57 protein-coding genes (2 of these 57 running past the window's edge) are annotated in these 56,216 nt (G+C 73.1%); 36 read left to right on the top strand and 21 right to left on the bottom strand.

Annotated features, from left to right (window positions below):
* The 3 genes from D7231_RS00480 to D7231_RS00490 all read left to right on the top strand — a co-directional run.
* Positions 1–1,306: the 3' portion of a GMC oxidoreductase gene (locus D7231_RS00480; RefSeq protein ID WP_120753366.1), read on the top strand. The gene continues 305 nt to the left of window position 1, outside the view; 1,306 of the gene's 1,611 nt are visible here — the last part of the coding sequence; the start codon falls outside the window, past its left edge; its stop codon occupies positions 1,304–1,306.
* A 109-nt stretch (positions 1,307–1,415) separates the two neighbouring features.
* Positions 1,416–2,183, top strand: a complete 768-nt coding sequence (locus D7231_RS00485; protein ID WP_120752874.1) for a thioesterase II family protein — start codon at positions 1,416–1,418, stop codon at positions 2,181–2,183.
* 160 nt (positions 2,184–2,343) lie between these two features.
* Entirely contained in the window at positions 2,344–2,673 is a 330-nt protein-coding gene (locus D7231_RS00490; protein ID WP_228774854.1) for a hypothetical protein, read from the top strand.
* 42 nt (positions 2,674–2,715) lie between these two features.
* On the opposite strand, the gene D7231_RS00495 is transcribed toward D7231_RS00490, so the two are convergent.
* Positions 2,716–3,348: an ATP-binding protein gene (locus D7231_RS00495; RefSeq protein ID WP_120752876.1), complete on the bottom strand. Its 633-nt coding sequence runs from the start codon at positions 3,346–3,348 to the stop codon at positions 2,716–2,718.
* Between the two features lie 121 nt (positions 3,349–3,469).
* Here D7231_RS00495 and D7231_RS00500 point away from each other — a divergent pair, with 121 nt between their 5' ends.
* From D7231_RS00500 to D7231_RS00510, 3 genes are all read left to right on the top strand, one after another.
* Positions 3,470–4,525: a magnesium and cobalt transport protein CorA gene (locus D7231_RS00500; RefSeq protein WP_120753367.1), complete on the top strand. Its 1,056-nt coding sequence runs from the start codon at positions 3,470–3,472 to the stop codon at positions 4,523–4,525.
* 143 nt (positions 4,526–4,668) lie between these two features.
* Positions 4,669–5,115 (top strand): nitroreductase family deazaflavin-dependent oxidoreductase, encoded by a 447-nt coding sequence (locus D7231_RS00505; protein WP_120752877.1) that lies wholly within the window; start codon positions 4,669–4,671, stop codon positions 5,113–5,115.
* Between the two features lie 56 nt (positions 5,116–5,171).
* Positions 5,172–6,482, top strand: coding sequence for an ATP-grasp domain-containing protein (locus tag D7231_RS00510; protein WP_120752878.1), 1,311 nt, complete (start codon positions 5,172–5,174; stop codon positions 6,480–6,482).
* On the opposite strand, the gene D7231_RS00515 is transcribed toward D7231_RS00510, so the two are convergent.
* Positions 6,463–7,098 (bottom strand): hypothetical protein, encoded by a 636-nt coding sequence (locus D7231_RS00515; RefSeq protein WP_120752879.1) that lies wholly within the window; start codon positions 7,096–7,098, stop codon positions 6,463–6,465. The genes D7231_RS00510 and D7231_RS00515 overlap by 20 nt on opposite strands.
* A gap of 199 nt (positions 7,099–7,297) precedes the next feature.
* Between D7231_RS00515 and D7231_RS00520 the strand changes: the two genes are divergently transcribed.
* From D7231_RS00520 to D7231_RS00605, 18 genes are all read left to right on the top strand, one after another.
* A complete protein-coding gene (locus tag D7231_RS00520) occupies positions 7,298–8,797 on the top strand; it encodes an FAD-dependent monooxygenase (RefSeq protein ID WP_120752880.1) in 1,500 nt (499 codons plus the stop codon).
* 86 nt (positions 8,798–8,883) lie between these two features.
* Positions 8,884–10,482, top strand: a complete 1,599-nt coding sequence (locus D7231_RS00525) for an eCIS core domain-containing protein (RefSeq protein ID WP_120752881.1) — start codon at positions 8,884–8,886, stop codon at positions 10,480–10,482.
* Between the two features lie 166 nt (positions 10,483–10,648).
* Positions 10,649–12,220: a phage tail sheath family protein gene (locus tag D7231_RS00530; protein WP_241999542.1), complete on the top strand. Its 1,572-nt coding sequence runs from the start codon at positions 10,649–10,651 to the stop codon at positions 12,218–12,220.
* Positions 12,221–12,236: 16 nt separating this feature from the next.
* Complete coding sequence (locus D7231_RS00535) at positions 12,237–12,761, top strand: phage tail protein (RefSeq protein ID WP_120752883.1); 525 nt, start codon at positions 12,237–12,239, stop codon at positions 12,759–12,761.
* A gap of 7 nt (positions 12,762–12,768) precedes the next feature.
* Positions 12,769–13,476: a hypothetical protein gene (locus D7231_RS00540; RefSeq protein WP_120752884.1), complete on the top strand. Its 708-nt coding sequence runs from the start codon at positions 12,769–12,771 to the stop codon at positions 13,474–13,476.
* A gap of 889 nt (positions 13,477–14,365) precedes the next feature.
* The gene (locus tag D7231_RS00545) at positions 14,366–15,526 is read left to right on the top strand and encodes a Pvc16 family protein (protein ID WP_120752885.1); all 1,161 of its coding nucleotides are present in this window, start codon (positions 14,366–14,368) and stop codon (positions 15,524–15,526) included.
* Positions 15,523–17,568: an ATP-binding protein gene (locus D7231_RS37265; protein ID WP_120752886.1), complete on the top strand. Its 2,046-nt coding sequence runs from the start codon at positions 15,523–15,525 to the stop codon at positions 17,566–17,568. Before D7231_RS00545 ends, D7231_RS37265 begins: the two co-directional genes overlap by 4 nt.
* Positions 17,565–17,936, top strand: a complete 372-nt coding sequence (locus tag D7231_RS00555) for a hypothetical protein (protein ID WP_120752887.1) — start codon at positions 17,565–17,567, stop codon at positions 17,934–17,936. The genes D7231_RS37265 and D7231_RS00555 overlap by 4 nt, the downstream gene beginning before the upstream one ends.
* Complete coding sequence (locus D7231_RS00560) at positions 17,933–18,574, top strand: hypothetical protein (RefSeq protein ID WP_120752888.1); 642 nt, start codon at positions 17,933–17,935, stop codon at positions 18,572–18,574. Before D7231_RS00555 ends, D7231_RS00560 begins: the two co-directional genes overlap by 4 nt.
* 28 nt (positions 18,575–18,602) lie before the next feature.
* Entirely contained in the window at positions 18,603–18,926 is a 324-nt protein-coding gene (locus D7231_RS00565) for a LysM peptidoglycan-binding domain-containing protein (RefSeq protein ID WP_120752889.1), read from the top strand.
* Entirely contained in the window at positions 18,923–20,041 is a 1,119-nt protein-coding gene (locus D7231_RS00570) for a hypothetical protein (protein WP_120752890.1), read from the top strand. The genes D7231_RS00565 and D7231_RS00570 overlap by 4 nt, the downstream gene beginning before the upstream one ends.
* The gene (locus D7231_RS00575; RefSeq protein ID WP_120752891.1) at positions 20,038–20,559 is read left to right on the top strand and encodes a phage baseplate assembly protein V; all 522 of its coding nucleotides are present in this window, start codon (positions 20,038–20,040) and stop codon (positions 20,557–20,559) included. Before D7231_RS00570 ends, D7231_RS00575 begins: the two co-directional genes overlap by 4 nt.
* A gap of 10 nt (positions 20,560–20,569) precedes the next feature.
* On the top strand, positions 20,570–20,911 hold the full coding sequence (locus tag D7231_RS00580; RefSeq protein WP_120752892.1) for a hypothetical protein: 342 nt from the start codon (positions 20,570–20,572) through the stop codon (positions 20,909–20,911).
* A gap of 6 nt (positions 20,912–20,917) precedes the next feature.
* Positions 20,918–21,280 (top strand): GPW/gp25 family protein, encoded by a 363-nt coding sequence (locus D7231_RS00585; RefSeq protein WP_120752893.1) that lies wholly within the window; start codon positions 20,918–20,920, stop codon positions 21,278–21,280.
* Positions 21,277–23,799 (top strand): putative baseplate assembly protein, encoded by a 2,523-nt coding sequence (locus D7231_RS00590; protein WP_120752894.1) that lies wholly within the window; start codon positions 21,277–21,279, stop codon positions 23,797–23,799. Before D7231_RS00585 ends, D7231_RS00590 begins: the two co-directional genes overlap by 4 nt.
* Complete coding sequence (locus D7231_RS00595) at positions 23,796–27,341, top strand: putative baseplate assembly protein (protein WP_120752895.1); 3,546 nt, start codon at positions 23,796–23,798, stop codon at positions 27,339–27,341. Before D7231_RS00590 ends, D7231_RS00595 begins: the two co-directional genes overlap by 4 nt.
* Entirely contained in the window at positions 27,338–29,572 is a 2,235-nt protein-coding gene (locus D7231_RS00600; RefSeq protein ID WP_120752896.1) for a hypothetical protein, read from the top strand. The genes D7231_RS00595 and D7231_RS00600 overlap by 4 nt, the downstream gene beginning before the upstream one ends.
* Before the next feature lie 28 nt (positions 29,573–29,600).
* Entirely contained in the window at positions 29,601–31,058 is a 1,458-nt protein-coding gene (locus D7231_RS00605; protein ID WP_120752897.1) for a DUF6519 domain-containing protein, read from the top strand.
* A 15-nt stretch (positions 31,059–31,073) separates the two neighbouring features.
* Here D7231_RS00605 and D7231_RS00610 read toward each other — a convergent pair whose 3' ends face one another.
* The 6 genes from D7231_RS00610 to lanL all read right to left on the bottom strand — a co-directional run bounded on the left by D7231_RS00610 (position 31,074) and on the right by lanL (position 38,608).
* Positions 31,074–31,847, bottom strand: coding sequence for an isocitrate lyase/PEP mutase family protein (locus tag D7231_RS00610; RefSeq protein WP_120752898.1), 774 nt, complete (start codon positions 31,845–31,847; stop codon positions 31,074–31,076).
* 176 nt (positions 31,848–32,023) lie between these two features.
* The gene (locus D7231_RS00615) at positions 32,024–33,415 is read right to left on the bottom strand and encodes an NsdA family TPR-like regulatory protein (protein WP_120753368.1); all 1,392 of its coding nucleotides are present in this window, start codon (positions 33,413–33,415) and stop codon (positions 32,024–32,026) included.
* A 584-nt stretch (positions 33,416–33,999) separates the two neighbouring features.
* Complete coding sequence (locus tag D7231_RS00620; protein ID WP_120752899.1) at positions 34,000–34,338, bottom strand: nuclear transport factor 2 family protein; 339 nt, start codon at positions 34,336–34,338, stop codon at positions 34,000–34,002.
* A gap of 123 nt (positions 34,339–34,461) precedes the next feature.
* Complete coding sequence (locus tag D7231_RS00625; RefSeq protein ID WP_120752900.1) at positions 34,462–35,571, bottom strand: lanthionine synthetase C family protein; 1,110 nt, start codon at positions 35,569–35,571, stop codon at positions 34,462–34,464.
* Positions 35,572–35,675: 104 nt separating this feature from the next.
* Positions 35,676–35,804 (bottom strand): hypothetical protein, encoded by a 129-nt coding sequence (locus D7231_RS38065; protein ID WP_267470839.1) that lies wholly within the window; start codon positions 35,802–35,804, stop codon positions 35,676–35,678.
* A gap of 32 nt (positions 35,805–35,836) precedes the next feature.
* Entirely contained in the window at positions 35,837–38,608 is a 2,772-nt protein-coding gene (gene lanL / locus D7231_RS00630; RefSeq protein WP_120752901.1) for a class IV lanthionine synthetase LanL, read from the bottom strand.
* Positions 38,609–39,020: 412 nt separating this feature from the next.
* Here lanL and D7231_RS00635 point away from each other — a divergent pair, with 412 nt between their 5' ends.
* Entirely contained in the window at positions 39,021–39,392 is a 372-nt protein-coding gene (locus D7231_RS00635) for an RDD family protein (protein WP_120752902.1), read from the top strand.
* Between the two features lie 164 nt (positions 39,393–39,556).
* Here D7231_RS00635 and D7231_RS37270 read toward each other — a convergent pair whose 3' ends face one another.
* Both D7231_RS37270 and D7231_RS00645 read right to left on the bottom strand, forming a co-directional pair.
* Positions 39,557–39,910: an SH3 domain-containing protein gene (locus tag D7231_RS37270; RefSeq protein ID WP_241999487.1), complete on the bottom strand. Its 354-nt coding sequence runs from the start codon at positions 39,908–39,910 to the stop codon at positions 39,557–39,559.
* Between the two features lie 129 nt (positions 39,911–40,039).
* A complete protein-coding gene (locus tag D7231_RS00645; protein WP_120752903.1) occupies positions 40,040–40,477 on the bottom strand; it encodes a PPOX class F420-dependent oxidoreductase in 438 nt (145 codons plus the stop codon).
* 288 nt (positions 40,478–40,765) lie between these two features.
* Here D7231_RS00645 and D7231_RS00650 point away from each other — a divergent pair, with 288 nt between their 5' ends.
* A complete protein-coding gene (locus D7231_RS00650) occupies positions 40,766–41,782 on the top strand; it encodes an alpha/beta hydrolase (RefSeq protein WP_241999543.1) in 1,017 nt (338 codons plus the stop codon).
* Between the two features lie 125 nt (positions 41,783–41,907).
* Here the strand turns inward: D7231_RS00650 and D7231_RS00655 are convergent, their stop codons facing one another.
* Both D7231_RS00655 and D7231_RS00660 read right to left on the bottom strand, forming a co-directional pair.
* Complete coding sequence (locus D7231_RS00655) at positions 41,908–42,735, bottom strand: alpha/beta fold hydrolase (protein WP_120752905.1); 828 nt, start codon at positions 42,733–42,735, stop codon at positions 41,908–41,910.
* 85 nt (positions 42,736–42,820) lie between these two features.
* Positions 42,821–43,459 carry a TetR/AcrR family transcriptional regulator gene (locus D7231_RS00660; RefSeq protein WP_120752906.1) on the bottom strand — a complete coding sequence of 213 codons (639 nt, stop codon included), beginning with the start codon at positions 43,457–43,459 and terminating at the stop codon, positions 42,821–42,823.
* Between the two features lie 151 nt (positions 43,460–43,610).
* On the opposite strand from D7231_RS00660, the gene D7231_RS00665 reads away from it, so the two are divergent.
* Together D7231_RS00665 and D7231_RS00670 are read left to right on the top strand one after the other, a co-directional pair.
* Complete coding sequence (locus tag D7231_RS00665) at positions 43,611–44,822, top strand: cytochrome P450 family protein (protein ID WP_120752907.1); 1,212 nt, start codon at positions 43,611–43,613, stop codon at positions 44,820–44,822.
* A 136-nt stretch (positions 44,823–44,958) separates the two neighbouring features.
* Positions 44,959–45,468 (top strand): GNAT family N-acetyltransferase, encoded by a 510-nt coding sequence (locus tag D7231_RS00670; RefSeq protein ID WP_120752908.1) that lies wholly within the window; start codon positions 44,959–44,961, stop codon positions 45,466–45,468.
* Here D7231_RS00670 and D7231_RS00675 read toward each other — a convergent pair.
* Positions 45,432–46,316 (bottom strand): alpha/beta fold hydrolase, encoded by an 885-nt coding sequence (locus tag D7231_RS00675; RefSeq protein WP_120752909.1) that lies wholly within the window; start codon positions 46,314–46,316, stop codon positions 45,432–45,434. The two genes, D7231_RS00670 and D7231_RS00675, sit on opposite strands and share 37 nt — an antisense overlap.
* Before the next feature lie 53 nt (positions 46,317–46,369).
* Positions 46,370–46,717: a hypothetical protein gene (locus D7231_RS00680; protein ID WP_422396657.1), complete on the bottom strand. Its 348-nt coding sequence runs from the start codon at positions 46,715–46,717 to the stop codon at positions 46,370–46,372.
* Positions 46,718–46,793: 76 nt separating this feature from the next.
* Here D7231_RS00680 and gvpO point away from each other — a divergent pair, with 76 nt between their 5' ends.
* The 8 genes from gvpO to D7231_RS00720 all read left to right on the top strand — a co-directional run bounded on the left by gvpO (position 46,794) and on the right by D7231_RS00720 (position 50,265).
* A complete protein-coding gene (gvpO, locus tag D7231_RS00685; protein WP_120752910.1) occupies positions 46,794–47,159 on the top strand; it encodes a gas vesicle protein GvpO in 366 nt (121 codons plus the stop codon).
* Between the two features lie 40 nt (positions 47,160–47,199).
* Positions 47,200–47,613: a gas vesicle structural protein GvpA gene (locus D7231_RS00690; protein WP_120752911.1), complete on the top strand. Its 414-nt coding sequence runs from the start codon at positions 47,200–47,202 to the stop codon at positions 47,611–47,613.
* Positions 47,610–48,332: a GvpL/GvpF family gas vesicle protein gene (locus D7231_RS00695; RefSeq protein ID WP_120752912.1), complete on the top strand. Its 723-nt coding sequence runs from the start codon at positions 47,610–47,612 to the stop codon at positions 48,330–48,332. The genes D7231_RS00690 and D7231_RS00695 overlap by 4 nt, the downstream gene beginning before the upstream one ends.
* On the top strand, positions 48,329–48,550 hold the full coding sequence (locus D7231_RS00700) for a gas vesicle protein GvpG (protein ID WP_120752913.1): 222 nt from the start codon (positions 48,329–48,331) through the stop codon (positions 48,548–48,550). The genes D7231_RS00695 and D7231_RS00700 overlap by 4 nt, the downstream gene beginning before the upstream one ends.
* Positions 48,551–48,621: 71 nt before the next feature.
* Positions 48,622–48,927 carry a gas vesicle protein gene (locus D7231_RS00705; protein WP_120752914.1) on the top strand — a complete coding sequence of 102 codons (306 nt, stop codon included), beginning with the start codon at positions 48,622–48,624 and terminating at the stop codon, positions 48,925–48,927.
* On the top strand, positions 48,924–49,769 hold the full coding sequence (locus D7231_RS00710) for a GvpL/GvpF family gas vesicle protein (RefSeq protein WP_241999488.1): 846 nt from the start codon (positions 48,924–48,926) through the stop codon (positions 49,767–49,769). The genes D7231_RS00705 and D7231_RS00710 overlap by 4 nt, the downstream gene beginning before the upstream one ends.
* Positions 49,766–50,002 (top strand): gas vesicle protein, encoded by a 237-nt coding sequence (locus tag D7231_RS00715; protein WP_199739278.1) that lies wholly within the window; start codon positions 49,766–49,768, stop codon positions 50,000–50,002. The genes D7231_RS00710 and D7231_RS00715 overlap by 4 nt, the downstream gene beginning before the upstream one ends.
* 8 nt (positions 50,003–50,010) lie before the next feature.
* The gene (locus D7231_RS00720) at positions 50,011–50,265 is read left to right on the top strand and encodes a gas vesicle protein K (RefSeq protein ID WP_120753370.1); all 255 of its coding nucleotides are present in this window, start codon (positions 50,011–50,013) and stop codon (positions 50,263–50,265) included.
* On the opposite strand, the gene D7231_RS00725 is transcribed toward D7231_RS00720, so the two are convergent.
* The 7 genes from D7231_RS00725 to D7231_RS00755 all read right to left on the bottom strand — a co-directional run.
* The gene (locus D7231_RS00725) at positions 50,228–51,898 is read right to left on the bottom strand and encodes an FAD-dependent monooxygenase (RefSeq protein WP_120752917.1); all 1,671 of its coding nucleotides are present in this window, start codon (positions 51,896–51,898) and stop codon (positions 50,228–50,230) included. The genes D7231_RS00720 and D7231_RS00725 overlap by 38 nt on opposite strands.
* A gap of 100 nt (positions 51,899–51,998) precedes the next feature.
* Entirely contained in the window at positions 51,999–52,478 is a 480-nt protein-coding gene (locus tag D7231_RS00730; protein WP_120752918.1) for an NUDIX hydrolase, read from the bottom strand.
* Between the two features lie 404 nt (positions 52,479–52,882).
* On the bottom strand, positions 52,883–53,515 hold the full coding sequence (locus tag D7231_RS00735) for a histidine phosphatase family protein (RefSeq protein WP_120752919.1): 633 nt from the start codon (positions 53,513–53,515) through the stop codon (positions 52,883–52,885).
* 74 nt (positions 53,516–53,589) lie between these two features.
* Positions 53,590–54,411 carry an ABC transporter permease gene (locus tag D7231_RS00740; protein WP_120752920.1) on the bottom strand — a complete coding sequence of 274 codons (822 nt, stop codon included), beginning with the start codon at positions 54,409–54,411 and terminating at the stop codon, positions 53,590–53,592.
* Entirely contained in the window at positions 54,408–55,460 is a 1,053-nt protein-coding gene (locus D7231_RS00745; protein WP_120752921.1) for an ATP-binding cassette domain-containing protein, read from the bottom strand. The genes D7231_RS00740 and D7231_RS00745 overlap by 4 nt, the downstream gene beginning before the upstream one ends.
* 15 nt (positions 55,461–55,475) lie before the next feature.
* Positions 55,476–55,739 (bottom strand): lasso peptide biosynthesis PqqD family chaperone, encoded by a 264-nt coding sequence (locus D7231_RS00750; protein WP_120753371.1) that lies wholly within the window; start codon positions 55,737–55,739, stop codon positions 55,476–55,478.
* A gap of 197 nt (positions 55,740–55,936) precedes the next feature.
* Positions 55,937–56,216: the 3' end of an XdhC family protein gene (locus tag D7231_RS00755; RefSeq protein ID WP_120752922.1), read on the bottom strand. The gene runs 863 nt beyond the window's last position; the window shows 280 of its 1,143 coding nt (coding positions 864–1,143); its start codon lies off the right edge, out of view; the stop codon is at positions 55,937–55,939.

Consider the following 56,216-nt stretch of genomic DNA (forward strand, 5'->3'; position numbering starts at 1 on the left):
GCTCGGCTCCTTCCTGTGGCTCGACCTTGCCAACCGGGACATCGACCCGTACGCGGGCGTCCTGGACCGCGTGAACTTCGACCAGATGTCGGTGTACGTCGGCCGCGGCGTCGGCGGCGGCTCGCTCGTCAACGGCGGCATGGCGGTCACGCCCCGGCGCTCGTACTTCGAAGAGGTCATGCCCCAGGTCGACGCGGCCGAGATGTACTCCACGTACTTCCCGCGCGCCAACTCCACGCTGCGTGTCAACAGCATCGACAAGGACTGGTTCGAGCAGACCGAGTGGTACAAGTTCGCCCGCGTCTCGCGTGAGCAGGCCAAGAACGCGGGCCTGAGCACCACCTTCGTGCCCAACGTCTACGACTGGGACTACATGCGCCGCGAGGCGGACGGCACGGTGCCCAAGTCCGCGCTGGCCGCCGAGGTCATCTACGGCAACAACCACGGCAAGGTCTCCCTCGACAAGAGCTACCTGGCCGCCGCCCTGGGCACCGGCAAGGTCACCATCGAGACCCTGCACCAGGTCAAGACGATCCGTCAGCAGAAGGACGGCACGTACCTGCTGACCGTCGAGCAGAAGAACGCCGACGGCAAGCTGCTGGCGACCAAGGAGATCTCCTGCCGCCACCTGTTCCTCGGCGCCGGCAGCCTCGGCTCCACCGAACTGCTGCTGCGGGCCCGCGAGACCGGCACCCTCCCCAACCTCAGCTCCGAGATCGGCGGCGGCTGGGGCCCCAACGGCAACATCATGACCGCCCGCGCCAACCACATGTGGAACCCCACGGGCACCAAGCAGTCCTCGATCCCCGCCCTCGGCATCGACGACTGGGACAACAAGGACGCCCCCGTCTTCGCCGAGATCGCCCCCATGCCGGCCGGCCTGGAGACCTGGGTCAGCCTCTACCTGGCCATCACCAAGAACCCCGAGCGCGGCACCTTCGTCTACGACGCCGCCAAGGACCGGGCCGACCTGCGCTGGACCCGCGAGCAGAACGCGCCCGCCGTCGCCGCCGCGAAGTCGCTGTTCGACCGCATCAACAAGGCCAACACCACGATCTACCGGTACGACCTCTTCGGCAAGCAGCTCAAGGCCTTCGCCGACGACTTCTGCTACCACCCGCTCGGCGGCTGCGTGCTCGGCAAGGCCACCGACAACTACGGCCGCGTCGCCGGCTACAAGAACCTCTACGTGACGGACGGCTCGCTCATCCCCGGCAGCATCGGCGTCAACCCCTTCGTGACCATCACGGCGCTGGCCGAGCGCAACGTCGAGCGCGTCATCAAGGAGGACGTCACCAAGTCCTGACGAGCCGTGGGCGGGGGCCGGTGCCGGGGCCCCCGCCCACGTCCGTGCCCAGCCCACGCCCGGGGCCCGCCCCTTCCCCCGGCGAGCGAGACCGTAAAGGACGAATTCCGTGAACTCCCCGCTCACCGAGGACAACGGCCTCTGGATCCGCAGGTTCCACCCGCGCCCCGACAGCCGCGTCCGGCTGGTCTGCCTGCCCCACGCGGGCGGCTCCGCCAGCTTCTACTTCCCCGTCTCCCGGGCCATGCCCGAGTCCGTCGACGTGCTGTGCGTGCAGTACCCCGGCCGCCAGGACCGCCGCACCGAGCCGCTCCTGGACTCCGTGCAGGCCCTCGCCGACAAGGTCTACGAGGCCCTGCTGCCCTGGGCCGACCGGCCCCTCGCCCTCTTCGGCCACAGCATGGGCGCCTCCCTCGGCTACGAGATCGCCCGGCGCCTGGAGCGGGACCGGGGCATCGTGCCCGCCGCCCTCTTCGCCTCCGGCCGCCGCGCCCCCTCCACGCACCGCGACGAGAGGGTCCACCTGCGCGACGACGACGGCCTCGTCGCCGAGATGCGCGGCCTCAGCGGCACGAACCCGCAGCTGCTGGGCGACGACGAGGTCCTGCGCATGATCCTCCCGGCCATCCGCGCCGACTACCGCGCCGCCGAGACGTACACCTGGGAGCCCGGGCCGCCCCTGCGCTGCCCCGTGACCAGCTTCACCGGCGACGACGACCCGAAGGTCACCGTCGAGGAGGCCGCCGCCTGGTCCGCCCACACCGACGGCCCCTTCAACCTGAAGGTCTTCCCCGGCGGCCACTTCTTCCTCGCCCAGCACCAGGCGGAGATCGTCCGCCTGATGGCCGAACAGCTGGAGACGCCCGTACGGGCGTAGCGAGCGGCAATTTCCGGCGCCGTCACATCGTTCGCTCCGATTCCACCTGATGAGGGGAAGCACCACGGAACCGGGGGCCTTCCTTGCCGGACGGCGGGTCTACTGAGGCCCGTGAGTCCGCACGCACTCGGTGTGCGGAGCGATGAGCAGGGGGAAGCGTATGAGGAAGACTGCCACCGTGGTCGCGGCCTTCACCTTCGGACTGCTGGCGGCGGCGCCGGCCCACGCGCAGGTCGACGGACACTGCGGCAAGTACATCTGCGTCATGACAGCCCATCACAACCGCTTCGTCCAGGACATCACGGTGCGGACCAAGGACGGCCTGCCCGGAACCCTGCGCTCGTACTGGGGCAATTACCACTCCCCGAAGGTCGGCGCCGCCTCCCACCGCTGGGCCGTCGGCTACGAGCAGAGCCACTCGAAGCTGGTCTGCGGCGGCCTGGAGCGCGACGGCCGCACGATCGAGGACGGCGTCTGCGTGAGCATCTGAGCCGCGGCATGCGGTGGAGGCGGCGGCCGTCGTGACCGGAGATCAGCCGGCGCGGCGGTCGTCGACTTCGACGGACAGGTGCTGCCACGGCGCGGCGAGCCGTATGAGCTCGCCGGCCGTCCACGCGCCCGCGGCGCGCAGCTTCTCGTCCGGGCGGAAGCGGACGACCGTTCCGCTCGGCCCGTCGCCGGCGACCGGCGTCAGATCGCTCACGGGAACCCCGTGCTCGTACCGCTGGGTCCACGAGCCGTTGCGGCGCCGGTTCGTGTGGACGAGCCACTCGCTGAGCGCCGCGACGACGGACATGCCCCGGCGCGGACGGCCGTCGGGGAGAAGCTGCGCGCCGGGGTGGTCGAAGAAGCGGAGGTCCCTCGTCGCCATGACGGGCTTCTTCACGATCTGACCGTGCTCGTCGCGGCGGGTGTCCGTGCCCCGCCCGTCATCCGCCACGGAGACCGAGCCGTCGGGGTGCAGCGTGACCACGCAGTGGCCGCCGCCCCGGCCGTTGTGCTCCGCCTCGTCGGCCGCGTAGGCGACGACTTCGAGGACCAGGTGCGGAACGCCCCCGGGAGCGAACGCGTCCGGGTCCCGCCGGATGGAGGCCAGATGATCGAGGTCCACGGCGTTCGCCCAATCGTGCGTCGTGTTGCGCCAGGAAGATCGTGGTGTGTCCATCGGGCCAGTATGCGGGCCGCCGGAGGTGACGCTGCTTCGGGCCCGTCGCAGGGACATTCCGGTGGGAAAAGGGGAGTATCGGGGCTGTAAGGCGTGTGCGGGGGACGCGAGGAGGATGGTCGTGATCGTCGACTGCGCGCACTACCGCGACGGGCGCCGGCAGCACGAGGGCGCGATGCCGCTGGAGCAGGCGGCCGAGCGCTGCAAGCAGGGCGGGTTCGTCTGGCTGGGCATGTTCGAACCGGCCCCGGAGGAGCTGGCCAGGGTGCGCGAGTGCTTCGGCCTGCACGAACTCGCCGTCGAGGACGCCCGGGCCTTCCACCTGCGGCCGAAGGCCGAGCAGTACGAGGACGGCACCGAGCTGATCATCCTGCGCACCGCGCGCTACGACGACGAGCGCGAGGAGATCGACACCGGCGAGATCAGCGTCTTCCTCGCCGAACACTTCGTGATCACCGTCCGTCAGGGCATCGCCAGCGAACTGCACGGCGCCCGCAGCCGGCTCGAACGCCGCCCCGAGCTCCTGCGGGCCGGCAGCTCCTCCACCCTGTGGGCCATCCTCGACCAGGTCGTCGACACCTACGCGCCGGTCGTCGGCGAACTCGAACGCGACATCGAGCAGATCGAGGCCACGGTCTTCTCCGGGGCGGTCGCCCCGACCGAGCGGATCTACTCCCTGCGCCGCGAGGCCACCGACTTCTACCGCGCCGTGCACCCGCTGCTCGCCGTGCTCACCCGGCGGCTCCAGCCCGGCAAGTCGCCGGCCGAGCTCCGCCCGTACTTCCGGGACGTGCACGACCACCTGCTACTGGTCAACGAGGAGGTCGCTGCCCAGCGTGACCTGTTGGCCACCGTTCTCGAGGCGAACATCGCGGTGATCTCCGTCGAACAGAACAAGATCAACCTGCGGCAGAGCGACACGATGGAGCGGCTCACGATCCTCGCCTCCGTGTTCCTGCCGCTGTCCTTCGTGGTCGGGTTCTTCGGGCAGAACTTCGACTGGCTGGTCAGGAGCATCAGCAGCTTCACGGCGTTCCTCGTCCTCACCGTCTGCGGACTGCTGGTGCCTTGCCTGCTGCTGTACGTATGGCTGCGGAGGCGGCGCAGACACCTCCCGCCGCCCGCGCCGGAAGTGGGCAACACGGCCCCGCGCGCCCCGGCGGTTACGGGAAGGTGAGGGAGCGCCGGGAGCGCCGGGAGCGCCGCCCGGACGGGTCCCGCTCGGAAGACCGGCCGGCCGCGGGAATGCCCACGGGGCCCTTCAGGTTTCACAAGACGCTGCGTGCAGTGACACGGGTTTCCGACGACGGGAGAGATGTCATGCCTCTTGACGGCGAGTACGAGCCGAGCCCTACGGCGTGGGTGCGGGAGCAGGTGGAGAAGTACGAGGGTTCCGGCGGCACCGAGGGAACGACGATCCGCGGGCTGCCCGTCGTCATCCTCACCAGCCGGGGCGCCAAAAGCGGCAAGCTCCGCAAGTCCCCGGTCATGCGCGTGGAGCACGAGGGCGCGTACGCGGCGGTCGCCTCGCTGGGCGGCGCGCCCAAGAACCCGTCCTGGTACAGCAACGTGGTCGCCGACCCACACGTGGAACTCCGGGACGGGAAGGACGTCTGGGACATGACGGCCCGGGAGGTCACCGGCGAGGAGAAGGCCGTCTGGTGGGAGCGAGCGGTCCAGGCGTTTCCCGACTACGCCGACTACCAGAAGAAGACGGACCGCGTGATCCCGGTCTTCGTCCTGGAGCGGGCGAGCGGCGGCTACTGAGCGGCGGCGCTCGCTGAACGGACGGTCCTGGCCACGGCCTCGCGAGGGCGGTGCGGATGATGCGTGTGGTCGTCCTGGGCGAGTTCCGTGCGGACCGGCTGCTGCCGCCGCTCCTGCACGCGGGTGCCGAGGTCGTGCTGCTGGGACGCGCGGCGGGCATCGCCCCGTTCCTGTCCTCCGCCCTCGGGGCGGACGTGGTCTGCGGAGAACTGCCCGCCGTCCTGAGCGAGCAGGACGTGCTGCGTCTGCTCGCCCACTGGCGAGCCGACGTCGCCGTTCCCGGCATGGGCTGCCCCGGCCAGGAGCAGCTCCTGCCGCTCTACGCCCGCGCCGCGTCCCGCCGGCGGACCGCCGGCCCGCGCATGGCCGTCCACGCGGAGGGCTTCGCGGAGCTGGCCAGCGACAAGGCGGCGCTCCACCGGATCGCGGAAGAGCGAGGCTGGCCCGTGCCCAGGGGCAGGGTCTGCGGCGCGGCGCCGGCCGTCCGCGCGGCAGCGAGGGAGCTCGGGCTGCCCGTGATGGTCAAGGAGGCCCGCAGCGAGTTCCACGCCGGGCGCCACTACGTACGCGATGGCGGCGCGCTCGACGGCGTGTGCGCCGAGGTCTCCTTTCCGGTGCTGGTCCAGGAGGCGCTGGCGGGGGAGGAGTACGGGGTCGAGTTCCTGTCCGGCGGGTCCGTGACGGTGGCGTGGCCGGTGGCGTCCCTGGGCCGGCTCGACGGCGAGTGCGCCCCGGGCCGCCGCGTGCGGGTCGCCCCCGCGCCCCTGCCCGCGCGCCTGCGGACGGAACTGGCCGCCACGGTACGGGACATGGCCGGGGCGTTCCGGCCGCACGGCCCGTGGCAGATGGACTTCGCCGTCACCGACGACGGCCGGCTCGTGGTGATCGAGCTGAACGGGCGGCTGGGCGGCGTGTCCAACATGAGCTGGGCCGCCACCGGAGCCGACCCGCACGCCGCCCACGCCCGGTCCGTGCTCGCCGCTCCGGCCGACGGCCTCTCCGGCGACCTCTCCGACGGCTTGTCCGGCAGCCTCCCCGCCGGGCCGCCCCCGCCCGCCCGGGTCGCGCTCGAACTGCCGGTGCTCGCCGGTACGCCCCTGCCTCCCGCGCCGGAGGGCACCGCACTCATGTTCTTTCCGGGCTCCCCGGTCAACCCCGGCCCCCTGGTCGGCGGGTACTGCCGGCCGGTGCTCACCGTCCCGGAGGACCGGCAGGGGGCGGCGCTCGCCTGGCTGCGGGAACTGCCCCCGGGAACGCTCCTGAACAGCCCGCGGGACGCCGCCGGTCAGCTGGCACGCGGTGCGCGCGGCCTGCGCGCGGCCGGCGCACTCACGCCCTTGCACACGCTCATGCGAGAAGGTTCGTGATGAGCTTGCGCACCCTGCCCCTGACCACGGGCAGGACGCCGTGGACGAGCTGGGTGCCGTAGACGACGGTGGTCCCCGGCGGCGGGGCGCACGTCCAGCGCGTGTGCGGGACGTCGGCGAGGCGGACGGGGCCGCGGCGGGCGGTGATCTCGTGGGCGAACCGCGTGCCCGGCGCGTAGGCGCTCCCGGGAGGCACGGCGGCATCGCTCCAGAGGGCGTCCGCGGAACACGTGTCGAGATGGAACTCCCCGCCCTCTTCCGCGTCCTCCAGGTTGAACGCGATCCGGGCGATCCGCTGCGGGCGGGCGCCGGGGTCGCCCACGCCGTGGACGTGCGGGCGGATCGCGTCGCCGGGCTTCAGGTCGTGGTAGAGCCACGGGTCGGCACCCGCGGCGGACGGGAAGGCCCGGCGGAGAACGGGGAGGGACCGTTGCAGGGCGCCGTCCAGGATCGCCTGCGCCTCGCCGGGCGGGGTCGTTCCCTCGCTGGGGCGTACGGGGACCCAGCCGCTGGTGGCGAGGTACGCGTCCAGGGCTTTGGTGAGGCCGTCCGTCTCCTCGGCGGTGAGGAAGCCTTCCACGGTCTGGACGGCCAGGGTCTCGGTCATGTGGATCACGGGTGCGGACTCCCTTCGCGGCGCCCGGCAGGCCCGGCGGCGCCTTCCCGTACGAGTGCAGTACGGGGGTGAGCCGTTGCCAAGCGCGCCGACCGGCCAATGACGGGCGGCCCGGGCCGCGGCAGCGCCGGGTGCGGCGGGGTTGACGTACCGGATCAGCCGCGCCGAGGGTGGACGCGTGACGTCCCTGAGCGCGGATGTGACCACCGAGGTGCTGGTCGTGGGCGCCGGACCGGCCGGACTGCTGCTGGCCTGCGAGCTGGCCCTGGCCGGAGTGCGGACACGCGTGGTGGACAAGCGCGCTCAGGCGCACCGGGAGTCGCGTGCCCTCAACCTCCACCCGCGCAGCATCGAGCTGATGGACATGCGCGGTCTGGCCGGCCGGTTCCTGGCCGCGGGCCGGACGGTGCCCGGCTGGCAGTTCACCGCGAGCCTGAAGCGACCGCTCGACTTCACCGCCCTCGACACGCGGCACCCGTACGCCTTGCTGCTGGCCCAGTCCCGTACCGAAGCCCTCCTCGCGGAGCGGGCGCGGGAACTGGGCGTGCCCGTCCACCGCGGCTGCGAGGCCGTCTCCCTGCGGCAGGGCGCCGGGGGAGCGGAGGCCGACGTCGAGGGGCCCGGCGGGCGGGCCACGGTGCGGGCCGCCTACGTGGCCGGGTGCGACGGAGGGCACAGCTTCGTCCGGCAAGCGGCCGGCATCGGCTTCCCCGGCACCCCCGAGTCGGTGACCGCGATCGTCGGGGACTTCGCGGTCGCCGATCACGCCGATAACGAACGGGCCCGGCGGCACGGCGTGCTCGTCGCCCGGCTGGAGGCCGGGCTGACCCGGTTCGTGGTCATGGACCCGGCGCGCATCCGGGTGCCCTCCACCGAACCGGTGACCCTGGAGGAGTTCCGCACGTCCCTGCGACAGGTGTGCGGCACCGACTGCGGCATCGGCCGGCCGCGCTGGCTGTCCCGCTTCGGCAACACCACCCGCCTCGCCGAGACCTACCGGCGGGGCCGGATCCTGCTGGCCGGCGACGCCGCCCACGTCCACTTCCCAGTCGGCGCCCAAGGTCTCAACACCGGCCTCCAGGACGCCATGAACCTCGGCTGGAAGCTCGCCGCCACCCTCCGCGGCCGGGCACCGGCCGGACTGCTCGACACGTACCACGACGAACGCCACCGGACCGGCCGGGAGCTCACCGGCCTGACCCGGGCCCAGACCCTCCTCGTCGAGCTCCCGCTGACCGCGGCCTACGGCGCCAGCGCGGGCCTCCTGTGCGAGCTCCTCGACACGCTCATCGGCCTCCCCGACGTCAACCGGCACCTGGCCGGCCGCCTCTCCGCCCTCGACACCGCCTATCCGCCCGCGGCCCCCGGTGCCCACCCGCTCACCGGCCGGCGGATGCCCGACATCCCCCTGACCGCGCCCGGAGGGAGCACCACCACCCGGTTCTACGAGTACCTGCACGACGGGCGCTTCGTCCTGCTGCAACTGGGCGGCGGCGCACCGGCGGACGACACGCCCGGTGTGCGCGTCGTCCAGGCCACGCCGGGCGAGGCGCACCCGTCCCTCGCCGCGGTGACCGAAGTGCTCGTACGCCCCGACGGCCACGTCGCCTGGGCCACCCGCACCACGGCCCTTCGCTCGCTGCGCACCGAACGCGCCCACGCACTGGCCCGGTGGGCCCCGGGGAACGGGGCGGCTTGACCCGAGGTGCCCCCGTCACCCGCCGGGACTACGGTGAAGAGTGTGGGCCGGGCGGCCCGCCCGGCCGTGGTTCGCCGGAGGCCGGCATGAACAGCGACCGAGTCCGGACCCGGCGCCCCGGAGCGCCGGCAGCGGATCCGCACGTCACGCACCTTTCACGCCTTTCACGACTCGGGAGCGGTCACGGCCCGCGGTCCGCCTCGCCGGGCCGGGAGCGAGGGGCCCGGACCGGTGTCCGGAAGCTGCTGTCGGCGCAGTCGGGGCGGCCGCTCGACACGGGCGTCCGCAGGGACATGGAGCGGCGCCTGGGCGGCGACTTCTCCCGGGTGCGGGTCCACACGGGGGAGACGGCACAGGCGTCCGCCGCATCGTTGCAGGCCATGGCGTACACCGTGGGGCGCGACGTCGCCTTCGCGAGCGGCGCCTACGACCCGGCATCGGACGAGGGCCGGGGCGTCCTCGCCCATGAGCTGGTGCACGTGATGCAGAACGGCGGTGCAAACGGCGGTGCGGAGAGCGGCGACCGGCCGGTCGGTGCGCTGCGGCTCAGCGATCCCGCCGACGCGGAAGAGCGGGAAGCCGAGGAGGCCGTGCGGGCGGTGGCCTCCGGGGCCAGGGCCCGGGTGACGCGCAGGTCCGCGCCGGGCCGGGTGGCGCGCTGCGGCGGGACGACCCACCCCGGCTGCGCGTGCGCGGAGGACGAGCCCGTGGTGCATGTGCAGCGGTTCGAGCCGCCTCCTGTGCGACGGCCTCCCGTGCGGATGCCTCCCGTCCGGACGGCCCCCGGGCGCCCGGCCGCTCCGGGCAGCGCGCCACCGGCCGCCGAGTACACGGACCCCGGTTACGACGACATGGGGGAGGCGCTGGAACAGCAGGGGAAGCGGGACCGCACGGTCATCGACGCGGAGGTTCCCCGGGCGACGCTGGAACGAGGCGGCAAGCCTCCCGATTTCCTCACCCTCGACGGGTACGGGGTGATCGTCGGGGAGGCCGGTCAGGTCCGGCACCGGAAGTTCGCGTTCCATATCCTCGACGCAATCGAGTACGAGGTGGACCGCGCCACGACGGACGAGGAGATCGAGGCCGTCGCCGCCGCGTACATACCGACGCGGAAGCAGTCGGCGGGCCGGGCGCCCCGGCCGGTGCCGCGGGCTCCCGCGCTCGATCCGCGGCGCGTCGTGATACCGAGCACCCTCGACCCGGGCGGGGAAACCCGCCTGGAGGTCTACGGGAACGCCGTCCGGAAGAAGACCAAACGGGCGCCGAAGCTCGCCACCACGGCCCTCCCGCAGGGAGGCTGCACCATGAGGATGCTGCGGGGGTTCCTCGGCAACGACCCCGTGGCCACGCTGTACTGCCAGATGGCGACCGGGACCGAGAACGAGGTGCGGGTGATGCCGCCCGGCGACCCGCGGGGAGTCGTCTACGACGCCATCAGGGAGAACACCGTCTACGAGTGCAAGTGCGGGTACGGCTCCCTCGTGAAGGCGCTGGGCCAGGACAGGTTCTGGGCGCAGTGGCGCGCGGACGGTCTCGACGAGCAGGTGCAGCGGCACCGGCGCGTGGCACAGGAGTGCGGGCTCCAGTACCGGTACATGGTCTCGAACAAAGAGTTCGCCGAGCTCCTGCGGAGGCGCTGGTTCGGCGTCACGGTGATTCACGAGCCCAGCGAGCTGTGTGACTGACCCCCGCCGATCAGCCCCGTCGTGATCACCTGATCGTAGGAGGCGCCGGTGTTCCTGCGGGCCGGGGAGCCGTGCCCGCCGCTTACGGTGACTGCCGGACCGCCCAGCGACGGCCCTGCCCCGTGCGGCTTCCTTCGGTGCCGGAGAAAAGAGGCTTCCCTTGCCTGTGAACACCACGTATCCCGGCGTCTACATCCAAGAGGTCAAGAGTTCCGTCCGCACCATCACCGGGGTGCCGACGTCGATCGCCGCCTTCGTCGGGTGGGCGCCGCGCGGCCCGGTGAACGACCCGGTGCACATCACCGGCTGGGCCGACTACGAGATGTACTTCGGCGGGCTGCACAAGGACAGCCCCATGAGCTACGCGGTCTATCAGTTCTTCCAGAACGGTGGGAGCGAGGCCGAGATCGTGCGGGTCGTCAAGGACTCGGACCCGGCCACCCTCCCCATCGGTGCGCCGCACGGGGAGGGCGAGGACACACGACACGTCCTGAAGGCCATCAGCCCGGGCATCTGGGGTCGCGGACTCCGGGCGCGGGTGGACACCGAAGTCAGCCCCGAGGTCCCCAAAGGATCCTTCAACCTGACGATCCTCGACACCAGTACGGGCACGGAGGAGAAGTACCTCAACGTCAGCACCACCAAGGATGATCCGCGCAGCCTCGCCAACCTCCTGAAGGGATCGAGCCTGGTCACGCTGGGGCCCGGCGACAAGCCCGGACCCGTCCAGGCGAACGAAAAACCGCCGGACGGTGTCGCACCGCTGGGGGACCCGCCCGCGGGCATGTCCGCGGACAAGGTGAAGTGGTTCACGGCGGGAGCGGGCGGTTCGGACAGCTTCCCGGGTGTCAAGGACTTCACCGGTGACGAGGCCGGCAAAACAGGGATCCACCAACTCCGCAAGACGGACATCTTCAACCTGTTGTGCCTCCCGGGCACCGAGGGCATGCAGGGGCTCCAGGACGTAGCCGTCAAACTCTGTGCCGACCGGCGCGCCGTCCTCCTCGTCGACCCGCCTGCCGAATGGAGGGCGGTCGGCACCGTGGCGGCGGACGCCGCCGGCGGTCTGCCCATCACGGGCGACCTCGCCCGCAACGCAGCCATCTACTTCCCCCGCGTCATCGCCCCGGACCCGCTGCTCGACGGTGCCGAGCGCCCGTTCCCGCCCTGCGGCGTCATGGCCGGTGTCCTCGCCCGCACCGATGTGCAGCGCGGCGTCTGGAAGGCTCCTGCGGGCACGGACGCCTCGCTCAACGGCGTCCACGGCCTGGAAGTGCCGATGTCGGACGTCGAGAACGGCACGCTCAACCCCCTCGGGGTCAACTGCCTGCGGCAGTTCCCCGCGGTGGGGCCCGTGGCCTGGGGCGCCCGGACCATGCGCGGGGCCGACCGGCTGGCCGACGAGTGGAAGTACCTCCCGGTCCGCCGCCTCGCCCTCTTCATCGAGGAGAGCCTCTACCGGGGAACCCAGTGGGTCGTGTTCGAACCGAACGACGAACCGCTCTGGGCGTCCATCCGCCTGAACATCGGGGCGTTCATGAACTCCCTCTTCCGCGAGGGGGCGTTCCAGGGCCGCACACCGAGCGAGGCGTACCTCGTCAAGTGCGACAGGGAGAACAACCCGCAGAACGACATCGACCGCGGGATCGTGCACATCCACGTGGGCTTCGCCCCGCTCAAGCCGGCGGAGTTCGTGATCATCGACATCCAGCAGCTGGCCGGCCAGGTCCAGGTCTAGACGGGGAGGACGAGCGATGCCGGAGATCACGCGCCGGGACCCTTTCAAGAACTTCCGCTTCCGGGTGAAGTTCGGCGGCACCACCGAATACATCGCCGGGATCAGCAAGGTCAGCGGCCTCAAGCGGACCACCGAGGTGATCAAGCACCGGGACGGGGGAGACCCCGGAACGAGCCACAAGCTGCCCGGCCGCACCGAGTACGAGGCCATCACCCTGGAACGCGGCTGCACGGTGGACACCGTGTTCGAGGAGTGGGCCAACAGGGTCTGGAGCTTCCGCAACTCGGGCGGCGGCCTGGAGACCTCCCTCAAGGACTTCCGCCGCGACCTCGTCATCGACGTGTTCGACGAAGGCGGTCAGCAGGTGCTCTCGTACTCCGTGCACAACTGCTGGGTCTCGGAGTACCAGGCGCTTCCCGACCTCGACGCCAACGCCAACGCGGTCGCGTTCGAGCACATCAAGCTGGAGCACCACGGCTGGGTGCGCGAGCGCACCAACCCGCCCCAGGATCCGCAGTTCACGGACACCGCGTCGGGGTGAGGCAGGGGTGCACGAGCTCACCGAGGAGCGGCTCCTGGCGATGTGGGAGTCCGGGAGCGAGCAGGGCCCGCGCAGCCGGGCCCTGCTGCTCGCCACGGCCGCCGCGCCGCCCGGCGAGCAGGTCCCGGACCTCTCCCTGGCCGGCGTCCACGCCCTGCTCCTCGGCCTGGGGGAGAGGTCCTTCGGCGGACGCTTCCCCTGCGGCGCGGAGTGCCCCGCGTGTGCCGAGCCCCTCGACATCACGGTCGGGACGGCCGAGTTGCGGCCGTCCGTGCCACCGGCGGACTCCCCTCGTACGGGGCGGCTCCGGGCAGCCGGACACGACGTGACGTACCGGGCGCTGACCCTGCGCGACCTGCTGGCCGTCGACTCCGCCGCCCCGGAGGCCCGGCGCGCCCTGGTGAGCCGCTGCGTCGTCCGGGTGGTGCCCGATGTCCGGCCCTTGCCCGACGCCGTGGTGGAGGCCGTCGCCGGAAGGCTCGCCGATCTCGATCCGGGGGCCGACACGGCACTGGACCTGACCTGTCCTTGCTGCCGTCACTCGTGGCCGGCCGCGTTCGACATCGCGGAACACCTGTGGGCGGCGGTCGAGATGTACGCGCGCCGGCTCCTGCACGACGTGCACACGCTCGCCCGGGCTTACGGCTGGACGGAACCGGACGTGCTGGCCGTCAGCCCGGCCCGGCGCCGCTTCTACCTGGAGGCGGCAGGGTGAACGACTTCATCGGCCGTCTGCTGCTCGGCGGTCTCGGCGGCCCCGGGGCGCCCGGACCCGGCCCCGGTCTCCGGCCGAGGCTGCCGACGCTCTTCGACCCGGAGGCGCCCCGGCTGCCGCAGCATCAGACCGCGCTCGCCCCCGCGTCGTACGACGAGCCGCCGGGGCAGGCCGCGGACGCGGGGGAGGAGCGGCCCGCTTCACCCGCCCCGCGCGTCCTGGCCATCCCCGGCGCGGGCCCCGCGTCCGGGCCGGCGGAACTGCCCGCGGTGACGACGGAGCCCCTTCAGAAGCCCGTCCCCGCGCATCCCCCGCGGAAGCGATCGGAACCTGCAACTCCGGCCGGCCCGGCAGCGCCTGCCCCGGAGCCACCGGCCCATGGAGCCTCGCCGGCCACCGGACCCGAGCCCGCACCCCCGGCCCGTTCCGCGCGGGACTCCGCAACGGACGGCCCCACAGACCCCGCGCCGGCCCCCGCACCACCGGAGGCGCGAGAGACACGCGGGACAGGAGCGAAGGCGCGAGGAACCGCGGGGCCCGGCACCGCCGCAGCCGATCGGGCCCACCACACGGCACCCCCGCCCCCTCCCGCGCCGCAACGCTCCGCGACGGCCCACCCCGTACGCCCGCTCGCGCCGCCCGCCCCGGGCGGATCGCCGTACCGGCCGCGGCACCGGCAGAGCGGGACGACGGACGCTCCGAGGAAGCCGGACAGAAGGAGCCGTGGCACGCTACCGGCTCCGGACGCGGAACAACCCGCCGAGACCGTCGTCCACATCAGCATCGACCGGCTGGAAGTCCGCGCTGCCGACCGGCCGCCCACCGCCCCGGACACCGGCTCCCGGCGCCGGCCCATGCTCAGCCTCGACGAATACCTGAGGGGCCGGGCATGAGCGACTCGGCGGTGGCAGCCGTCACCCACGCCCTGACCGTCGTCCTCCAGAGCGCCATCAGCAAGATCAACGGTGCCACGGTCACCATGAACCCGCCCGACGAGGTGGCCGCCGACCGGCCCGCCGCGGCCCTCAACGTCTTCCTCTACCGCACGGCGGTCGACGGCAGCTGGCGCAACCTCGACCCGCCCGGAACCCGCCCCGGCGAGACCGGCCGCCCCGCCCTGCCCCTGGTGCTCCACTACCTGCTCACGCCTTACACGAACGGGGACGCCCACGACGCGGTCGCCCACCGGATCCTCGGCGCCGCCATGACGGCCCTCCACGACCACTGCGAACTGCGCCCGGCCGGCCCCGACCGGCAGCAGGAGCCGGTGCGCCTCACCCCGGTCAACCTGACCGTCGACGACATCTCCAAGCTCTGGAGCGCCTTCCAGAGCCAGTACCGCATGTCGGTCGCCTACGAGGCCCGCATCGTCCTCCTCGACAGCGCCAGGCCGCCCAGGACCCCCTTGCCCGTGCTGCGCCGCGGCACGGCCGACCGCGGGGCCGAGACCGTCGCCGGCACCGCGGCCCCCGAGCCCGTGCTCTCCACGGTGACGCCGCCCACGGCACCGGCCGGTTCCCCGCTCGTCCTCCGCGGCAGCCGGCTCGACGCCGGGGTCCCGGCCGTACACCTCACCCACCCGCTGTTCGGCAGCGTCGTGCTGCCCACGCAGGCAGTGGACGACAGCGAGGTGCACGCGACCCTCACGGCGCCCGGCATCGCCGCGGGCACGTGGTCGGCGGCGGTGGTGCTGACCACGGACGACGGCACCCGGCTGGTGGCCGGGCCGCTGCCCCTCGCGATCGCGCCCCGCCCCGGCGGGCTGCCGCAATCCGTACAGCGTGACGATCGCGGACGGGTGCGGCTCACCCTCTCCTGCACGCCTCCCGTGCTCGCCGGCCAGCGGGCCCAGCTGCTGGTCGGCGACCTGCCCGTCGAAGCCCATGCCTTCTCCGGCGACAGCGAGGAGTCCCTGCGGTTCGGCTTCGTGCCTCCGCGCACCGGCCGGTTCGTGGTCAGGCTGCGCGTCGACGGAGTCGACAGCCCGGTCGTCGACCCATCGGCCGAACCCCCCGGGTTCCTCACCGACATGGCGGTGGAGGTGACATGACCGGGGCCGGGCCGGAGGAGTGGCAGGACCGTAACGACCAGTACTTGGCCGCCGCCCTGGAGTGGCTGCGGCTCCTGCTGCACCGCCGCATCGCGGAGGCGGAAGGCAAGGCGGCGGCCGGGGCCAAGGCGGGCGGCAAGGCACGCGGCGAGGCCCCGGACGGCGACGACGCACTCTCCGAGGCGTGGCAGACGATGGAACGCGCGGCAGCCGACGGACCGCCACCGGCCCTGGCCGGCCTCGGCCGCCTGCTCGCCCTGTCCCCGTTCGAGCAGCACACGCTCCTCCTGTGCGCGGCCCCGGAACTGGACCCCGGAGTCGCGGACCTGTGCGCCAGGGCCCAGGGCGACGCGGCCCTGCCCTTCCCGACGTTCGCCCTGGCCCTGTCCCTCCTGCCCGGCGCGGCGTGGGACGTCCTCTCGCCGTACCGGGGCCTGCGCTACTGGAAGCTCGTGGAAGTCGACCGCTCGGCCGGGCAGGCCCTCGTGACCAGCCCGCTGTGCGCCGACGAGCGCATCGTGAACCACCTCCGGGGCCTGGACTACCTCGACGACCGGCTCGAACCCCTCGTCACCCTCGTCTCCCCCGAGGCCGCCCCGGCGGACCCCGCGGATCCGCCCGCCTCGCGGCAGGCATCGGTCGACGAGGCCGTGGCCCACTGGCGGCAGCCGGCGGGGACGGGCGGCCGGCCCCCGGTCATCCAGCTCCTCGGCCCCGACAGCGAAGGCAAACGGTCGGTCGCCGCCCGCACGGCCGAGGCCACCGGGCACCTGCTGTACAGGCTGCCCGCCGCCCAGCTGCCCGAGGCGGCGGCGGACCTCGACACCGTCGCCCGGCTCTGGCAGCGCGAGGCGCTCCTGCTGCCCCTGGCCCTCCTCCTCGACATGGACGACGAGGCCGGGGAGAGCGCAACGGGCGTGACCGGGCGCGTCCGGCGCTTCCTCGACCGCAGCGGCGGACCGTGCATGGTCGCCACCCGGGAGAGCCGCCCGGAGCTGGCCGCCGTCACGGCCGGCGTCGACATCGCACCGCCCCCGCCCGGCGAACGCGCCGCGGCCTGGCGCACCGTGCTCCCGCCGGAGGAGGCGGACCGCCTGGCGGGCCAGTTCGCCCTGGACCTGCCCGCGATCCACGAGATCACGACCGCCCACGGCCCCGACGCGGAAGCGGCCTGGCACGCCTGCCGGGCCCGGACCCGGCCGCGCCTGGGCTCCCTGGCGCAGCGGCTCGAACCCCGGGTCGGCTGGGAGGACATCGTGCTGCCCGCCCAGGAGACCGGCCTCCTGCGGCAGGTCGCCGATCAGGTCGCGCAGCGCAACACCGTCTACCAGCGGTGGGGGTTCGGGGAGCGGATCAGGCGCGGGCTCGGGATCAGCGTGCTCTTCACCGGCCCCAGCGGCACGGGGAAGACCATGGCCGCCGAGGTCCTGGCCCGCCACCTGCGCCTGGACCTGTACCGCGTCGACCTGTCGGCGGCCGTCAGCAAGTACATCGGCGAGACCGAGAAGAACCTGCGCCGGCTCTTCGACGCCGCCGAGCCGGGCGGCGCCATCCTGCTGTTCGACGAGGCCGACGCGCTCTTCGGCAAGCGCAGCGACGTCAAGGACTCCCACGACCGGTACGCCAACATCGAGGTGAGCTACCTGCTCCAGCGCATGGAGGCGTACCGGGGGCTGGCCATCCTGGCGACCAACCAGCGGCGAGCGCTCGACACCGCGTTCCTGCGCAGGCTGCGCTTCATCGTCCCGTTCGGCTTTCCCGGCCCCGACGAGCGCCGCGCCATGTGGGAGCGCGCCTTTCCGCCGCACGCCCCCGTGGACGGCCTGGACACCGACCGCCTGGCGGCGCTGCCGCTGAGCGGAGGCATGATCCGCAACATCGCGCTCAACGCCGCCTTCACCGCCGCCTCGGCCGGCGCGGCGATCGGCATGCCCATGGTCCTGGCCGCCGCCCGGGCCGAACTGCGCAAGCTGGAGATGCCGCTGTCCGAGGCGGACTTCGCCTGGGACGGACAGCAGGGAATGCCGGAGATGAGTGCATGAGGATCGAACTGCGCATCGGGCGGCTGGTGCTCGACGGCGTCCACCGGCACGACGCCCCCGCCCTGCGCTCCGCCCTGGAGGACGAGCTCGGCGCGCTGCTGTCCCGGGCGCCCGGCACCCCGTACCGCAGTCACCGGGTACGGCGGGCCGGCGCGTCACCGGTGCCGGCGGACGCCGATCCGGCCGTCTTCGGGCGGCGCGTCGCCCGAGCGGTCCACAGCAGCCTCGCCGCGGCCGCCGAGCCCCGTGCGGCCGCCGGGCCTCGTGCGGCGGGTGGGCGGAACACCGCCGCGGACGCGGCACCCGTGCACGGGCCGGCCTCCGCTGCCGCGGGCTCTCCCGATCGTACGAAGGGAGCGGCCCGGTGACGACCACCCCCTCGACCCTCCGCGGCGGATTCGTCTTCCTCGACCCCGAACAGGGCCGGGTCCTGCGCGTGGCGCCGTTTCAGTACAACCCGGACACCCTCACGCGCACGCTCCAGCCCCGGGGCACCGGGGAGGACTCCGGCGACCGGCTGGAGGCCCTGCGGCTCAAGGGCCCGCCGCGCGAGACGTTCCGGTTCGACGCCGAGTTCGACGCGCTCGACCAGACCGGCACCGGCCGTCCCGGAGCGGCCGCGCAGGACGGGCTCTCCGTCACGCTGGCCGCGCTGGAGACCGCCGTCTACCCGGCCAGCGCGCAGCTGCTCCACGAGCGCGGACTCGCCGAACTCGGCATGATCGAGATCGCCCCGGTGGAGGCGCCGCTGACCGTCCTGGTCCTGGGAGCGCGCCGGGTCGTGCCGGTGCGGATCACGGAGTTCACCATCACCGAAGAGGCCTACGACGGCGACCTGAACCCCATCCGGGCCAAGGTCGGCCTGTCCGTGCGCACGCTCACCACCGACGACGTACCGTCCGGTCACAAGGCCGGGGCGCTCTACCTCCGTTACCACCAGGAGAAGGAGCGCTTCGCGAGCCTGAGCGGCAACGGGCCCGGCGCCGTGGGCCTCACCGGCGTCTGAGCGCCCGGAACCCCCGAGGAAGGCAGCGATGTTCGATCCCACGAGCCGGTACCACACGCTCCCCACGGCGACGTGGACCGCACCGGACGGACGGGCCGTCACCTACGTACGGCGGCGCTTCCTGCCCCCGCCCGACGCACTGGTGACCGTCCGCGAACACGTCGTGCAGCCCGGCGACCGGCTCGACCGGATCGCCGCCCGCCACCTGGGGGACCCGGCACAGGCCTGGCGGATCGCCGACGCCCACCGGGTCATGCGGCCGGACGACCTCACGGCGGAGCCCGGCCGCCGCCTGCGCGTCACGCTGCCGCCGGGCACCACCTCCGCGGATCCGGCGGACCGGCCGGCATGACCGGCAGCCTGCAACTGATGCTGCTCGTGGGGAAGACGGTGCCCGTACCGGCCCCCGCGATCCTCACCGACGCCCTGCAATCGGTCCAGGTCACCTCCAGCAGCGGTGCGGCCAGCGGCTTCCAGCTCACCCTCGCCGTCAGCAAGAACTCGCCCATCACCCAGTTGCTGCTGCCGACGGGCCTCCTGGACCCCAAGACGCGGGTGATCGTCGTCGCGGTGGTCTCCGGCATGCCGCACGTCCTCATGGACGGCGTGATCACCCGTCACGAACTGGACCCCGGAACAGCGCCCGGCACCGCCACCCTCACCCTCACCGGCGAGGACCTGTCCCTCCTCATGAAGCTGGAGCACCGGCGCGAGTCGTACGAGGGCCTGCCCCGCCCCATTCAGGTGGCCATGGTGTGCGCCCGGTACGCCGAGTACGGCATCATTCCCGTGCCCGTTCCCCCGGTGATCGAGGAACTGCCCCTGACCGGTGCGACGGACGTCCAGACGCAGACGGACCTGGAATACCTCAACGGCCTCGCGCAGCGGTCCGGATACGTGTTCTTCATCGAACCGGGGCCCGTGCCCGGCACCAGCGTCGCCTACTGGGGCCCCGAGGTACGCACCGGCGTGCCCCAGCCGGCACTCACCGTCAACTCCGACGCCGCCACCAACGTGGAGTCCCTGAGGTTCGCCTACGACGGTCTGTCCGCCACGGAATACACCGTCGACGTCCCCGTGCCCGTCCTCAAGACCACGATCAAGGTGCCCGTGCCCGACGTCTCCCTGCTCCGCCCGCCCCTCGCCGTACGCCCCGCCCCGGCCTTCACCCAAAAGCCCCTGCCCGATCTGACCGGCCGCTCGCTGGCGGACGTGCTGCTGCTGGGGCTGTCCCGCACCGCCGAGTCCAGGGACGCCGTCACCGCCCAGGGCAGCCTCGACGTCCTGCGCTACGGCCACGTGCTGAAGGCCCGGCAACTGGTCGGGGTACGGGGCGCCGGCACGGCCCACGACGGCCTGTACTACGTGCGCAGCGTGACGCACGACATCAAACGCGGCGCGTACCGGCAGAGCTTCGGGCTCGTCCGCGAGGGCTTCGTCTCCAGCACACCGGTGGTGATTCCATGACCGTTCCCGCCACATCCGGCTTCCACAGCCTCTACCAGGGCGTCGTCGAGTCCAACGAGGACCCCCTCCGGCAGGGCCGGCTGCGCGTCCGGGTGCCCCAGGTGCTCGGCGACGCGACCGTGTGGGCCGCGCCCCTGACACCGCTGGCCGGCACGGGCAGCGGCATGTACGTCGTGCCGCTGGTGCGCTCCGGGGTGTGGGTGCATTTCCTGGAGGGCGACCCCGGCCGGGCGGTGTGGGTCGGGTTCTGGCGCGACGGGCCGCAGGACGTGCCCCTGGCGGCGGCCGCCACGCCCGCCGGCACCGCCCAGGTCGTCCTGTCGACACCCCAGCAGAACGCCCTGGTCCTCAGCGACGGGCCGACGGGCGGGATCCGGCTCCAGTTCGGCCCGGCGGGCCCCTCCATCAGCATCGACGCTACGGGCATCGAGCTCTCGTGCGGACCCGGCCAGGCCTCCATCACGCTCCGGGGCCCGCTGGTGAGCGTCAACGGCGACGCCCTGACGGTCATGGTGTGAGGAGCGGCGCATGCCCGGACTGATCCTGCACTTCGGCGCGAGCGTGATGTGCGCCCACCCGCCCGGCCTGGTGACCCTGCCCGCGCCGGTCCAGCAGAAGGTGCTCGTCGGCATGCAGCCGGTCGCCACCGCACTGGACACCTGGCTCGTGTCCGGCTGCGCCCTGACCAGCAGCGGCGGCCCCTTCTGCGCCACCGTGCAATGGCAGATGTTCTCCACCAAGGTGCTGGCCGGCGGCCAGCCCGTCGTCCTCCAGCCGTCGCCGCCGCCCGGCACCGGCGTCGGCACCGGAGTGTCCGCGCCCGGGCCGCCGATGGTCCAGATGATGCAGATCAAGGTGAGGGGTGTCTGAGCACCGGTGAACATCGACTTCCCCTACCGCATCGACGAACGCGGCCGCACCGCCGGGACCGACCACGCCTCTCACGTCCGCAACATGGTCGAGCAGGTGCTCTTCACCGCTCCCGGAGAACGCGTGAACCGCCCGGACTTCGGATGCGGCCTGCTCGACCTGGTCTTCGACCCGAACGGGCCCGAGCTGACGGCGACGGTCGAAATGACCGCCCAAGCGGCCCTCCAGCGCTGGCTCGGCGACCTGCTCACCGTCGAGTCGCTGACCGTCACGGCCGAAGAAGCCACCCTGCGCGTCTCCCTGAGCTACCGGCTCACCGCCACCGGCGAACTCCGCACGGTCCGTGTCGACGGAGGGACGGCCGCATGAACACCACGCCGGACTGCGCCGCCGCGGCACCTCCCTGCCCGCCGCCGGCCGGCCCCGCCGGGCCGGCCATCGACTACCTGGCCAAGGACTACGAGAGCTTCCGCCGCCTGCTGCTCGACCGGTTCGCGCTGACCATGCCCGACTGGTCCGAACAGCACGCACCCGACCTCGGCGTCACCCTGGTCGAACTCCTCGCCTACGCCGGCGACCGGCTCAGCTACCAGCAGGACGCCGTCGCCACCGAGGCCTACCTGGACACCGCGCGCCTGCGCACCTCCGTACGCCGCCACGCCCGGCTCGTCGGCTACCCCATGCACGAGGGATGCGCGGCCCGGACCTTCGTCTGCGTCGAGACGGAGGACGACCTCGCCCTGTCCCCCAAGGACCTGGTCTTCGCCGCCGTCCCGCCCGAGCGGCTCCCCGGGCAGGGCGCCGCGATCCCACCGGAGGACCTGCGCGCACGCGCCCAGGTCTGCTTCCGGCCCCTCCAGAGCCGGCGCATCCACCTGCGCCCGGGCCACAACCGCATCGAGCTGCGGACCCGGGGCGGCGAGGAGTGCCGGCTGCCCGCGGGCACCACGGAAGCCACCTTGCGCGACCAGTGGACCGGCAAGGACGGCACCGAGCGCCTCCTGCACCTCGTCCCCGGCGACGTCATCGTCCTCGAAGAAGAACGCGGCCCGGGCACCGGCGCACTCGCCGACGCCGACCCCGCACACCGGCAGGCGGTCCGCCTCACCCGCGTCACCCCCGGCGTCGACCCGCTCGGCGACACCCCCGTCGTCGAGATCGCCTGGGCCGCCGAAGACGCCCTCACCTTCCCCCTGTGTGTCAGCGCCCGCAGCGGACCCGACTGCGAGAACCGTCAGGTGGCCGTGGCACGCGGCAACACCGTCCTCGTCGAACACGGCCTCCTCAACACGTGGGGGACCGGCGCCCAGGGAGAGCGCTTCACCGTACCGGCCGGCCCCGGCGCCCTCCCGCGCGACTGCACCCCGCCCGCCTTCGGCTGCCCGGACCCGGATCCGGCCCCGCCGCCCGCCCCGCCCTTCGTCCACACCCTGAAGGGCAAGGACATCACCCGCTCCGCGCCCTTCCCCGCCCCGGCCGCAATCGCCGCGGCCCAGGCCCAGGCCCTGGCCGCCTTCCCGGAACGGGCACGCCGCCGCATCCGCGGCCTCCGCGACACCCCCGGACCCCTTCCGGACGACGACCGTGCCTTCCTGGACACCCTGTTCGGCCCCACCGCAACCGAAGGCCTGTACGCGGACCAGGACCCGGGCCGCGCCCTGGACGGCCTCCTCTCCCGCTTCGACCACCTCCTCGCCGCCCGGCTGCGCCGCCTGGACACGCTCATCCGGCAGGCCCGCTCCGGCCGCGTCCTCGGCTCCGAAGACATCGGCTGGGAGATCCGGCAGACCTGGGGCGAAGACGCCTGGAAGACCATCGACCCCGCACACCCCGCCCTGCACGGCCCCGCCTGCCACGCACTGCGCACCGACCCGCGCCGGGCCCTGCCCGTCCTGGCGGTCCGGGCGGACGACACACAGCCGCACCGGGCGGGCGCCACGGACCCCCCGGGCACCGAGTGGACGCCCCGGCGTGACCTGCTGTCCAGCGGCCCCCGCGACCGCCACATGGTCCCCGAGACCGACGACGAGGGCACGACGAGCCTGCGGTTCGGCGACGGCCGCTCGGGAGCCGCGCCCCTCCCGGGCACGGCGCTGACAGCGCGCTACGGCGTCGGCAACGGACACGCGGGCAACATCGGAGCCGAAGCGATCAACCGCGTCGCCTTCCGCTCCACCACTACCGCGCCGCGCATCACCCGGATCCGCAACCCGCTCCCCGCCACCGGAGGCACCGGCCCCGAACCCGTCGACACCGTACGCCGCTTGGCTCCCCGCGAGCCCTTCCAGCAGCTGCGGCGGGCCGTCACCGCGGAGGACTACGCGGCCCTCGCCGCCCGCCGGCCCGGCGTCCAGCGCACCGCAGCGACCCTTCGCTGGACGGGAAGCTGGTACGAAGCCGACATCGCCGTCGACGCCCTCGGCGCCGCCCAGGCGCCGCCCCACCTGCTCGACGACGTACGCCAGACCATGCACCGCTACCGCCGCATCGGGTACGACGTGGTCACCGGCCCCGCCGTCACCGCCCCCCTCGACCTGCGCCTCGCCGTCCAGGTCGAGCCCGCCTTCATCACGGCCCACGTGCGGCAGGACCTGCTGCGCACCCTGCGGCCGGGACGTCTGCCCGACGGCCGCCCCGGCTTCTTCGACCCCGACGCCCTGACCTTCGGCACACCCGTCCGCATCAGCCGCATCATCGCCACCGCACTTGCCGTGCCCGGCGTCCGCTGCGCCCAAGTGACCCTGCTCCGCCGCCACGGCGACACCGGAGCGGAACTGCCCCCCTCCGGCGTCCTCGCCGTCCGGCCCCTGGAGATCCCCCGGCTGGACGACGACCCCGCCCATCCCGAGCACGGACGCCTGACCCTCGTCATGGAAGGAGGACGATGAGCGGCCCCACCTGCTCCTGCGGCTGCCGCACCACCACCCCCGTGCGGATCTGGAACCGGCCCGGGCTGCCCGCCGTCGCCTACCGCACCGGCACCCACGGCCAGTTCCTCGACACCATGCTGGCCCGGCTGTCCGACGCACAGCACCAGCCGCTCGCCGGCCTCACCCACCGCCGGCCCGACGACCCCTCCATCGCCCTGCTCGACGGCTGGGCCGTCATCGCCGACATCCTCACCTTCTACCAGGAACGCATCGCCAACGAGGGATACCTGGCCACCGCCACCGAAGCCGACTCCCTGACCCGGCTCGGGCGGCTCGTCGGCCACCGCCCCCGCCCCGCCCTGGCCGCCGGCACCTTCCTCGCCTACACCCTCGACCCCGGCACCCGGGCCACCATCCCCGCCGGATCCCAGGTCAAGAGCACCCCCGCCCCCGGCGCACTGCCCCAGACCTTCGAGACGTCGGAGGCGGTCGAGGCCCGCGCCGCATGGAACCGGCTTCCGGTGCGCCGCACCGTCCCGCCCGACCTCACGCCGCAGGCCGCGGCGACGGCGCCGAGCGTGGAACTCTCCGGAATCCACCCGGGCCTCCGCCCCGGCGACCGCCTCCTCCTCGGCTTCGCCGCCACCGGAGAAGGCCAGGTCCGCACGGTGCACAGCATCAAGCCCGACCCGGCCGGCAACCGCACCACCGTGGCGTTCACTTCACCGGACCTCGTCAGTGAGTACGCGGCGGCCTTCGACGACCTCAAGAGCGCGATCGAAGACGCGGACGGCAAACGACCGCGCGGCCCCGTACCACGGCTCCACAGCGACGACTCCCCTCAGCCCGCCCCCTCGGACGGGCCCGGCACACCCGGCGGACCCGGAGAGGCGGACCATCCCGAAACCCCTGATACCTCTGACACCCCCGACACGCCTGACACCCCAGGCCTTCCGCAGCCCCCCGATTCCGAGGCCCCGACGGTCATCCACCCCATCCCCCCGCCCCCGGCCGACCATGCGCCCCCGGCCGACACCCCGGAACCACCGGACCCCGTCGAGCCTCCCGGCCCCCCGGAGCCCCCCGGCCCCGCCGGATTCGCGGCGCCCGGCGCGCCCCCGCCCGACGACTCCGGCACCGCCGCCGACCCGGACACCGAGCACTTCGACGCCCTGCGGCAAGCGGTGCTCGGCAGGAACCTCGCCGTCGTTCCCACTCCGGTGCCCGACCTCTTCCTCGGCCAACTCGCCGAACCCATCAACAGGATCCGCGAGCAAATGGTCATCGCCCGCGCCGGCCGGCGAAGAGAGATCACCGACTGGCTCGAACCGGTCGCCGAGGCGGCCGACCGCGTCCGTGCCGTGGCGGCCCGCGCGACCGGCTCACCCGACCTGCTCTCCCTGCGGCAACTCATCGACGGCCCCCTGGGACTGTCGATGGGCAGCTCCCAGAGCGCGGCCCGCAACGGCGCCCTCCTCAGCCTCACCCCCGCGCTCGCCGCGCTCAACCGCCCGCCCTCCCGCCCGCCGGCGGACCCCCGCGACATCACCACCCCGGTCGCCACCCTCTTCGGCGCGGCGTCCGACACCCTGCCACGGCTCCTGGCGGCCACCCGGCCCCAGCTCGCCGGACAGCTCTACCAGGCCATGAGCACCGCCTCCGTCGGCGGACCCGATGCCCTCACCGGCATCCAGTGGTTCCGCGTCAAAGCCACTCCGTGCGGCGCGGCCCTCGCCCCCCGCGCCGGGGACCCGCCCAAGGAGCCCTTGAGCCACGCCGACGACGGCGATCCCCGTCAGCTCACCCTGGACGCGGTGTACGACGCGATCCTCCCCGGCAGCTGGATCGCCGTGCAGAAAGGCCTCGAAGCGCCGTTCCTGAGGCAGGTCACCGATGTGGCCCAACCGGTCGTCGTGGACCAGGACGTGGCCTTCAAACTGACGCGGCTGACCCTCTCCGACGACCTGCCGCAGGAGTACCGCACCGCGGACGCCCGCCGGCTGATCACCGTGTGGGCCGCGGGAGAACCCCTGCCCCCCGCCGGAACCCCCCTCCTCGACGACATCGCCGGGCGCGAGCTCGTCCTGGAGAACACCTGCGAAGGCCTGCGCCCCGGACGATGGCTGATCGTCTCCGGAGAACGCACCGACGTCCCCGGCACCACCGGGGTCCAGGGCACCGAACTGGTCATGCTCGCCGGAGTCCGCCAGGACGCCGGCACCCCCGGAGACCGGCTGGTGACCACACTCGTCCTCACCACCGAACTCGCCTACACCTACCGCAGGGAGACCGCCGCCATCCACGGCAACGTCGTCCCGGCCACGGCCGGCGAAACCTGCCGCGAAGTCCTGGGCAGCGGCGACGCGGCACAGGCCGGGCAGGCCTTCGTCCTGCGCAGGCCCCCGCTCACCTTCCTCCCCGCACCCACGCCCGGCGGAGCCACCGACACCCTGACCGTCCGCATCGCCGGCGTCACCTGGCCCTCGTGCGCCGACCTCAGCGACCTCGGGCCCACCGACCCCGGCTACCACCTGCGCACGGGCCCCGACGGAACCACCTGCGTACGCTTCGGCAACGGCACCCACGGCATGCGGCTCCCGACCGGGCAGGAGAACGTCACCGCCGAGTACCGCATGGGCGGCGGCAGCGCCGGCAACGTCCCCGCCGACCGGATCAACCAGGTGGTCAGCAGGCCGCTCGGCGTCAGCGCCGTGACCAACCCCCTGTCCGCGACCGGCGGCACCGACGCCGACGACGCAGGCGCCATCCGGACCCGCGTCCCCCTGCGCCTGCGCGCCCTCGACCGGCTGGTGTCACTGCGCGACTACGAGGACTTCGCCCTCGCCTTCGCCGGCATCGGAAAAGCGTCCGCACGCCACCTCACCGACGGCACGGGCCGGATCGTCCACGTCACCGTCGCCGCCGTCCACGACGCCCCCCTCGACCCCGGATCGCCCCTGACCGCCGCACTCCGCACAGCACTCCAGCAGTACGGGGAACCGGCCCTGCCCCTCCGCGTCGACCTGCGCGAACGCGTACTCCTCGCCCTGTCGGCGGGAGTGCGCGTCCTGCCCGACCACACGTGGGAGACTGTGGAACCCGCCGTCCGCCGCGCTCTTCAGGACGCGCTCGGCTTCACGGCGGCCGAGCTCGGCCGCCCCGTCCACGTCAGCGCGGCCATCGCCGCCGCCCAGGCCGTGCCGGGAGTCGACCACGTGAGCGTCGACGTCTTCGGAGGCATCCCGGACGACATCGACACCGTCACCCTGAGCCTCCTCGCACACCGGCTCACCACCGTGGCCGGATGGGTCCCCGCCGAGCCGGCCAGGTACGCGACCAGCCGCCACACCGTCGCCCTGACCGACACCCTCACCACCGTCGCCCTGCGCCACGGCCTCACCCTCGACCAGCTCGTCGCCCTCAACCCCGGAGTACGGCCCGGCATGGGGACCACGGACCTGGGCGGCGAACTCGTCGTCCGCCGGGGCGTACGCGCGGCCCAACTGGTCGTCCTGGATCCCGCCGTACCCGAAACGCTCGTCCTGCGGAGGATTCCGTGACCCCCGACCAGCTCTACGAGCTCCTGCCCGCCGTCCACCGGCGGCGCGACGCCGAGAACGGCGGCCAACTGCGCTCCCTGCTCTCCGTCATCGCCGAACAGGCCGGCGTCGTCGAAGCCGGCATCGAGCAGATGTACGCCGACTGGTTCATCGAGACCTGCGCGGACTGGGTCGTCCCCTACCTCGGCGAACTCGTCGGCTACCGCCCGCCGCCCGGCGCGGCCGCCGTGCCGTCCACCGGAACGGACGAGGCACGGCGCCTCCTCGCCTCGGCCGTCCCCCGCCGGGAAGTGGCCGCCACCGTCACCAACCGGCGCCGCAAGGGCACCCTCGCCCTCCTGGAGGACCTCGCCCGCGACGTCGCCGACTGGCCCGCGCGCGCCGTCGAGTACCGCCGCCTCCTCGCCGTCACCCAGCCCGTCCGCCGCTACCCGGCCGACGAACGGGCCACCGGCCGGCGGCTGCGCCACGGCGGGCTCGCGGACCTGCGCCGGACCGAAGCGCTCGACCACCTCGGCGGACCCTTCGACGACCTGGCGAGAACCGCGGAGGTGCCGCGCACCGGAGCGGCCCGGCGCTCCGGCCGCCACAACATCCCCGGAGTCGCCCTCCACGTGTGGCGGCTGACCGCCTACCCGGTCACCCGGGCCCCCGCCCACTGCCTGGACCGGGCCCGCAACCGCTACACCTTCAGCCTGCTGGGCAACGACACCCCGCTCTTCACCCACCCCGTCCCCGAACCCTCGCCCTGCCACATCGCCGACGAGACGAACGTCCCGGCGCCCCTCGGCAGGCGGGCGCTGGCCGCACGCCTCCACGACCACTACGGCCCGGGCAAGAGCCTGTGCCTGTGGGTGGGCGACCCCGACGGCGAACCGGTGCCCCTGAACCGCATCGCCGCCGCCGACCTGTCCGGGTGGACCCACCGGTCCACCCCCGGGCGGATCGCCGTCGACCCGGTCCTGGGCCGTATCGCCTTCGCACCCCGCGACGCCCCCGAGAGCGGCGTCTGGGTGACCTACCACTACGGATTCCCCGCCGACCTCGGCGGCGGTGAATACCCCCGCCCGAGCCCCCCGGCGGACCCCGCCGCCCGTGCCCCCTACCGCGTCGGCCCCGGACACGAGCACGAGCGCATCACCGATGCCCTCGAACGGCGCCGGGCCGACCTGGAGCAATGGCGCGACGACACCAAGCGGTGGCAGGAGCGCCGGCGCCGTGCGGAGCAGCGCCGGGCACGCGCCACGGACAGCAAGGCCCCGCCCGCCCTGCCGGATCCCCCGGTCCCGCCCTCCGACGTCATCGAGATCAGCGGCAACGAGGTCCACCAGGACGTCCTCGAAATCCGGCTCGACCGGGGCGAGCGCCTCGTCCTGCGGGCCACGGACGGCTCCCGTCCCGTCCTGCGGCTCCTCGACTGGACCGGCAACCGGCCCGACGCCCTGCGCATCGTGGGAACCGAGGAGGGCGACGGCCCCCCGCCCCGGCTCACCCTCGACGGCCTGCTCGTCACCGGCCGCAGCGTCCAGGTCCGCGGCGAGGTGGGACAGCTGACCCTCCTCCACTGCACCTTCGTGCCCGGCTGGGACCTGGACGAGCACTGCCGCCCGCAGGAACCGGAGGAACCCGGACTCGAACTCATCGACACACCCGCCTGCGTCCAGGCCGAACACAGCATCCTCGGCACCGTCCTGGTCACCCGCTCCGACGAGACCGCCGGACCGAACCGGCTGTGGTTCTCGGACAGCGTGATCGACGCCACCGGCCGGGACCTGGCCGCCCTCGCCGCCCCCGAGGGCGGACACGCCCACGCCGTCCTCAACGCCCGCCGCACCACCGTCATCGGAACCGTCCGCGTCCATGCAGCCGGCCTCGTGGAGGACTGCCTCCTCGACGGTGACGTCGACGTCGCCCGCCGCGCCGAGGGCTGCGTACGGTTCAGCTGGCTGCCGCCCGCCTCCCGCACACCGCAGCGCTTCCACTGCGAACCCGAGCACTCCGGCGGCCCGGCCGCGCCGCCCCTGCGCTTCACCAGCACGCGCTACGGCACCCCCGGATACGTCCAACTGGCCGACGGCAGCCCGGACTCCGTGCGCCGCGGCGCCCAGGACGGATCGGAACCCGGAGCCCTGCACGACCTCTTCCAGCCCCAGCGCGAGGACAACCTCCGCACACGCCTCGCCGAATACACCCCCGCCGGCTGCGACGCCACCGTCCTGTTCGTCACCTGACCCGCCTCCCCGCCCGGAGTTCACCACCATGCAAGGCGACTTCTCACGCGTCACGTTCGACGCGGCCCGCCGATTCTCCGCCGTCCTCGCCCAGCAGGGGCGCGTCCAGCTCGACGCCGACATCAACGAGCAGACCGCCATCCTGCTGCACCACCTGCGCACCCTGGCCGCCGACCTCTTCGGACCCGCCGCCTTCCCGGCTCCCGCCGACGGAAGCTCCGCGGGCGGCTTCGCCGTCTCCTTGGGAGCCGACAACACCCTCACCGTCGGCGCCGGCCGCATGTACGTCGACGGCATCCTGTGCGAATGCCCCACCGGCGGCACCGACTACTGGAGCCAGCCCGACGGCCACCTCGACCCCACCCGCGACGCGGACAAGGCCCTGCCCCACGGGACCTCCCTCGTCTACCTGCGCGTATGGGAGCGCCTCGTCACCGCGGCCGACGTCCCCGCGATCCGCGAAGTCGCCCTCGGCGCACTCGGACCCGACACAGCCGTACGGACCAAGGTCGTCTGGCAGCTCGACTGGATGCCCCTGACCGAGGAATTCTTCAGAGAGGGCGTCATCCCCGTCTCCTTCCTCAGGGAGCAGATCACTCAGCGGTTCGGCCCCCGCCCCCGGCTCGAAGCGAAGGCCCAGGAGCCGCAGACCGAGGACGGCACCGGTGCTCTCCCGCCCGGCCCCGGCTACCGGGGACCGGAGAACCAGCTCTACCGCGTCGAGATCCACCGCGGCGGCACGGCCGGCACCGCAACCTTCAAGTGGTCCCGGGAGAACGGCTCCGTCGTCCTCCCCGTCCTGGCCGTCAACGGATCCGTGGTCGAAGTCGGGACGCTCGGACGCGACAGCGGCCTCGGAGTGGAGAGCGGCGACATGGTCGAGCTCGTCGACGACGCGGTGACCTGCCGCACCGCCGACGACGCGGACCCCGGCGATGCCACCACCCCGGACCGCAACCGTCTGTACCGCGTGGCGGACGTCGACCACGCCGCCCGGCACGTCTACCTGGACGCCTACCCGGCCGGCGATCAGGAAGGGCAGGGCGCCGGCACCGTTCCCGCACTGCACCCGGTGCTGCGCAGATGGGACCACCGCCCGCCGGAACAGCAGCCGGCGGACACGGCTGACCAGGAAGACCAGGCGAAGAACGCGCAGGACAGCGCCGGAGCCGTCCCCGTAGCGGAAGGCACCTGGCTCCCCTTGGAGGACGGCATCGCGGTGCGCTTCTCCGCGGGGGAGGACCACGCAAAGCCCCGCCGCTACCGCAGCGGTGACTACTGGCTCATCCCCGCCCGCGTCGTCACCGGTGACGTCGAATGGCCGACCGACCCCCAGGGCAACCCCGTGCCGGGAGAACCGCACGGAGTCGACTACCACTACGCCCCTCTCGCCGTCGTCAAACCGGTCGACAAGGACACCCTGGAAGTCAAAGACATGCGCACCCCCTTCCCCCAGCCGCGCCCGCCCCGGCCCGACCAGGCGTGACACGGGGAGACGCGGTCAAGCGGCTCCGGCCTCCCCCTGCGCCCACAGCGCCGCTGCCATGTCCTCCACCGCGGCCATCGCGCGCCGGTGGAGGCCGCCGCCGAACGTGACGCGGGCCGCGCCCAGGTCGCCCAGCTCGCGGGGCGAGGGGCCGTTCGGCAGGGCGATGACGCTGACCGGCGCGGGAACGGCGCGGGCGATCTCCGGGAGGAGACCGGCCGGGGCGAGGATCGGGAACACGCAGTCGGCGCCCGCCGAGGCGTAGAGACGGCAACGGCCGATGGCGGGGCCGGCGTCCGGGGCCGTGCGGTCGCCCTTGAGGAAGGTGTCGGTGCGCGCGTTGATCACGACCCGGTCGCCGGCCGCGTCCCGCACCCGGGACAGCCAGTCGGCCTGCTCGGCAGGGTCCTTGAGCCGTCCCGTCACGCGATCGCTGTCCTCCAGATTGCAGCCGACGGCCCCCGTTTCCAGCAGCCGTTCGACGAGCTCAGCGGGCGGCAGCCCGTAGCCGTCCTCCAGGTCGGCGGTGACCATCACCCCGTCCGCGGCGACGGCCCGCACGATGCCGGCCACCGCGGCGAACATCTCGTCCGCGGGCGCACTGCCGTCGGCGTACCCGAGGACGGCCGAGATACCGGCACTCGGCGTGGCCAGAGCCCGGAACCCGGCATCGGCGAAGACCCGCGCACTGGCGGCGTCCCAGGGCCCGGGCAGCACGAGCGGCCCGGCCCCGGCCCGGCCGTGGTGCAAAGAACGGAAGGCGGCGGCACCGCCGGAGATCGTTGTCATACACCCGACGCTAAAGGCGAAAGCGCCCGGAAAACTGGTCCAATCCACGTCCCGTTTCGTGGGCCACTCCGGGGCCGCCTCGCCGCCGAGCCCGCCTGCGGCCGGTGAGCGAGTTCCTCCTGTACGTCGAGGGCGACGAGGCACGCCTTCGCTGCTGACGCACCCCGGTGGTCCCGTCAGCCGGCGAGGCTCGACGCCAGGCCCTTCACCTGGGTCACGTAGGCCATGACAGACGGCTCGCGCCGCCAGGGGCGGAGGGCGTCGGTGAAGATCTGGAGGTAGTCGAGTCCGCGTGCGGTCCGGAGCCGGGTGAAGAGCCGGAGGGATTGCTGCCCGAGGAGCAGGCCCGCGTCGAGGTCGCCCTGTTGCGCATGCGCCGTGGCCAGGACGGACAGGCGGATCCCCCTCGACCGGGCGAACGCCTCGCCGGGCATGGACCCCAGCGCGTGCCACGCGAACGTGGACTTCGGGCGCCCCAGGTCACGGAAGATCTCCGTGGCGTCCGTGACGATCCGCTGCCGGTTGAAGAAGCCGATCCACGCCCGCTCGCCGCCCGCGCCTTCGGCCGCACCGCGCTCCTGGAAGCGTTCGGCCATGGCGAGAGCGGCACAGGCGGACCGGGCGTCTCCCTCCCTCGCGTGCGCGCGTGCCTCGATCAGCTTGGCGAACCCCAGCACCCGCGGGTCGGCGCCCGGAACCCGTTCGAACGCCCCTTGCGCCATGTCGACGGCCTGTGAGGCGAACCCGCGCATGAGTGACTGCATCGCCATCGTCGTCAGGACGTACGAGCCGAGGTGGATGTCCCCGGCGGCCTTTGCCAGCCGCAGCGCCTGGATGAAGTGGCGCTGAGCGGCCTGGTGCTGTCCGGAGTCGAAGGCGGTCCATCCGGCCAGCCGGGCCATCTCCGCGGTCACGGAGAACAGGTCGCGCCCGTTCCGTTCCGAGTAGCGGGCGCGCAGGAGCGGGCTGACGCGTTCGTCCAAGTAGGCGGTGAGCGCCTGAGACTTCAGGGCGGCCCCGCCGAACCGCGAGTCCCAGGTGCGGGCGTCATCGGCGACCGCCCGGAGCTCCTCGATGTGGGCCCGGCCCAGCACGGCGGTACCGGGCGACGGCAGCACGGTCTCCGTGGGACTGACCAGCCACCGGGTCACCGGCTCGGAGAACGAGGCGACGGCGAACGGCGTCGCCGCCAGAAATGTGCGTCGGTTCACGGTGCTCCAATACGAGGCGGCTTCGGCGAGCGCCTGCCGCTGGTCCCGGGGGAAGGCGAGCCCGGCCGACCGGTTGCGTCCCCCTTCCCGCATGTCCTCCATGCCGATGTCCGCCAGGTCCACCGGCCGGCCGAGGCCCTCGGCGAGCACGGTGCACAGGTGCCGGGGGACGGGCCAGCGCGGCCGCATGCCGCGGCGGGACCAGTTGACCACGGACGTGTGCGTGTACTCGCTGGCCACGCCCTCGGCCAGACAGGTCTGGTTCACCCGGTACGCCAGCCTTTTGTGGCTGATCCCGGACTCGGCGATCAGCTTTTCTAAGCGGGCGTTGGGCTCTCGACCGATTGTCTTCGCCACGACCACCGTCTCATCACCCCTCCGCCTCCGGCATGTTGCCAGCGTAGCGACGCGCCGCGGCCGTCGGCGTGTGCCGCGATCCGTGAGCCCCCTTTGTGAGCCCTGTGCAGGTGTTCACGCCCTGCTCTTCTGGTGGGGGAACGAACGACAAGGCCCAACGCGGGAGCGGGACAGGGATGGTGAGACGGCCGATGACGACACGACACGCCGGGAAGAAGAACCGGGAGCCCGCCTGCCGGACTTGGGTGCGGCTCGCGGCCCAGTGGCTGGTCGGCCCGGCTTCCGCCGTGGCTCAGATGCTCACCGAAGCCCTGCCGCCCTGGGCGGTCATCGCGCTGGCCCTGGTCGCCTCACTGGCCGCGGGTGTCCGGCGGGGCGGTATGCCTCCGGCGCCGCATGCGCCCCCGCCCTCCGCTTCCGCGCGCCTCCGGCGGCGCCGCCCCGTGCGCCGTCCGCCGAACCGCGTCGTGGGCTTACCGCCCCGTCGGCCGCCCGCGGCCGGGAGGAGCCGGGGCCGCTGCAACGCCCGCTGCCATGGCCGCCGTTGACCGTCTTTCTGCGGTCGCCCGGTGGGCCTTCCGGGGTCAGACCGCGAACCAGACGCGTTCGATGCGGTCCTGCCCCACCTCGTACATCGCCAGCGCGGTACGGGTCCCGCCGCCCATGAAGCCGGACACGCGCTCCTGGTCGATGACGATGCGGCCGTGCGTCACGCGCGAGACCAGTTCGGCGTGCAGGTCGGGGCTGGCGGCGAAGAGGGCCGCGTAGCGCTCGCGGAAGGCGGGCCCCGACCGGTCGGCGAGGACGTCGCCGGACGGGAAGGCGTGGACGGGCACGTCCTCGGCGTAGTACCCGAGGAACGCCTCGAGGTCGCGTGCGTTGTACGCCGCGAGCTGGCCGTCGACGATCTCCTCCGGAGACATGGGGCATCCCCTTTCCGGCCCGGCCGCGTTACGGTTCGGCGGGCCACGTACAGCGGTGTCGTACCGGTCGCGAAGATCATATCGACGGGGGTCGGGCGGCCGGGGGCGCACCGGCGGCGGCTCCTACGCCAGGAGCAGGGCCCTGTCCCACGCCGGTTCCACGTCCGTGGCCGCCCCCAGCACGGCGAGCAGCACGCCCGCGGCGCCGTCGAGGAATCCGGGGCCGCCGCCCGCCGGGAACGGTGCGGCCGCGAGGCCGGCCGCGGCGGAGGCGAGGCCGGGGTCGCCGGTGTCGTGCGCGAAGCGCGACGTGATCTGGAGCAGGCCTGCCAGGCCGTGACAGAGCCCCGGGGCGCCGTCGATGCGCCGCTCCTCGGGAGGCCGCCGGTGAACGGCCTTCAGCGCCCGTACCGCAAGGTCGCGCAGGGACTCGTCCCCGAGGGCCGTGCCCGCGAGCCACAGGGCGCGGGCCGTCCCGGGGCTCCCCCGGCACCACGAGGCACGTACGGTTGTGCCAGTGGTCATCCCGGGCCAGTTGGGGCCCCACGCGTCGTCGGCGCGGCAGTCGTTGAGCAACTCGGCCAGCCGGCCGACCGCCTCCCGCTGACCGCGTACGGCAACGCCCTCGCCGAGGGCCAGGGACAGGAGGGCGAGCGGCCCGGACCACCCGTGGGCCGGACCCGGGTCAGGGGGCTCACCGGCCCGTACCCCTGTCCGCGTCAGGGTGGTGAGCACGGCCCGGAGCGCAGCCGCCGCGGCCGGATCGTCGCCCCGGCACAGCAGATACGCCCCTGCCCCCGTCAGACCGGAGACGACGTCGACGGCGCGGGCGGGCGGCGGCGGGCCGTCGCAGAGTTGCCGCGCCCGGGCGAGCGCCTCCCGGACGACGCGGTCGTGGAGAGCGGGGTGTTCGAGAGCTGACCCGCCGGATGACACGGACCACGCGGCGAAGGCAAGTCCCGCGACACCGCCGAACAGGCCCGGCGAGGCGCCGAGCCGCTCGTAACCCCTGATCGCGGCGGCCAAGTAGCCCTGGGCGAGGGCGCCCCAGCCCCGTCCGGGCAGGCCGCGGTCCAGCCAGTGGAACGCGAGGGCCAGGCCCGCGCCCCCGCCCGCGAGATCGGGGCGCACCCGATGGGGCACGCGGTGCGGCCTCGCGGCGGACGCGACGCGCGCGAGGGCGGCGGCGGACGCGCCGGGGGACAGGGCGGCCGTCCACTTCCCGTCGGTCATGTGCTCTTTCCCTTGAGGCGCGCGTGAGGCGTGTGAGGCGCGTGTGAGGCACGTGGCGCGGCCGGCACCGGTTCGGTTCCGGCCGCGCAGAACCGGTGAACGGTTTACGGCGGGCAGCGCGGCGGGTCGGTGCAGTGACCACTCGTGTGGTCGGTGTCGCAGCACATGACCGGTGCCAGTGCCGGCTCGTCCGTCTCGGGCAGCTCTTGCAGCTCCAGAACGGTTTCTTCCATGTCTTTCACCCCCTCTCCGTCATTCGGACAGGTCACTCCGGGCCCGGGCGGCCGGCTGCTGGAGGCTCAGCCCGGTCCACCCGGTCCGCCCCGTCCACCATCCACGGGCGGCCGCCCCCGTGCTTGAGACGCAGCAGCAGATCCAGGGCGCCGCCCAGGCCGACCTGGTAGCTCACGCAGAATTCGCGCAGCGTGTCGTCAGGGACGACCAGCCGCCCGTCCTCCAGGGCGGCGGCCCGCGCGTACAGGCAGTAGGCGGCCTCGGCGGCCCGGGTGCGGTACGCCGTGTCGCCGGTCATGTCGGCCAGGTCGATGAGCAGCTGGGCGTTGCCGGCCACGCCGTGGCACGCTCCGGGGCCGACCCGCCAGCGGTCCCGGTGGGCCGCGCGCGCCGCCCTCTCGGCGTACTCGCGGAACAGCGGGTCTCCGGTCTCCTTCCACAGCCTGACGAGCGCGGTGCCGATGCCGGACGCACCGTTGCACCAGAAGTCGAGGCCCGGCCGCTCCGTACGGCCCGGCCCCTTGGGCCAGATCGCGATGTCGCCGCGGCGCTCGGCCACGGCGCACAGGGCGTGCCCGCCACCGATCGCGATGTCGACGAGCTCCGGCCGGTCGAGATCGCGTCCGGCGGCGAGCAGGAACGCGACGAGGCCGGCGACGCCGTGCGCGAATCCGTAGAAGGCCGAGCCCGCGAGTTCGCGGCGGTGCGGCGGGCCGGGCAGCCAGTCCACCCCGCCCTCGGCCTCCATGGTGCGGCGCAGCACGCCGTCCGCGCAGTGCGATGCCCGTTCGGCGAAACGCGGGTCACCTGTGGTGTGCCACAGGTGTAACTGGGCCGTGCCGGCGCCGGCGAGGCCGTGACAGATGTCGGGGTTGGCCCACTCCAGCGGGATGCGCAGGGCGTAGGCGCGGGCGCGGCCGGCGAGTGCGGGGTCGTCGAGTGTCAGCGCCGCGTCGTGGAGTGCCCAGGCTGTGCCCGAGCGGCCGAAGTACAGCCCGGGCAGGACGCGGCCGGGCAGGGCGAGCTGTGCGTCGATCCAGTGGGCCGCCGTGCGCAGCAGCGGTACGAGCGCGGGAGCCTCGCCCGTACGGACGGCTCTGTCGAGGACGGCCAGGACGCCCGCCGCGCCTTGCTGGACGTTGCAGGGGTCGCCCTCCGGCAGGGACCGGGGCCGGGGCCACAGGTGTACGGCCTCCGGGTCGGCGGTCGCGGCGATGAGGCCGAGCCCGTCGTGCAGGAGCCGGTCGAGCGCGGAACCTTCCAGGAGGGGCAGGGCCGTACGGGGGGACTCCGCCGCGGCGACGGGCTCGGCTCCGGCCCCGGCTCCCACTCCGACCCCCTTCTCCGCTCGGAGGAACGCGGCCGCCTTCTCCAGCGGCCAGCGAGCGGGCGCGTCGGCCGTCAGGCCGAGGACGAGGGGCGCGAGGGCGGCCAGTGCGGGGCAGTCCCCGGCGGCGGCCTCCACCATTACGGCGAGGCGTTCGCCGGCGGACCGCGCGGGCGTGGAGTCCGGCGCGTCCGCAGCGTCCGGGGCGAGCAACGGGTTGATGCCGGCGGTGGCGTGGAGCAGGGTGGCGCCCAGGCTGAAGCAGTCCGCCTCGGGGCCGGGCGCGGGACCGGTGCCCGCGCCGGAGAGGTATTCGGGCGCGGTGAATCCCTGGGTGCCCGCCACATGGACCGTGGTGCCGGTGCGCACCGCGCATTCCAGGTCGACGAGGACGGGAGTGCCGCCGGGTCTCATCACGACGTTGGCCGGCTTGAGGTCGCGCAGGACGAAGCCGGCCGCGTGCACGTCACTGACGAGGCGGGTGAGCTCGCGGGCGAGCCGCCACGCCGCGGGGACCGGCAGCAGGCCTCCGTGGCGCGACGCCTCCTCCGCCGACCAGCGGTGCAGGTTCTCACCGTCGATCAGGTCCTCGGCGAGGAAGACGTGCCCGCCGGCCTCGAAGACCTCGCGCGGGGCGGGAGCGAGGCCCTGCGGCGCCAGGCGGGCCAGCACGCCGGCCTCGTAGCGCAGCCAGTCCCGGGCGTCCGTCCCGCCGGGCTGCGCGCCGACGTGCGCGCGGGCCTCCTTCAGCAGGACGTCCTCGCCGGTGCGTTCGTCCCGTGCGCGGTAGACGCCGCCGCGGTTGGAGTGGCGGACGGCCTCCCGTACGAGATAGCGCCCGGCGATGAGCACCGGGCCGCCTCCGCTCCGGCGGCCGGCGGTGCGTACGGGTGGCAGGTCGAAGGGCGGCCGCGCCCAGGCGGGCGGTGAGAACCACGCGTTGCGCTCGTCGGCGGTCAGGCTGCCGTCCGGCGCCCGGAGGCGGCCCCGGTAGAAGCCCTCGTCGTCGAGTTCGCGCGGCGGTGAGAAGCAGCCGAAGCGGTAGTGCACCAGGCTGTCCGGCCGGTACCGCCGGTCCGACAGGATCGCCGGCCCGGCCAGCCCGAGCGTGGCCCGGTGCAGTTCTTCCGCGAGCGCCCGCAACTGGTCGTCGTCGGCGGGGTACGCGGTGAGGAACTTGCCGGAGTGCTCCCGCGGAGCCCGGACCGAGGTGAGGTCGGCGGTGACGCGGGGCGAGACCGCGAACTTGAACGCGCACCCGCGCGCCACCAGAACGCTCCCGGCTCCCTCCAGGACCTCGTGCGCCGAGCCGACGGTCGCTGACAGGTGCAGCTTCCACCCCTGCCGCCGGGGCCGGTACCCCACAGGCGTCACCATGCACCAGGTCTCACCGTCGCGCAGTGTCCACGCGGACCGCTCGGCCCCGAGAATCCGCAGGGCGATCGACTGATAGCTCGCCTGGGGGCTCACCGTCACGCGGTCAGAGTGGCATGCCGTCCCGCCGCGGTCGAGGCCTGCGCCGGAATGGTCTTGCGCACGGCAGCACGGCAGCACGGTGCGGGGCCGACGGCGATCGACAGCCTGTTCGGCGCTGCTCGGTGATCAATCTGAGAATCAGCTGTGACAGTCGTGGGGCAGCATAAGCCCACGTGATCCACTATCAGCGCCGGAGCAGCCGGTGAACCAGCCGTACGCTCCACAGCCTCATCAGCCCCACCAGCCTTACGCTCCTCAGCCGCATTCCCACCCGTATGCGAATCAGCAACCGCATCCGTACGCGCACCCGCACCCGTATCCGGAGCCGCACCCGTACGCCCAACCGCAGCCGTACCCGTACCCGTACCCGCAGCGTCCCGCCGTCCCCGAGCCGGTGAGTGACGAACGGCGCATGCTCTTCTCCGGGATCGACGGCGTCATCACGGTCGTGGCCGGTTTCGGCCTCGCCCTGCGGCTCGCGGACGACAAGAGCGTCGGCGTGTTCTGGGCCGTCGCCGCTGCGTGCGTGTTCGGGGTGTCCTTCGTCCACCACGTCCTGGGGGCCGTGGTGTTCCGGACGACCGTGGGCAAGTTCCTGCTCATGACGCGCGTGGTGCGGGAGGCCGACGGCGGGCGGCCGCGCTTCTGGCGGGCCGTGCAGCGCTGGCTCCTGGGCCTTACCTGGCTGCCGATGCAGCCGGTGTGGAGCCTGATCGGCTCGGACGGAGACCCGTACGAGGACGGCTGCGGTCTGCGCTACGTACGGAGCAAGGACCTGCGCTGAGGGAGAGTCCGGGGCCGAGGGAAGGTCCGGGAAAGAGGTCGGTCCTCAAGATCCCTGCCGGGTCTTGAGGACCGATGTCATGCACGGGCCCGGATCAACCGGCGGCTACTCCGCTACTGCTACTACTGCGGCTACCGCTGCCGGCCGGAGCGCTCGTCGCGACGTCACATGCCGCAGAACGGCGGGATGATGTTCTTGTGGGACACCCAGCCGCGGGTGCCCTTCGACAGGCCGCCCTTGCTCTTGGACTTGAGCTGGACGTAGTCCCAGCCGCCCGACGAGCGCAGGATGCGGATGGGGTCCCCGAAGTAGAGCTGGCCCAGGACGGCGCCCGACGTGCCGGCCTTGCTGCGCAGCCGGGTGCCGTCGCTGTAGATCATGGCGTTGTCCGCGTGGCACGCCTTGGCGGACACGGCGGTCGCGGTCGTCGCGGGGGCGGCCTGGGCCGCCGGGGCGGCCAGGGCGGCGGTGGTGCCGATGAGGGCGGCGGTGGTGAGTGCGAGGGATATGCGTCGCACGGATCCTCCGGTTGTTCGTGTGGTGCGGCGGGTGCCGCGGCGATCACCCTAAAGGCTCCGGGCGGCCCGTCCGGCAGCGATCTTGTCACGTCCCTGTCACAGCCCTGGGCGGCCTTCGCCGGAGCGCGTTCACGCCGCTCCCGGCGCGCCCGGCGGCATCGGCTCGACGCCGACCACGTGCCGGACCCTCAGCGGCTCGACCATGGCGACGACCCGCTGTTCGCCGGGAATTCCCCACTCGAACCGCTCGGATCCGGTGTATTTCGCCGCGAGCCCGTCCATGTTCCGGTCCGCTTCGGCTCCCTCGACGAACCGGACCACCCGGCCGCGTATCTGGACCCGGTCGTACGGGTCGGCCCGGTCCGCGTGGGACAGGCACACGCGCGGGTCGCGGCGGAGGTTGCGTTCCTTGATCCGGCCGACGGCGGTGTTGAAGAAGAGCAGGCCGCCTTCGAGGCCGAGCCACATCGGGCTCACGTGCGGCGCGCCGTCGGCGCCGACCGTGGCGACGTACCAGATGTCCGGGGCTGCGATCCGTGCGCGGATCGCTTCGGGGAGGGCAATCATGGGGCACCCCTGCCCGGCTGCGTGGCCGTTGAAGCGCGCACGTAATCTTGCCGTGCGGTCCCGCTGTGCAGGCCGCGCCGTGCGAGCGGCGCAGGTCATGGCCGGAGCGCGGAACCGGGGGGAGGGCTTGGGCGCTCCACCCGTGCGAAAACAGACGATCATGTCCTTCGGGACAGCAGCAGGAGTGTCCGGAGCGACGTGATGACGCAAGTGAGCGGGGGGACCTATCAGTCCCGGGGATACCATCGCGCACGCCGTGCCAAGCGATGGACGATCGTGGTGGCATCCATAGCCGTGCTCGGGCTGATAACCGCCGGCGTGCTCAACCACTTCAAGATAGGCCCCTTCTCGGACAAGGGGGCGCCGGTGAGCTTCGGCCAGGATCAGGCGGCCGGGGGCGGCGGTCAGGCCGGCGGCGCGGACGCCGCGAAGCCGGACTCCAAGGTCCTGATGCCGACCGGCCCCGCCGCCGAGTTCAAGAACGCCGACACCCTCGGCGACGGCACGCACATCGCCGTCACCACGCTGGAGGGCAAGAAGTCCGGTTTCACGGGCAAGGTGTGGGTCTGGGCGCCCAAGGAGTACAAGGACCCGAAGTTCAAGGACCACGGCTTCCCGGTCCTGATCGCGCTCCCGGGCGGCCCCGGCTTCCCGGACAACTACTGGATGGGCACCAACCTCAAGCTTCAGTCGTCCATCTCCAAGTGGTACGCCGAGGGCAAGAGCAAGCCGTTCCTCCTGGCCATGCCGGTCCTCAACCCCAAGAACAACGGTACGTACTGGGACGGCAGCGACATCCCGGGTCAGCCGAAGATGGGGACCTGGCTGACCGATGACGTCCCGGACCTGATGAAGGCCAACTTCCGCACGATCAAGTCGCGCGACGGCTGGGCGTTCATGGGCTCGTCCTCCGGCGGCTTCGCCGGCATGAAGGCCGTCCTCAAGCACCCGGACAAGTTCAAGGCCGCGATCGCCTCCGGCCCGGACTTCTACCCCGACTCCCCGCTGTGGAAGGGCCACCCGAAGGAGCGGGACGAGAACGACCCCAAGCTGCTGGCCAAGGACCTGACCGCCCGCAAGGGCCCCGACGTCTACATCGCCTTCCAGTACGGCACGAAGGAGGACCCCATCACCATCAGCGGGGTCAAGAACTTCGTGAAGGAGTACGGGCAGGGCTCGGTGCACACCATGGTCAAGGAGATCCCGGGCGGCAAGCACGACGCCTACACGTACGTCCCGAGCATGGGCCAGGGACCGATCCAGTTCATCAGCGAGCAGTTGTCGGACCCGATCCCGGCTTCCTGAGCGGCCGCGAGGTCGCGAGGCCGTGACGTCGCCGCACTTGCGCGGCCCCTGCATGCATGTATGCGTTGCGGGGGCCGCGCAGTCGTATGCGGGCCGAGGCGCGTGTGCTGCTTCGGCGGCGGAGCTCAGCAGTCTCCGATGGCCGCTCGCAGCGCCGCGGCGAAGGGTGCCGGGTGGGTCAGGAAGCCCACGTGTCCGCCCGGGAACTCCGTGACCCCGGTGCCGGTGCCGACATGCTCCGCCAGCGCCTGCGTCGTGCGGTGCAGGAGCGTCTTCGGCCCTTCGCCGCCGATCACGATCGTGAACCGCGCGGCGCGCAGCGCACCGGCATCCGGCCGGAAGCGGACGAACGAGCGCAACTCGTAGGCCAGGCAGGTCCCCACGTTGGCGCGGATGCGCGCCAGCATCTCGCGCACCGGCTCCGGCACGCTCCCGGCCGCTTCCGGAGCCGGGGGCGCGTCCACGCCGATCTCCCCGCAGAACCGCCCCATCGCCGCATCGGTGCCCTCGCGCTCGTAGAGCTCGTACACCTCCTGGAACAGCGCGTGCCAGCGGTCGGCGTCCGGCAGCAGATCGATCACGAACGGCTCGTGCGCCACCAGGGCCCGCACCCGGCCGGGGTTCCGCGCCAGGAGAGCCATGCCGATCATGCCGCCGTAACTCGTGCCGAAGACGTACGCGGGCTCACCGGCGGCGACCGTGTCCAGCAGGAGGCGGGCGTCGTCGCCGTGCTCCTCGATCCACTGCTCGCGGGGCGGGCTCGTCAGGCGGCTGCGGGAGTTGCCCCGTAGGTCGTACGTGATGACCGTGAAGTCTTCCGCGAGCCGGCCCGCCAGGGGGCCGAACATCGCCGCGTCGCCGTCACCGCCGTTGACGAGCAGCAGGGGCGGGCCGGATCCGCGCACCTCGTAGTAGATCTCGGCGTCGGGCGTGGTCAGCGTACCGGTCTTCATGGGACCTCAGAGTGCACCGGTGACGGGCCTCCGGGCAATGACGCCGGGGGAGAAGGAGGGTCGGAGGGGGGCGCGTGGCGCCGGGTCAGCCGTCGGCCTCGCCGCCGGCCAGCGCGCGCAGTGCGCCCGTCAGCTGGTCAGGAGTGAGCGGCGGGGCGGGAAGGGCGGTGGTGGCGGCCGGGGCGCGCAGTCCGTCCAGGAGGAGGCCGAGGTAGCGCCGCCAGGCGTGCGGGGCGACGGTCACGGAGGCGGGGACGACGCGGCCGAGGGCGGCCAGCGTGAACAGCAGGTCCTCGACGACCACGTCGTCGCGCATGGTGCCCTGTTCCTGGGCGCGCCGGATGAGCAGGCAGACCGTCTCGTAGTGGTGGGTCTTGAGGGCGTCGAGGGAGTGGACGCCGGGGATGCTGGTGGTCATCAGGTCGTTGGCGCCCTTGTCGGCGGCCAGGCCCTCGAAGATGTACTCCAGGTAGCCGGCCAGGCCCGCCCAGGCGTCGTCGGCGTTCCGGGCCTCTTCGCCCCGGCGCAGGGTGTGGGTCAGCGATTCGCCGAAGACCGCCTCGATGAGCGCGCCGCGGGTGGGGAAGCGGCGGTAGAGGGTGGCGTTGCCGACGCCGGCGCGGCGGGCGATGTCGTCGAGGGGGGCGTCCACGCCGCGCTCGGCGTAGATCTCGCGGGCGGCCGCGATGAGCAGGTCGCGGTTGCGCTGGGCGTCCTTGCGCAAGGGCCCTCCTTGGGTGGTGCCGACGGTGACAGCACTCTAACAGCGAACCGTGGACTGCTCCCCGTTTCGCTGTTAGGGTCGCAGCCAGTAGTGGGGAGCGGTCCCCGCTTCTATGAGTTTGCCGCACCGGCCGACGAAGGGTTGACGATCCATGAGCACGCTCCCCGACTTCCAGGCGCTGGCCCCGGCCGGCATGGACTTCGTGGCCGACCCCTACCCCCTCTACGCCCACCTGCGCGAACAGGGACCCGTCCACCGCGTCGCCACCGAAGGCGCCGGCGACGTATGGGTGATCCTCGGCTACGACGCGGCGCGCGAGGCGCTCACCCACCCCGGGATCAGCACCGACGTGCGCCACTCCGCCCGCTGGACCAGCGACGGCGGCCAGGCCGTCGGCGGCCGCAACATGCTCCAGACCGACCCGCCCCAGCACACCCGCCTGCGCGGGATGGTCGCCGGGAGGTTCACGGCCCGGCGGATCGAAGAGCTCAGGCCGCGCATCCAGCAGATCACCGACCAGTTGCTGGACCGGATGGCCCCGCTCGGCGCCGCCGACCTCGTCGCGTCCTTCGCGCTCCCCCTGCCCATCGCCGTCATATGCGAGCTCCTGGGCGTACCCGAAGAGCACCGCGACACGTTCCACGAGTGGTCGCAGCGGATGGTCTTCGAACCCGCCACCCAGGCCGGCGCGGAGGCGGCCGCCGCCATGGCGGCCTTCCTCACCGAACTGCTCCGCTCCAAGGAAGAGCACCCCGAAGACGACCTGCTGAGCGACCTGGTGCGGGCCGAGGACGCCGACGGGCGCCGGCTGCCGACGGAGGACCTGATCGGCATGGCCTTCCTCCTCCTCGTCGCCGGCCACGAGACCACCGTCAATCTGCTGGCCAACGGCACGTACGCCCTGCTCACGCACCCCGAGCAGCTCAAGACCCTGCAAGCCGAACCCGGCCTGCTGGAAGGCGCGATCGAGGAGATGCTGCGCTACGAGGGGCCGGTGACGTCCTCCGCGTACCGGTGGACGGCGCAAGACGTCGAGATCGCCGGACAGACCATCCCGGCGGGCGAGTCCGTCCTGATCCTGCTGGGCTCGGGCTCCCGCGACCCCGGCCGCTTCGCCGAGCCCGACCGCTTCGACATCCGCCGCCCCCGCACCGCCGGCGGCGGACACCTGGCCTTCGGCCACGGAATCCACCACTGCCTGGGCGCCCCACTGGCCCGCCTGGAGGCGGCCGTAGCCTTCCCCGCCCTCCTCGACCGCCTCCCCGACCTCACCCTGGACACCGACCCGGCGGACGCCGCATGGCGCCCGGGCCTGATCCGCGGCCTGACGCACCTGCCGGTCCGCTACACCCCGGTGGGGTGATCGCGGCCAACGCGCGGAGTGGGCGCGCGGCGCAGCGGGGGTAAGAACACCCGGTCTTTCCCACGCCCCGGGTCCGGACGCGCTACGGGGGTGCGAGTCCGGACCGGGGCGGTCTCCTCAGAATCCGGAGGACCCGGTGCAGTTGCGCAATGTGTCACCCGATGACGTAGACGCCTATGTCCGGATGCGATGCGATCCCGTCATGATGACGGATCTCGGCGGCCCGTTGCCGCGTGAAGGCATGGCGGACAAAGTCCGGCGAGACGCCCGCCAAGCGGATGCGGACCTCGCGTGGATCAAGATGATCGTCCCGGATCCGGACACTCCTGATGTGGTGGCGGGGACGGTGACCATCTGGTCCCACGACACCGGGAACGGGCCGATCTCCGAGATCGGATGGATGGTTCTGCCGGAATTCCAAGGACGGGGACTGGGGAAGCGAGCCGTTCGTAGGCTGCTGGATCAGGCCCGGAACGAGGACCGCTGGGGCGTCGTGCACGCCTTCCCGGCAACGAGCAACGCAGCATCGAACGGCATCTGCCGTTCCGTGGGCTTCCGGTTCGCCGGAGAGCAGGAAGTCCTCTTCGCAGGCCGAACTCTCCGGACCAATCACTGGTCCATCACAGTACGGGGAGAGGCTCCCTGATCCGGTCCGCGGGAGAGAAAAGCAGCCACGGTCTGGGTGAAGGCGGCGGGGGCGTCGAGCCATGGGTAGTGGCCGGCGCCCGGTTGGATGGTCAGCTCGGCGTGGGGGAACAGCTTCACGATGGCCGCGGCGACATGGGGGCGGGGGCCGCTGTCCAGTTCGCCTGCGAGGAACAGCACCGGCGCGTCCAGGCGCGCGATGGCGGCGCGGGTCGCGGCGGGGTCGAAGGCGCCGGCGGAGGCGTAGATGCCGGCTGCCGGCTCATTGGTCTGTCCGGCCTCTGCCGCGGCATGCGCCTGTGCGGTGGCGTCCCAACGGCCGTAGAAGAAGGGGACGGCAGCGTCGAAGTCGGCGTCCGTGGGGGACCCGGACCAGATGGCTTCGTACGCGTCGCGGGCCGACTCGAACCACGGCTCGGACCTGCGCAAGGCGACGACCTCCCGGCGGTGCTCGCCGGTGAAGTCGACGCCGAGGGCGCGAGCGCGGGCCGTGATCAGGCTGAGCGAACGCATGCGCTGCGGGTACCGGGCCGCGTAGAGGATGGCGAGATCGCCGCTCGCCGAGTGGGCGAGGACATCGACGCGGTCCCACCCGAGGTGATCGCGGAGAGCTTCCACGTCCTCGACCTGCCGGTCACACCGGTACGTAGCCGGATCTCCGGGGATCCCGGAACCGCCGGTCCCGCGCAGGTCGAGCATGACCAACCGGCGGTGCCTCGACAGTCCACCGAGGTCTCCGAGGTACCCGGAGGCGCGCATCGGTCCACCGGGCAGGCAGAGCAGTGGCTCGCCTTCTCCCATGACGCGATAGGCGAGGACTGTCCCGTCGGCGGCGGTGAGTGTCGGCATGGCGCCATCCTCATCACCCGCCGACGGCGACAGCAAGCCGTTTGTTTCTCCGGTCACCGGGGCCCGGTCCCGCCCTCGTACGGCCGTGCAACGTCGTTCTCCTCGAAGAGTTCCCGGGACGTTCCCTCCCGGCCGCGGTACGACAATCGCGCGCGCTCGTCCCGCCGGCACGCGGCCGCCAGCTCCAGCAGCATGCCGGCCGTGATCTGCGGCTCGCCGTTCCTGGGGGTGTGCACGAACGCGGCGTCCATCTCGCCCGGCCGGTCCGCGATCCGCCGCGACAGGACCTGCCGCAGTTTCAGCAGCGCCGGCAGCACGGCCTGGTCGCCGCCGAGCGCGCCGCTCAGCGCGGCCTCGCACAGTGCCGCCGCGCCCGCACAGGTTTGGCGGCGCGCAGGCACGGTATGCGCGCTGACAAGGCCCACGACGGACACCGAGCGGATACCAGAACGGACACCAGAGGGCCCGATGACTCCTATGACTCAGTCGAAGAAGAAGACAGCCGGCACACCCGAAGAGCCCGCCACGAAGGCCGGCGCCTCCACCGGCACCCCGACCGAGCCGCAGCGACCCACCGTCACGGCGGTGCAGGTGCTGCGCGCCGCGCACGAGCAGTTCACCGAGCTCACCGGCCTGCGCCCCGAAGGCATCAGCCGGTTCGAGAGGTCCGAGGGCGGCGGCTGGGAGCTGGAGGCCGAGGTCGTGGAGCTCGCCCGCATCCCCGAGACGATGAGCGTCATGGCGCTCTACGAACTGAGCCTGGACACCGACGGCCTGCTCACCGGCTACCGCCGCGTGCGGCGCTACGAACGGGGCCGTACGGGCCGGACCGGCTCCCGCTGAGGCCCCGGGCGGGCTGGAAGCGAAGAGAGGAAGTTGTCCGATGAGCGTAGTCCCCGCAACTCAGGGCGGGGGTGCAGGCGGCACCAGCGGCCTGTACGACGTCCTTGAGCTGGTGCTCGACCGCGGGCTGGTGATCGACGCGTTCGTGCGCGTCTCCCTGGTCGGCATCGAGATCCTGAAGATCGACGTACGGGTCGTGGTCGCGAGCGTCGACACGTACCTGCGTTTCGCCGAGGCCTGCAACCGCCTCGACCTGGAAGCCGGCCCGCACCGCGACCCCGGCCTGCCCGACCTCGTCGGGTCGGTGACGGAGGGCGGTGCCCGCGGCAAGGCCAAGGGCGCGCTCTCCGGCGCCGCGCAGAGCGTCGCGGACGCGGTGCAGCAGGTGCGTGACCGCGGCGACGACCGCAGCAGCAGCGGTTCCCGCTCCCGCAAGAAGGAGGAGAGCGAGTGACCACCTACGTCTACGGCATCGCCCGCGGCGACCGTACCCGGCTGCCCGAAGGGCTCACCGGCATCGGCGACCCCCCGCTGCCCGTACGCGTCGTGACCGGCGCCGGCCTGTCCGCGGTCGTCAGCGACTGCCCGGCGGGCGGCGAGCTGCGGCCCAAGCGCCGCGACCTGCTCGCCCACCAGCGGGTCCTCACCGAGGCCGGCCGCCGCACCACCATCCTGCCGATGCGCTTCGGCAGCGTCTCCGACAACGACGAACAAGTGCGCACCGTGCTCACGGAACACTCCGAGCGCTACGAGGACCAACTGAGCCGGCTCGACGGACGCGTGGAGTACAACGTCAAGGCCGTGCACCACGAGGACGCCGTCCTGCACCTCGTCCTCGCCGAGAACACCGGACTGCGCACCCTCGCCGAGGCCAACCGCGCCGACGACGGGAGCTCGTACGAACAGCGCCTGCACTTCGGCGAACTGGTCGCCCAGGCCGTCCGCGAGCGCGAGGCCCGCGACGCCGCTCTGGTGCGCCGGGCGCTGGCACCGCTGGCGGAAGGCGAACGGCCCGGGCCCGAGAGCACCGGCTGGTTCCTGAACGTCTCCTTCCTGGTCGCCGAGGACGCCGGGAGCCGGCTGCTCGCCGAGGCCGGCCGGCTCGAAAAGGAGAACCCCCGGCTGGACGTGAAGGTCCACGGCCCCCTGCCTCCGTACAGCTTCGTCGAATGATCGGCTTCGTGGGCTGGGTGCTGCGCCGCGTCGTCACCGAGGCCGAGCGGCTGTACTACGACCCGGCCGTCGTCGGCCGCGAGCTCAAGGCGCTTGAGGAGCAGCTCATCGCCGGCCTGATCGGCGAGGAGGAGTTCGACCGCCGCGAGGACGCGCTCCTGGACCGCCTGGCGGAGACGCGGCGACGCGGCGAGGCAGGACAGGAGCGCACGGCATGAATCCCGGACATCCCGAACACACGGCACTGACGAGGACGGGCTCAGGAATCGGCACCCGTACCGGTGCCGGCATGAGTGCGGGCCTGGGCGCCGGCAGCGGCGGTGCCGACCTCGCCGACATCCTGGAGCGCGTGCTCGACAAGGGCGTGGTGATCGCCGGAGACATCCGCGTCAACCTGCTCGACATCGAACTCCTCACCATCAAGCTCCGGCTGGTGGTCGCCTCCGTCGACAAGGCGAAGGAAATGGGCATCGACTGGTGGGAGAGCGACCCCGCGCTGTCCTCCGGCGCCCGCCGCGGCGAACTGGGCGCCGAGAACGCCCGGCTCCGGGCGCGCGTCGCCGAACTGGAACAGCGTCAGGAGGAGACCCGGTGAACCACGAGGAACTGCTCTACGCCTACGCCGTCACCCGCGACGACGGCACCCCCGGCGCCGGCGACCTGGAGACGCTGACCGGCGTCGCCGGCGAATCCGTCCGCCCCGTCCGGCACCTGGGGCTGACGACCCTGGTGGGACAGGTGCCGGCCGCCGGCTTCGACGAAGCGGCCCTGCGCGCCTCCCTGGAGGACGTCGCCTGGCTGGAGAAGGCCGCCCGCGCGCACCAGAGAGTGATCGACGCGGTGAGCGCCGGCGGCGCGTGCGTCCTGCCGCTGCGGCTGGCGACCGTCTACCGCGACGAGACGGGAGTGCGCCGCATGCTGGCCGACCGGCACGCGCAGCTGGGCGCGGCCCTCGACCGGCTCGACGGCTGCGTCGAATGGGGCGTGAAGGTCCACGCGGTCGGCAGCGCCGGACAAGCCCCGGCCGCCACCGGCTCCAGCTCCGGTGCCGGCCCGCCGGCGCCGCGCGCCGCCATGTCCGGCCGCGACTACCTCCGCAGCCGCGCGGCGGCACGCCACGCGGACGAGGAGGGGGCGCGGCGCGAGGACGAGGCCGCGCGCGGCATCCACGCGGCGCTCACCGCCCTGGCGGAGCAGACCCGGATCTACCCACCGCGGCAAGGCTCCCTCGCCGGGCCCTCCGGACGCAACGTCCTCAACGCCGCCTACCTCGTACGGCGCGAGTCCGGCGGCCGCTTCACCTCGGCCGCCGCCGGACTCGCCGGCCTGGCCCCCGAGGACGGGGTACGGCTGGAACTGACCGGGCCGTGGGCCCCGTACTCCTTCGCCGGACAGGCTACGACCGGGCAACCCACCGCCGGGGAGGAGATACCGTGACCGGCGACGGCCTCCTCGTCCAGCGCAGGCTCTCCCTCGTCGACCTGCTCGACCGGCTCCTCGCGGGTGGCGTGGTGGTCGCCGGCGACCTCACCCTGCGCATCGCCGACGTCGACCTCATCCGCATCAACCTGCACGCCCTCATCAGCAGCATCGACGACCAAGTGCCCTCACCCTGGGAGTCCTGGGAGCCCCGGGAGTCCTGGGTCTCCCGGGAGGAGGCGGGGGCGTGACCCGCCGCATGGAACTGGACGAGGCCACCGTCGAACGCGACCTGGCCCGGCTCGTGCTGACCGTCGTCGAACTGCTCCGCCAGCTGATGGAACGGCAGGCACTGCGCCGGGTGGAGCGTGGCGACCTCACCGACGAGCAGGAGGAACGGATCGGCCTCACCCTCATGCTGCTCGCGGAGCGCGTCGAGGAGCTGTGCCACCACTACGGCCTGGAGCCGGACGACCTCAACCTCGACCTCGGACCCCTCGGGCCGCTGCTGTAACACCCGTAAGGCCGGCGAGGGCGTGCTGGAGGGCGGAGTCGCCCGGCGGGCGGTCGCGCCAGCGGGCGCCGACGTGCCCGTCGGGCCGGATGAGCAGCGCCCCTTGCGGGCCGATGCCGCAGAGGCCGAGGTGCTCAGGGGGAAGGGCCTCGACGCGCAGCGGCCATGGGGCAATGGCTTTCTGCTGCTCCCAGTGGGCCGGATCCGGGGTGAGCAGGGTGAACCACTCGCCGAACGCGTCGAGCGTGGAGCGGCTCTGCGTGAGCCAGAGGTGCGGCATGCGATGGCCCGGCCTCGCCGTGGGGACATAGTCCGTCCCTGCCCCCGCCCCTGTGTCCGTGCCCGGCGGATCGGGCGGCGCGCTGCCGTCGGTGAGGACGGCGCCGGAGTCGTACGCGACGCCGAGTACGAGACCGAGTTGCGCGAAGTACTGCTCCGACCAGGGGAGTTCGAGCTGGTCCGGCGGTGCTGCTGCGCCGGATCGGAGCTGCTCGCTGCGCCGGTTGCGCACGTCGAGCATGAGCTGGGTGTTGGCCACCGCTTGGCTGAGGGTCCGGTGGGCGACGGGCAGCCGCTCCGTTCCGTACGTGTCCAGCAGTCCCGGTCCGGCCCACCCGTGGAGAACGCCCGCCAGTTTCCAGCACAGATTGTGCACGTCGGCGATCCCGGTGTTCATGCCCAGGCCGCCGGTGATGGGGATCGCGTGTGCGGCGTCGCCGGCCAGCAGGGCCCGGCCGTGCCGGAAGCGTTCGGCGACGAAGGCGTTCATCGTCCAGTGCTGGACCCGCACCACGTCGACGCGTACGTCCGCGCCCGGGCCGAGGGCGTGCGAGACGAGCCCGGACCAGTCCGTGTGCGCGGGGTCGTCGGGGGTGGGGACGAACCACGCCCAGCCGCCCTCGGGGTAGAGCGGGGCGAACAGCCCGTGCGTGGTGAAGTAGACGCCGGCGGGCCGTTGGGCGCACCAGAGGCCGAGATCGGCGTCGAACACGACGGTCGTGAAGGCCGCCATCGCTCCGGGGCCGGTCGTGCCGATGTCCAGCCGTTGCCGGACGGTGGAGTTCGCGCCGTCGGCGGCGAGTACGTAACGGGCGCGGACGCGGGACTCCTCGCCGCTCCGGCGGTCGAGGAGGACGGCCACGACGCTGCCGCCTTCTTCGCCTCCCCCGGCCCCTTCTCCTTCGCCTTCGGTTCCTTCTCCGTTTTCTCCTTCGATCAGGCCGACGAGCTCGACTCCGAACCGCATCGGGCCTCCTGCCGCGGCGAGCAGGGTGGGTTCCAGCCGGTCCTGCGAGGTGAGCGCGCCGATGACGGGGCTCTCGGGCACGGGCGCGTTGACCCCGACCATCGCCGCCGTGGCGAAGTCGGGGTCACGCATGGCGTCGCGGAAGCGGACGCGGCCGTACTCCGGGGCGAACGCGGCCGCCGTGATGCCGTCGGTGAGCCCCAGACTGCGGTAGATCTCCATCGAGCGCACGTTGACCAGCCGGGCCCGGGGAAAGGGCGACAACTCGCCGTGCTTCTCGACCAGCAGCGACCGTACGCCCCAGCGCTCCAGCAGCGCCCGGGCGGTGAGCCCGACCGGCCCACCGCCGACGATCAGCACCGCCACCTCGGCGTCCGCTACGGCCATGTCGGGCTCCTCCCGCTCGCCCCGGCCCTGCCGGGCACACGGTGACTGCCGGCCATGCGGCCCCGGGCGCCCGGCCCGCCTTACGGTGACCGGACCCGCATCAATCTCCCGCACCCGGCGGCCGCCCGCAACGTGGCCAGCCGTGCGTGGAGAACAGGGCGCCGGAGCAGAAGCGGTCCAGGACGGCGGCGGTGTAGGGCACGCAGTCCGCCGGGGGCCGGCCCGGGTCGGCCCACACCAGGGCCGAGCACTTGCCCGGCTCACGGTTGCTGGGCTCGCCGGACCAGCGCTGGGTCGTGAAGACCACCCCCAGCCGTGCCTGTCCCTCGGGGGAGTGGTGGTGGATGAGGTGGCAGAACTCCAGGTCGGCCGGTGCGATGCCGACGCCGACCTCTTCGCCCGCCTCCCGCAGGGCCCCCTCGACGACGGTCTCGCCGTCCTCCAGGTGCCCGCCGGGCGGGGCGAGGAGGCCGCGGGCGTAGACGTCGCCGGCCCGGCGCAGCAGCAGGACGCGCCCGTCGGTGCGGTGCATCAGGACCATGACGTCGACGACGCTCCGGTAGCGGATCCGGTGGCTCATGCGGGCCTCCCCGCGGTGGTCCGGGCAGCGGCGGCGAGGGCCGGGAGAGGCCGGCATTCGAACAGCAAGGGCACCCTCGTGTCGCTCGTACGGCAGGTGGGACGGTGACGCACTACGCCTCCTCGTTGACGCGTGGATCGGACGAGTGATCGGAAAAACGACCCCCGATCGGGTCCGTCACGGACTCCGGAGGGCGCTTCGTAGCGCGCAAGTTCGAGTCGCGGTCGAGAGGGCCTTGGCTGCGGGGCGAGGGCCGGGACGGGCCTTGTGCGATTCACCCGGCCGTGGCTCCTCACCCGTTCCGGGGGTTGCGTTGCTCCCGGGAACGGCAGGCCGCGGCCCGTCGCCCGTGTTCGCGGGCCGGCGGGCGCGGCTGCTTTGCAGCAGGCCGGGTGACGCCCGTCTCACCCTCCGTCGAGGTGACGGGTGTCGCCGAGGCGCATGACGGCGCGGTTGCGGAAGAAGTCGTCCTCAAGGAGGTGCGTGATGCTGCCCGAGGGCGCCCGGAAGGCGACGTGACCGAGTGACTCGAACGGCATCCTGATCCAGGACGCCACCACGAAGGTGAGGGCGAAACCGTGGGTCACGATGATCCGGTGCTCGCAAGGCCCTTGCAGGATGTCGTCCATGGCCGCGTAGACACGCCGGGCGAACGCCGCCCTCGTCTCCGCGCCCGGAACGCCCTCGTCATGTCCCATCCGGTCACCGGCGCCCGGTGGCGGGACGAACCGCTCGTCGAGCCACCCCTGCGGCCGCCCCTCCGCCTCACCGTAGGACTTCTCCCGCAGCCGGGGGTCCAGCACCGGCTCCACGCCGAACAGCCCGGCGACCTCTTCGGCCGTGCGCCGGGTGCGCAGCAGGTCCGAGGACACCACCTCGACGCCGGCCTCCTCGGGGATCTCGGCCCGCAACGCCCGGGCGATGGCGGCCGCTTGACGCAGGCCGACCGGTGTCAGCCGCGAATCATGCCACCCGCCGACGAGCCCCTCGACATGATGGCTCGCCTCCGGATGGGTGACGACATGGATACTGCGCACCAGCGTGTGCCCTTCTGATGGGGGGAGGCCCTGCTTGTCCGCCGGACCGTGCCGGAAGGTCTCCGGCGTGCTCCCTACCCTGGCCGTGCGAAGCGGTGCGCGGCTACGGCGAGGGCCGTCGCGGCGAGCGCGGCGGTGATGCCGAGTTCCGCCGCGACGGGCAGTTGCCGGCCGGGGGAGGGCGCCGCGGCGGCGGGCGCGTGGGCCGCCACCGCGCGGCGCAGCGGATCGACCGCGTACGTCAGCGGGTTGGCCAGGCAGATCACCGTCAGCCACCGCGGCAGACCGGCGAGCGGGAACATCGCCCCGGAGAGGAACAGCAGCGGCGTCATGGCGAAGCTGAGCACCGCCTGGAACGTCTCGACGCGGCTGATGCAGACGGCGGCGACGGCCCCGAGGGCGGTCAGGGCGAGGGCACTGAGGGCGAGTTCGCCGGTCAGCGTGGCGAGCAGGGCCGGGTCGTAGGGGACGTGCGCGGTCCCGGCCAGGGAGAGGACGAGCACGCCCTGGCAGGTGGCCACGGTCGTGCCGCCCGCGCACTTGCCCAGGAGCAGGCTGCCGCGCCGGACGGGCGCGACGAGCATCTCGCGCAGGAAACCGGCCTCGCGGTCCCAGACGATGGACGCGCCCGCGCCGATCGCGGGCATCTGCACGGTCATCGTCAGCACGCCCGGGAAGAGGTACGTGCGGTAGTCGCCGGTGCCCGCGGTGGAGGGGACCAGCACCGACAGGCCCGTGCCGAGGACGAGCAGCAGGAAGACGGGCTGCGCCAGCGTGACGGCCAGCCGGCCGCGGTTGCGCAGGAAGCGCATCATCTCGCGCTGCCAGACCACGCGGGTCGCGCGCACCTCGTGCCGCACGCCCGCGGGCACTGCCGCCGCCGCGACGGCCGTCATCGCACGCCGTCCGCGTCGTGGATGGTGCGGCCGGTGCAGCGCAGGAACACGTCGTCCAGACTGGGCCGCGTGACCGCCACCGACAGCACCGGCACCCCGAGCCCCGCGCACAGGCGGGGCACGAACGACGCCCCGTCGGGCACGTGGAGCAGCAGCCCTTCGGGCGCCGCGTGCGCCCGAAGGCCGAAGCGCTCGCGCAGTGCGCTCAGGGCAGCTGTGTCGTCGGCGGTGCGGACCGCGACGCGGTCGGCGCCGATGGCGGCCTTGAGGTCGGCCGGCGACCCCTCGGTGACGATGCGGCCGCCGTCGATGACGGCGATGCGGTCGCAGTGTTCGGCCTCCTCCAGGTAGTGCGTGGTGAGGAAGAGGGTCACGGAGCGCTGCGTGCGGACGTAGTGGAGGTGCTCCCACAGCTGGGCGCGGGTCTGCGGGTCGAGACCGAGGGTGGGCTCGTCCAGGAAGAGCACCTGCGGCGCGTGCAGCAGCCCGCGGGCGATCTCCAGCCGCCGCTTCATGCCGCCGGAGAAGGTACGGACGAGGCTGTCGCGCCGGTCGTGGAGACCGACCAGGGCGAGCATGTCGGCGACGCGGCGGCGCGCCGTGCGCCGGGGCAGACCGTAGAGGTCGGCGTGGAAGCGGAGGTTCTCGGCGGCGGTCAGGTCGCCGTCGACGGTGAGGTCCTGGAAGACGAGCCCGATGCGGCGGCGTACGGCGCCGGGGTCGGTGGTCACGTCGGCGCCGGCGACGCTCGCCCGGCCCGTGGTGGGCCGGGCCAGCGTGCAGAGCATCGCGATCGTGGTGGACTTCCCGGCGCCGTTGGGCCCGAGCAACCCGAAGGTCTCCCCGGCGCGCACGGTCAGATCCACACCGCGGACGGCCTCCACACCGGGGTACGCCTTGCGCAGGCCCCGGGCGAGGACGGTGACAGGGGGCAGCCCGCGCCCGGCGGCCGGGGCGTCACTCTCTCCGGCACCGGCATACGGGGAGGCGAAGCCGGAGCCGGGAGCCGGCCCTACGGGAAGAGCCGTGAACCGGACCTCACCACTCATGGGTCACCGGCGTGCTCACGCGGTCACCACCAGGCGGGCCTCGGTGAGGGCGCGGATGAAGGACGCCACGTCGTCCGCGGTGCGTTCGGTGGTGAGGGCGGGATAGCGCTCGCCCAGCCGCTGCGCCGTCTCCTGGGGCGTGGCACCGTCGAGCAGGGCGTGCAGGATGAGCGCGCCGGTGCTGTTGAGCTGCCAATAGCGGCCGTCGGCCTCGTCGAGCAGCACCATGCCGTGGTCGGTATCGGTCGCCGAGACGTGGCGGCGCAGGGCGAAGGCCATGGCGATCAACTCCTCGCCGGTCACGGGACGGGCGCGAAATCGGACACTGCGCTCAGGAGATGCCCCGGCGTCAACAGGCCACGCCCATCAACGCGGAATGCAACCCGTAAGGATGGAAGAAGGTATGACGTGATGAGCGGACGATAGGTCCGCCTTGAATGAGTGCTCGCCCGCCGTCCCGTAAGACGTAAGGCCCCTCAGGCCGCCGCCACGTCGCCCCGCTTCCCCTCCTCCCGGTGGATCGGCGTGTTCGAACCCGTCAGCGGGACCCCCGTCCCTCCCCGCCGGGCCGCCACGACCTCCGCGGCGATCGACAAGGCCGTCTCCTCGGGCGTGCGCGCCCCGAGGTCGAGGCCGATCGGCGACCTCAGCCGGGCCAGTTCCCCCTCGGTCACGCCGGCTTCGCGCAGCCTCCGGCTGCGGTCCGCGTGGGTGCGGCGCGAGCCCATCGCGCCGACGAATGCGACCGGCATCCGC

This window comes from Streptomyces klenkii (assembly GCF_003626645.1).
GTDB lineage: Bacteria > Actinomycetota > Actinomycetes > Streptomycetales > Streptomycetaceae > Streptomyces > Streptomyces klenkii.

What these genes read in the sequence shown, in the direction of transcription:
- D7231_RS00595 (WP_120752895.1), top strand. Translation starts at nt 23,796, where the DNA reads ATGAGCGGCCCCACCTGCTCCTGCGGCTGCCGCACCACCACCCCCGTG.
- D7231_RS00490 (WP_228774854.1), top strand. Translation starts at nt 2,344, where the DNA reads ATGAGGAAGACTGCCACCGTGGTCGCGGCCTTCACCTTCGGACTGCTG.
- D7231_RS00535 (WP_120752883.1), top strand. Translation starts at nt 12,237, where the DNA reads ATGCCGGAGATCACGCGCCGGGACCCTTTCAAGAACTTCCGCTTCCGG.
- D7231_RS00750 (WP_120753371.1), bottom strand. Translation starts at nt 55,739, where the DNA reads ATGGCCTTCGCCCTGCGCCGCCACGTCTCGGCGACCGATACCGACCAC.
- D7231_RS00545 (WP_120752885.1), top strand. Translation starts at nt 14,366, where the DNA reads ATGAGCGACTCGGCGGTGGCAGCCGTCACCCACGCCCTGACCGTCGTC.
- D7231_RS00720 (WP_120753370.1), top strand. Translation starts at nt 50,011, where the DNA reads ATGGAACTGGACGAGGCCACCGTCGAACGCGACCTGGCCCGGCTCGTG.
- D7231_RS00745 (WP_120752921.1), bottom strand. Translation starts at nt 55,460, where the DNA reads ATGAGTGGTGAGGTCCGGTTCACGGCTCTTCCCGTAGGGCCGGCTCCC.
- D7231_RS00555 (WP_120752887.1), top strand. Translation starts at nt 17,565, where the DNA reads ATGAGGATCGAACTGCGCATCGGGCGGCTGGTGCTCGACGGCGTCCAC.
- D7231_RS00690 (WP_120752911.1), top strand. Translation starts at nt 47,200, where the DNA reads ATGAGCGTAGTCCCCGCAACTCAGGGCGGGGGTGCAGGCGGCACCAGC.
- D7231_RS00525 (WP_120752881.1), top strand. Translation starts at nt 8,884, where the DNA reads ATGAACAGCGACCGAGTCCGGACCCGGCGCCCCGGAGCGCCGGCAGCG.
- D7231_RS00635 (WP_120752902.1), top strand. Translation starts at nt 39,021, where the DNA reads ATGCTCTTCTCCGGGATCGACGGCGTCATCACGGTCGTGGCCGGTTTC.
- D7231_RS00725 (WP_120752917.1), bottom strand. Translation starts at nt 51,898, where the DNA reads ATGGCCGTAGCGGACGCCGAGGTGGCGGTGCTGATCGTCGGCGGTGGG.
- D7231_RS00610 (WP_120752898.1), bottom strand. Translation starts at nt 31,847, where the DNA reads ATGACAACGATCTCCGGCGGTGCCGCCGCCTTCCGTTCTTTGCACCAC.
- D7231_RS00580 (WP_120752892.1), top strand. Translation starts at nt 20,570, where the DNA reads ATGCCCGGACTGATCCTGCACTTCGGCGCGAGCGTGATGTGCGCCCAC.
- D7231_RS00675 (WP_120752909.1), bottom strand. Translation starts at nt 46,316, where the DNA reads ATGCCGACACTCACCGCCGCCGACGGGACAGTCCTCGCCTATCGCGTC.
- D7231_RS00620 (WP_120752899.1), bottom strand. Translation starts at nt 34,338, where the DNA reads ATGTCTCCGGAGGAGATCGTCGACGGCCAGCTCGCGGCGTACAACGCA.
- D7231_RS38065 (WP_267470839.1), bottom strand. Translation starts at nt 35,804, where the DNA reads ATGGAAGAAACCGTTCTGGAGCTGCAAGAGCTGCCCGAGACGGACGAG.
- D7231_RS00505 (WP_120752877.1), top strand. Translation starts at nt 4,669, where the DNA reads ATGCCTCTTGACGGCGAGTACGAGCCGAGCCCTACGGCGTGGGTGCGG.
- D7231_RS00705 (WP_120752914.1), top strand. Translation starts at nt 48,622, where the DNA reads ATGAGTGCGGGCCTGGGCGCCGGCAGCGGCGGTGCCGACCTCGCCGAC.
- D7231_RS00510 (WP_120752878.1), top strand. Translation starts at nt 5,172, where the DNA reads ATGATGCGTGTGGTCGTCCTGGGCGAGTTCCGTGCGGACCGGCTGCTG.
- D7231_RS00700 (WP_120752913.1), top strand. Translation starts at nt 48,329, where the DNA reads ATGATCGGCTTCGTGGGCTGGGTGCTGCGCCGCGTCGTCACCGAGGCC.
- D7231_RS00495 (WP_120752876.1), bottom strand. Translation starts at nt 3,348, where the DNA reads ATGGACACACCACGATCTTCCTGGCGCAACACGACGCACGATTGGGCG.
- D7231_RS00730 (WP_120752918.1), bottom strand. Translation starts at nt 52,478, where the DNA reads ATGAGCCACCGGATCCGCTACCGGAGCGTCGTCGACGTCATGGTCCTG.
- D7231_RS00740 (WP_120752920.1), bottom strand. Translation starts at nt 54,411, where the DNA reads ATGACGGCCGTCGCGGCGGCGGCAGTGCCCGCGGGCGTGCGGCACGAG.
- D7231_RS00655 (WP_120752905.1), bottom strand. Translation starts at nt 42,735, where the DNA reads ATGAAGACCGGTACGCTGACCACGCCCGACGCCGAGATCTACTACGAG.
- D7231_RS00665 (WP_120752907.1), top strand. Translation starts at nt 43,611, where the DNA reads ATGAGCACGCTCCCCGACTTCCAGGCGCTGGCCCCGGCCGGCATGGAC.
- D7231_RS00645 (WP_120752903.1), bottom strand. Translation starts at nt 40,477, where the DNA reads ATGATTGCCCTCCCCGAAGCGATCCGCGCACGGATCGCAGCCCCGGAC.
- D7231_RS00565 (WP_120752889.1), top strand. Translation starts at nt 18,603, where the DNA reads ATGTTCGATCCCACGAGCCGGTACCACACGCTCCCCACGGCGACGTGG.
- gvpO (WP_120752910.1), top strand. Translation starts at nt 46,794, where the DNA reads ATGACTCAGTCGAAGAAGAAGACAGCCGGCACACCCGAAGAGCCCGCC.
- D7231_RS37265 (WP_120752886.1), top strand. Translation starts at nt 15,523, where the DNA reads ATGACCGGGGCCGGGCCGGAGGAGTGGCAGGACCGTAACGACCAGTAC.
- D7231_RS00575 (WP_120752891.1), top strand. Translation starts at nt 20,038, where the DNA reads ATGACCGTTCCCGCCACATCCGGCTTCCACAGCCTCTACCAGGGCGTC.
- D7231_RS00605 (WP_120752897.1), top strand. Translation starts at nt 29,601, where the DNA reads ATGCAAGGCGACTTCTCACGCGTCACGTTCGACGCGGCCCGCCGATTC.
- D7231_RS00625 (WP_120752900.1), bottom strand. Translation starts at nt 35,571, where the DNA reads ATGACCGACGGGAAGTGGACGGCCGCCCTGTCCCCCGGCGCGTCCGCC.
- D7231_RS00590 (WP_120752894.1), top strand. Translation starts at nt 21,277, where the DNA reads ATGAACACCACGCCGGACTGCGCCGCCGCGGCACCTCCCTGCCCGCCG.
- D7231_RS00570 (WP_120752890.1), top strand. Translation starts at nt 18,923, where the DNA reads ATGACCGGCAGCCTGCAACTGATGCTGCTCGTGGGGAAGACGGTGCCC.